Genomic DNA, 57,671 nt, shown 5'->3' on the forward strand with positions numbered 1-57,671 from the left:
GTCGCACCAGATCTCGAGCCGGTCAGCGCCCACGCGCGCGTCCACCGTGCGTCCCACGTACGCGTACGGGACGGAATACCAGTTGTTGTTGTAGGCGATATGACAGTTGGCCTGCACCTTGCGCGCGTACGACCATTCGGCCACTTCGAAGCGGACCGCCGGCAACGGCGTGAGCAACGGCCGTTCCATTTCGTCGAACACCGCTTGACGGGAGCCCTCGCGTTTCTGGAACGGGGCCGAGTTATACGCCGCAAGCCATTCGCGGATCGCTGTCTTCAGTTCCGGCAGCGAGTGGAACGTCCGGTTTCTCATCGCGCCGGCTAGGGCCATGGTCGCGTGCCATACCGTGTTCTCCACGCTGGCTTTGTCCCGAGGACGCCTCACCCTGCCCGGCAGCACCGCCGTTGAATAATGATCAGCCAGCGCGCGGTAGCGCTCGTTGAGTACGATCTCGCCCTCACGCGGATGGGCGACGACGCCGGTCTTGAGGTTGTCACACACCAATCGGGGCGTGGAACCACCCAACCACTCGTACATCGCCACGTGACAGGCCAGCCACGTCGTTTCCTTCATATCCAGCGCGGGTTCCACGAACGCGTACCGGCTGAACGGCAGACACGCCACGAACAAGTACACCGTCGCGCTCTCGCCGCTCACCGGATCCACGATCCCGAGCGTGGGACCAGCCCAATCCACCTCGATCGTGCTACCCGCCTTGCGCTCCACCCGCGACGTGATCCCATGAGCCACGACATACGACTGGTACAGCTTGCAGAACCGGTCATAACCCATCGCCGGAACACCATCCGACAGGCAGGAATCCCGGTACTCGGCGTGCAGCAGACGCAACGTCACGCCCACCCTGGCCAGTTCGCGGTGAACCGCCGGCCAATCCGGCTGCCGATACGCGCTTTCATGCTCGTTCCTGCCGGGAAACAGCAGCGCGTACACCTCGTCATCACTCTTCGCCGAGACGTCATCGAAGACGATCCCGGCATCAGCGGCAGTCTTGATCACCATGGCGACGCTGTCACGCGAAACACCCAGCGACCGGGCGATCATTCTGCCCGACAATGACTGCGCATGCAGGCGCAACACCTGCTTCGCCTTGATTTTCCGTACCATGATAGGTAACTCCTTTCACCACACGTCCCTCGCATGGTGAAAGGAGCCTAACCATCCCCGGCCTTCAACGACAATACCCACGGCCTTGAAAAACAATAACCACATAAACCCCGCAATGGCCCTGAACCGCAATAACACCGGCCCTCAAAAACTCAAATACTCATTGGCAACGGCGAGGGTGCCGGCGTTGCCATTCACGGCGCTCACATAGGCGAATACGCGCGTATTACCTGAATACTCGAATCCTGTGCCGCCGGCCGCACCGATAGTCAATGTGCCGCCTTCCTGAATATTGAATACGGCATTCTGTTTGTTAGCGACCGATGCATCATACTTTGCGTTCAAGGCAGTTCCAGTGACAGTAGACAGCAACGTGGAAGCCTTGCTTACGGTCACATACTGATCTGCCGGAACATCAATGGCCTGAGTGATCGTCGTGACGCCGCCGGCTTGAACACACGCGGACAGGGCATTCCATGCGGTGACGTTGGCGCAGTCGAATCCATCAGCGACGGCAACAGCCGTCTGCACTGCGGGCATCTGATCGGCAGCAACCGTCGGCGCAGCAACGTCGCTGATCTCCGGATCCGCAGTGGCGGTCACGGACGTGGACAGGGCCAAGCCGCAAGCCAATAAGCAAGCCGTAGCCCTGCCGCACCAGCGCGTGAATCGTGTCATACTCCAGTTCGCCGTTTCCCAGCATTCTTTTGCTGTTGTGTTCACCAATCTCATCTCAGTTACCAGAACATACACCTTTCCCCCGAAAATAGGGGGCATCATGCCTGATTTTGGCGCAGCAGAGTATCACACAACCCGATATATTCCCCTATATCACCCTATAAATCGCGTCATTGCAAGAATAGTGCCACACGGATTCGAACATAATCCCAAGCCACGCATTCGCTGGGTCATGCAATCCAATCTTCATTCGTTGTGAATGAAGGTGCTGCACAATCTTCACTCAAAACGAATGAAGGCCCGGCTTCAGGAACAAAAACCACCATCGTCGTGTCATCCGCGCCACCCATACCATCCGGCACCATTGCCGTCGTTCCTGCGTGGCGATGCTTTCTAAGCAAATCGTGAGCGTGACAGCACATCACGACAAAACATCACACGGACAATCGCATCAACCAATCGCTCCAGCACATCACGCCGTCACGAGCCGTCCCGTACCGACGCCGACCTTACCGCCTTGCATGAGATGCCGTTTCATGGCTCGCTGCAGCGACGTGCGTTCCGGCAATTCCGCAACCGGCTTATCAGACCGTTGATACACCCATTCGCGCCAATCCGGCGCATCCATATCGGTGCCGACGAGCACGAACCGACGCTGGAACTTGAGAATGTTGGAATCTGCCGGCAGCAGCATCGGCAGAGTCGGAGACAACAGCCACGATTCGCACTCGTACGGAGCGTTTTCCCATTCCGGAAAATGCCGGCCGATAAACTTGCGGGCCAAGTCAAACGATTCGTCGCAATACTCAGGGGTCAGGAGCGCATCCGACGGAATATGAATGCAGACCGAGCGCAGTGCGCCCGTCGGGGAATCCTGCCGGTCGGCGATTTCGAATTCGAGCTGCCCCAATCGGTAAAGCCTTCCGCTCAATTGGCGGATGGTCCAAAAATCCCGGTCGAAGCCGTACTCCCCGTAACTGACTCGATGCTCACCGACAAACCGGGAAAAACACGCCATGGTCGCGTCGAACACGTCGTCTGTAATACCGCGCTGCCGATACACCGGCAACGTGTATGCGCCTGCCGCATACAGCATTGCGCGCAGCATTTTCCATCCATGCGGATCACTGCCGATCATTTGCCGAAGCGTCGTCCACGCCGACCGTCTGATTTTCGGATCGGTCATGTTCTGCACATGCGGTTCCAAGGCCGACAGATCGTCGTCGATCTGCAGCACATCGTCGAATACCGGCTGCGGCAAGGCTATGCGACGCGCAACGCCGGCAACGATATCCCGCTCGTTCCCCGTCATAACACCTGCTCCATAACGTCTGCTCCTTTACGCCGATAATACGTCGATAAGAGGTCGCCACGACGATGGGGGACCGCAAGATGCCGCTTCCGGCCCTGCTCCCCCATCGCCGTGGCTACTCGAACAAGCCTATTCGGCCCTGCGCAGTTCGTCGGCGAGACGCCAGACGACGTCGGCGATGCGACTGAGCTCGCCCTGCCGGCTGACCTCACGCCAGACAGCACTGTAGTCCTCGAACCATTCCTCCAGCCGACGGGCGGTCAGGCGGGCGTCGGCGCGTGCGTTCGCATCGTCGTCCGCAACAGCAGTACCGTTTGCAGCTCCGTTTGCGGCGCCGTCTGCAGCACCAACCGCAACGCCGTTAAGCCACGCGAGTATCACGCCGGCGTCGTTCAGCAGCTGCTGTCCGCGAATCGCGATCATGATCGGCTGCAGCACGCTGGCATGGTCCGATCCAGCAGCGCCCGCCACCGCAATGCCGATCTCGGCGAGCGCCCGATCCAGATTGGCGTTGCGACTGGCCACCTGATCGAGGCTCGGTTTCAGCCACGCGAGCAGATTGCGGCGCGCTTCGCCGAGCGTCGTGCTGTTGTGGATGAGCGGCGCGTAGACGTTCTCGCCGGTCCAGATCGCGTGCAGCACGTCCTGGTTCAGCGTGCCGCGGCGGTCCTCATCCAGTTCGAGATAGCGGACGAGATTGTCCCACCCGAAGCCAACCTGTTCGGAGGTGTCACGCAGCGCGGCGAGCAGCTTGCCGGTCCGGTCACCGTATTCGAGCACGCTGATCCGACGGTTCATGTCGGCGATATGCTCCACGGCTTCCGGATTCCAAGCCGCCTGCGCGCCGTAGATCATGCCGGGGATCGCCATGCGCGGATCGTTGACGTGACCGTAGTCGCCCCAGTCCGTGACGAGGAATCCGGCCGCATGATAGGCCAGACCGTACCTGGCGAGCCGGGTGATGTTGTTCCACGCCCAGTCCAAGCGGGGCAGCAGCGCGTTCCAGCACCACACGGCCGGGCACACGTATTGGGTGGCGCCGGATTCGGCCACGAGCCGCACCTTGTCGTCGGTGATGTTCGGCGAATACAGCCAGTTGAGCAGCAACACGTTTTTGGGCAGCATGGTCAGGATTTCCGGCATTTCCACGGCGATGTCGCCCCAGAACATGGGTTCGCGACCCTTGTCGGACAGGTGCCGGCAGAGTTTGGTCACGTAGTCCGCGTACATGCGGGCCACGCCGACGCGTTCCGCTTCGGGCTTGGAGCGCCCCTTGCCCAGGTCGAACGTTTCGTCGCCGCAGATGTTGAACTTGCGTGTGCGGAACAGTTCCAGATACGAGTCGATCAGTTTGAACGACAGTTCCAGCGACTCAGGTTCGGTGATGTTGAGCGTATGGTGTTCCATGCGTTCGACGAAACTGTACGGACGGTCGGCCTGTTCGGGGAATTCGCCCAGCCGGCGCAGTTCGTGCGTGCGCAATGCCATGTAGTGATGGCCGAACGTGGATACGGACGGGACAAGTTCGATGCCGAGCTTTGCGCAGTAGTCGTCGAACTCGATGATGTCCGACGGCGTGAGCGGGCTGACGCCGCGCCACGTTTCGCTCAGATCGTCGAATTTGAACGTGTGCTCGATGTACAGCTGGAGCTGGTTGTACTTGTACAAGCAGAGCTTGTCGGCCCAGCGTTTGAGCCAGTCGAGCGTGGGCACGCGGCCGCGCGTCGCGTCGAGATAATAGCCGCGCACCTGATACGCGGGACTGTCGGATACCGTGATCGGCGGTATTGCCGGCGCGGTCTGCCGGATCAACTGCCGGAGCGTCTGCACGCCGTCGCGCACGCCCGCCGCGCCACCGCCCGTGACGGTAATGCCGTCCGACGTCACGTTGAGTCGATACTCGTCCGACGCGAGATTCGCGTCCGTGCCGATGCGGATGAACGCGTGCCAATGGTCGCCGCGCGCGACGTCCCACGACAGTCCGGTGCTGTGCCGGATGTCGTCGACGATCTGCCGCGCGAAAACGCAGGCCGGATCGTCGGGCAGATTTTCCACGACTCGCCCGCCCACGGGCAGCAGCACCGGAGCCCCCGTGCCGACACGCACCTCCTTGGGCTGCGGAATGAGTTCGAAATCAATGGTTTGCGTACCGTTGCTGTACTGCATGATCCTCCTTGATGAAACGACGTCTGCCGGGAATCCGCGGCGAATCCTCGACGATCAGCCTTGGTGGCGCCGGCGGTGATGCCCTTAACCATGTTATGCTGCACGAGCATGAAAAAGACCACGACAGGCAGACACCGCGGATTCAACGGGCATATCACGGTCAGTTTAAGCCGCAACCAGCCTGCCATCATCCATCCTGCATCCGTCAACATGCGCATGCGGGCATATCGTGACTATTACGAAGCATGCTTTTCGGGCATATCGTGACCATCTGTGGCCTTACGGGCAGATCGTGACCATTGTCGGAGGAAAATCGGCGGCACGTGGGCAGGATATGCCCGCAATCGAGTAAGGCAACACGATATACCCGCAAAACAGTCCTCTTAATAACCACGATATGCCCGCAATGATCACAATCATCGCAACGATCGCAATGATCGATACATCCGCAACCGCACAGCAAAAGACCGACTATCCAGACTCCCAAACCCAGACACTCCGTCGACCATCAACCGTCGCCAACCCTAGCGCTGAGTCCAGCGTCCGTTCACGTAGCTGCAGCGGGCTGCCATAACGTCCTTGCGGAACTCGCCCGCACCTTCCAGAATCATGTAGGCACCGGTTTCGGACGGGAACAATGAACGGTTGCGCTCCTCATCCTCCCGGAATATGGGCAGTCGGCGAATACGCTCGACCAGTCGACGGTACTGCTCGGAGAATCCTCCCGCCTGCCTCTTCTGCCGGAACTCCGGCGTGTTGATCATGGGAATCGGCTGTCTGCCCATGTCTTCCGCGCCGTCGAAATCCGGGTTCGTGCTCGCGTGGTCCGGTTGCCGGGAGAACAGCCCATGCCATACGATCAGCGTCAGAATCATCGACAGCACCAGGCAAATCACGCTGATCGAACACTCGAACGGCTTGGGCAGTATGGCGTGCAAATTGGTGGTGCCGTCGCTGTTGCTGTCGGCGACCGACGCAAGGTACGACACGGTCGCCAGAATCAAGTTTCCGTATACGAGCAGGTTGGGGTACGAGCTGAGCTCCTGCGACACCGCGTGCTGCACATCGTTCAATCGTCGGGCCACCCATAGCGTGAAGAACAGGGCGAGGCCGGCGAGCATGTTGCCGACGTTGTACAGATCGTTCCAATGATTGCCGAATATGCCGAACGCGTGCAGCGTGTTCCATAACGCGAACAACGTCAGTGCGGACGACCACGCGATGTTCGACAGGACGGAGGAAAGGCTGCTGACCAGTTTCAGTTTCAGATGCGCGAACGGAAGATAGCGCATCCAGCTGCCGCTCAAGTGCACGCGCCCGGAGTTGACGCTGAGTCGCAGCGGTTTCAGCGATTCGCCGCGCGCATCCCATTCGAGCCCGGCGATCACGCTGTTCGCCAGACGGCCGATTTCGACATGGTTCGACTCGGCGCCCATCATCTGGAATGCGAAGTCCAGATGGATGGAGTTCGGATGCGTGAGCCGATCCCATTTCGTTTCGCGATACCCGGTGTCGAACGACAGTTTGGCCACGTTGCGTTTCGCGACCTGCTCCTCGTCCATGAGCATGATGCACGGATACGCGCTGGAGAACGACGACAGCAGCAGGATGAACGATTCGGCGGGGAGTCTCCAGTCGTTGCGGCCGTCGCGATTGTTGGCATTGCCGCGATTACCGCTGCCATTGCGGCTGTTGCCGCTGTTGAGATCGTCTCGTCCGCCGTCGGACGCCGCCGTCTCGCCGGATGCCGATTGCGCGACTGCCGAATCGGCGGCGTTTGCCTTCGCCTCGATTGCGGCGACGATCTGTTCCATGACGTCAAGGAACGCCTCGAAAACCGAATCCGAGAAGAATTTCGTGCGTAGGCGTTTGGCCGCGTTGCCATCCTCTTCCCAGATCATGGTTTCGCGTCCGGACACGTTGCCGTCTTGCCGAATAATGTGCAGGAGACGAAGCAGATTGTCGTTCCGCTTCTCATGCATCTGCGGATCATCGCCGCGTTTCGCCATCACGGCCTCGTACAGGATCCGGAGCGTCCAATCGTAGGACGGCTGATAGTTGGTGACCGTCGTCAGAATATCGCATTCGTTCAGCTTGTCCGGCGGAATGTCGCGGCCACTGAATGACTTGGCTGCGATGATCCGGTTCACGAGCCGGGTTCGGGCGTGCCACCAGATTCGGCGCGCGAGCCGTTCCGCCGGCTGCACCGTATCCACCGTCGTCTTGACGGTTTTCGCCAGAGAGATCCGCGTCTCGTGACGCTTTCCGTCCGGCATCGATTTGCCGCCGTGCGTTTTCGCGTATTCCTTGTCGGCCGCTTTTTCGGCTGCCGTCATGCGTATGGCGATGTCCGTTTCCGCGTCGTGCGCGCCGGCGATCACCCCCAGCTCGCTGAGTTTCTCGGCCATGTCGTTGAACAGATAGTCGAGCGCCGCGTACGCGAATTCACGATTGTCGAACAGGCCGGCCAATGGCACGGATTGTCCGCCACCGTCGACGACGTCCGCGTGGATCAGGTCGCCTTTGCCGAGAAACGTGACAGGAACCGCGATTCTGGGCTGTTCATTGTCGTTTGAATAGGCGACGAACTTGTCTTTGGGCAGGGAGAAGTCGAGACTGATGGCACGTCTTGTAGTGCCTTGGTCAGTGAACGAGACGTTTTCCACGCGGCGTTTGATCCATTTGTGCTGTCCGAGGAGCAGCATGGCGCACTTCCATGCGAATTCCATGTAGTCGTCGCCGACCTGCCATCCGCGCGGGTATTTCATGCCCTTCCAACCGTATCTGTTCGCCTCGTCGCCCATATCTCGCTTCTTTCCGTCCCGAATGGCAGGATGACCGCCGCCTAATCTCGACAGAATTAGAACAGCGTGTTCTCGCTGATGATTTTACCGTTGCGTGTCCGAGGCATCATGGCGTCGTCGAGGAACACCACGGCACCGTATCGGGAGAACACCCGACCGAATTTTCGCGGATTGTCGCCATAGTAGATCATGCAGCAGCTCATGGGAGCGCCTTTAGTGTCCTCGTTGCCGTTGATGACGAAGTGGAGACGCGTGTCGTACAGAAAACAGATCGCCGACGCCACAGGATATACGAAATCCTTCCAATGGGCGGTATTCGTCGCCACCGGCACCAAGGCCATGACTTCGGAGCCTCGCCCCACGGCATCGGCGATGCGCACGAACCAATCGGCAATGGTGGTGCCGTGTTCGACATCGCGCCCGTACGGCGGATTGACATAGATGCGGTCATAATCCCACGAATCGCGCAAACCATCGTTTTCCGGCAATATGTACTCGACGCGTGCGTTGACCGTGGAATACTCGTTGGAGCAGGGATCCAAATCAATCTGCCCGTCAAAAACCTCAGTCACAGCATCGACATACTTTTGCGGCGTGCACCAATGCTTGGTTTGGGATACTGGATGGCGTCCAGCCGTCACGTGAATTTCTCCTCGTTCCAGTTCGTAATGGTAATTTGCAGGTGTTGCTTAACGGCTATTCGCGTTCGGCGATTCGTTTGAGCATACCGAACAGTTGGTCCAACGTGCCTCCGGCTGGAGTGATGATATTGAACCAAGACGCTATGCGATCGCGGTTCTGGGCGAAATAACGGGTGAGCGCCCGATCCGCATTTGCCGGGAGTATGGTTTTGGTGAACTTGGCGTTCTTCTCAATCGTGCTCTGCCGGAAAGCGTCACGCACGTCGTTCATGGAAGCGTCGCCGCCCAACAGCACTTCCTGAATAAAAGCGGCCAAACCGTCGTCGGTCAGGAACAGCAGCCAGTCGTACGCGTCTGAAAGAACTTGGGTTTCCTTGTTTTTGCGGTCGCTGGAGAACCAGTTTCCGTGGTCGCTGATGACGCCGACCGTCAGCACGATGCCGTCTAACTCCGACGGGTCCAAATCGTCGATGATGGTTTGCAGCATCTCGTCGTACGGTTTGATCAGGTAACTGCCGTCGCGCTTTTCCAGGATGCCCATCTGCTTGCCGTCGGAACGGCGGAATTTCTGCAGTTTGGAAGCGGCAAGGGCCACGTATGCGCCCTGCTTCGCCTTTTCGATGGTCTGCGGGCCTTTTTTCATGCCTTCTTCGACGCCCACGCGCTTGCATTCGAACATGGCGAACGGCTTGCTTTGCAATTGACAGATGTCTGCTGTGCCATGCTCGGTATCCGGATAGGCGTTGATGATCACGTCTTCGCCGTGTTCGTTGGTGCCTTCGTACAGAGTCGCCGCGTTCTTGATGAAACCGTCCCGGCGGAACGGTCGATTGTCCTTCTCCTTGAACTGCTCGTCGATGATATGTTCGGAGAGCAGTTCAAGCTCGCTGTTCACGGTTTTGGCGGTCATCTGCCCATTCGCGGGACGCGGAACCCATCCGATCTTGGCGGATGCGTGAAGGGTGAATTCGACGTTATGGCCCACGGATTCGTTCGCATACTCTTTCAGCGAGCGCTCGATGGCGATGTTGGTCACCAGCCCGTAATCCTTGAGCAGGTAGAAGGTGATGACCTCAAGCATGGCGCCCAGCGCACGCCCGGCGGCTTTTTTGGCGTCGGGTCGATTCGCGAACATTGACCCCGCCAAGGCCTTCTGCATCTCATTGATCGAACAATATGCCATGATGGTCCCTTCCCTTGTGAATAGTGCTCAGTATACCGACTATTCATACTTTGACATATATGACGAGGTTGCCGTTGTATCGGAATCGCACTGTGGCGCGATCCTGATACCAGCGAACAACTTTCCATGCACCCCAAAAAGCGAAGAGTCAGCCGTCGCGGGAACAATCCTCAGCCGGGGATTCGCTTTATTCGCTGATGTTGACGGTGTTGCGGTCGCGCCGCAGGTCGCGGATGATGACGGCGGCGACGGTGAGGGCGATGGCGGCGAGTGCGATGGTGCTGACGGCGGCGCCCGTGTCGGCGGGCTTGCCGGTGGTGCCGGTGCCAGTGTTGGTGTTGGTGTTGGTGTTGGTGCCGCCCGGTGTGGTGCCGGTGCCGCCGGGGGTGTTGCCGGGCGTTTCGCCGGGCTCATTCCCCGGATTGTCACCTGGATTGTCGCCGGGGTTCTCCGGCTCCCCGGGTTTGCCGGGTTCCCCGGGCTCGCCCGGTTCGCCGGGTGTTCCTCCCCCGTTGTCGGAGAATTTCGGTTCGACGGTCACGTTGAGCTGCCCGGTGCCGTCGTCCGCGTTGCCAGGCACAGCCACGAGGAACGGGTCGCACGAATACCGCTGGTTTGCGGTGGCGATGCCGGTGCGCGCGACGAGGTACAGTCCGATCGGCAGGTTGCGGAAGGTCAGCGAGCCGTTCGCGTCGGTCACGCCGGCGTGTTCGTACAGTTGGTGCGCGGTCGCGTAGTCTGTGAGCGTTTTGGCTGCCGCGTTGTATGCGGACGGGTCCATGTGGCCCCAGTTGTAGCTGAATTCCGAGAACGTGTTCAGCATGTGGAATGCTTTGACGCGCCCGTTGCCGTCGAGGTCGGCGGAGGCGACGCGCACGATCGAATACGTGTCGCCGGCGAGCGGCAGGGCGCTGCTCGTGTCCCGGTTCCATACGGCGCTTACGGTCAGGCTGCCGGTCACGGTTTCGGCCGCGACCGCTCGGGGCGCGTTTGCGGCCGTGGCGATGATGCCGAGCATGACCAGTCCGACGGCGAGCAGGATGGCGAGTATCCGTTCGAGCGGCTTGTATGCGGACGATCGCACCGGGGAGGGTTCGTGGTGTTTGGGTTGGGCCGGCGTCGGCGTTGACGGCCGGAGTGCCGGCTGCCACATGGCATGGTGGTTGCCGCGCGTGGTGTTACGCATGTCTGCCATGTTTGGCCGGTCCTTTCCTTGTTGGTGTTGCCGATGATGTCGTTGACGATGATGCTGATGCCGATGATTGCGACGATGACGCCGCGTCGTTGCCCGTTGACGTTGGCGCTGACGACGGCGCAATCGTATCGTTCGCGGCCACGATCGCACCGGAATCGTTGGCCTCGGCCTTCGCGGATGCGGTTGATGCGGCCGATTTGCCCGCTGCGACCGCCGCTGACGTCGCGCCACCGTTCAAGCCGAGGACGCTGTTGACAACCTGTTCGGCCGTGTCGACGCGGCGCCGCTTCTCGTCGCGCCGCCGCCAGATGCGCCAGCCGATGAGGAAGAGGATGAGCGCGATCGACGGGAGCGCGTATTGGAGCGGGATGTCCACGTGGAACGTGGGCTTGGCATCCTGCTCGTCTTCCGGCGTGTACGGGATGCGATGCGCGCGCACGAGCAGTCGGTGCGTGTTGACGGCGTACGGCGTGCAGGTGATGAGCGTGACCTGGTCCTTGCCTTTTTCAATCACGAGCTCCTTCGTGTCGGTGGGCAGGACGGTGGTGATCTTGTCGACCTGGTACGCGTACGTGTCTTTCAAAATTTTGATGTAGAACTTGTCGCCTGTTTTCATCAGGTTCAAGTCCGTGAAGAGTTTGGCCGTGGGCAGGCCGCGATGCCCGGAGAGGGCCGCATGCGTGGTGTCGCCGCCGACCGGCAGCGACGTTTGTTCGAGGTGTCCGATGCCGGATTGGAGGACTTCTTCGCTGGTGCCGTGGTAGATCGGCATGGTTTCCTTGAGCCGCGGTACGGTCAGGTAGCCCATCATGCCGTCGCCGCTCAGGTTGAGGAGACTGTTGTATTCCTTGTCGTTGGACGGCGTGTTGACAGCTCCGGAGAGCGCGTCGGTCGCGCCCGCGTTCTGTTCGGCGAGACGCTTGTTGTACGCGTGCGCCGCGTCGATCATCTGCTGATACTGTTCGTCGGTCAGCGAGTTGACTTGCGAATCATAGTTGCCGACGACGCGGGAGGCGTTTTTCATGATGAGAAAGTTGCTGATCGTCGGATAGAACAGCACCAGCAGTCCCACCGCGATCACCACCAACGGCACAATCCGCCGCACTCTCCCCTTCATAACGCCCTTCCATCATCCTTCACAACTCCAACAGCACCTATAAAGCTGGCGGTAGCCTCGGCCCCCTCGGCTGAGGGGGCTGTCAGCCGCAGGCTGACTGGGGGAGCGTCAGAAGCCACAAAGCCTCCAACTACCCCTCAGTCAACCCAAGGCTGCCAGCTCCCCCAGCAAGAGAAGCCGAGAGAATGGCACTTACTTACCCGAATCCTTACGCCCCGACTTCACATACCAAACCGTACCGAACGCCACAACCAGCACGCCGACAACGGTGAACAGCATGGTGCCCCAGCCACCGGTGGACGGGAGGGTCAGATTCTTCGAGTTGGAGTTCCACACAGGCAGAACCGGCGGTTCACCCTTGCGGGTGGACTCAGTGGCATTCTGCTTGTTCTCAGAGTACTTGATATCCCAAGAGGAAAGCTTGCCCGTAGTCTGATCGTAGGTAGCTTCGATAGTCACCTTGATCATATTATCCAGCTTGTGGTAGCCTTCCGGAGCAGCAGTCTCTTCCACATAATAGGTTCCCTGCTTGAGACCAGAAACCTTGATACGACCGTACTTCGGGGTAACGAGTTCCTCAGTCAAACCGCTAGTAGCATTCTGATCTTTAGCATACACAGCAGTGGCCGGAGTATTACCAGTACCCGCGGTGAACTTAAACTTCAGCACGGTAGTCTTGTTCGCATCTGCGTACACCTTGAACTTGGCGCCACCAAGGCGCTCGGAGGACTCGTTGTAGGAGTTCTCGTTCTTGCTGGTGAACTTGTCGATCGTGAATCCGAAGGTGTGCACCTTGACTTCGCTCGGCGTGGAGGTGCCGGTCTGGTTGCTGTTCGGATCGTTGCTGTACGTGATCTGTGCGGAGTTATTGTTGCCTTCACTGCCAGCCACAGCATTTTCGTTCAACTGAGCGGTGTACTCAACGGTGATGGCCTTGCCGCCTACATTAAGAGGCGTACCGTCTTCGTTCTTCCAGTTCTGGATATCCTTCATCTCAACGGTGATTGAGGTCGTACCGTCAGTATTCGAGTCCACCTTCACCGTGTAGTAGCCATTAGCCTTCTCCAAAGTAATGTCAGCATTATTCACGCCAGCATTCTTAATCTTGACAGTCGGATCAAAGTTGTCCGTGGTCGCATCAGCTGTCCCTTGACGCAGAGTCAGGCCCTTGGACAGGGTATCGGTGAAGGTGAACACGTAGCCCTTCTTGTAATCCTTGTAGTCTTTAGCCACAGTGGAGGACAGCTTGTAGGTAACGGTATCGCCAACATTCTTGTCAGTAGCGTTCTTGTCCGTCGTCGTGTTATCGTCAGTTTCGGTGATCTTCTTGTCAATGACAGGGAACTCGTGCTTGAGCTGAATGGATACGTTGTTGGTGGTATCGGTAAGGTTCACCAGCAGGGCGTGATACTCGCCGTCCACAGTGTACTGGCCCTTCTGAGTGTCAGCGGGAGCAACCAAATAGTAGCCAAGAGAAAGACCGGTGAAAGTGTAGGTCGTCTTTCCGGTAGCTTTGTTCGCCGTATCAGCTTCATCATTCGAATCCTTCGTCGGGGTGATGGACTCGTTGGAAGCCCACTTTTGCGCCTTGTTAGCGAAAGCGGCAAGATCCGTTTCGCTCAGCCCTTGAATATAGTCCACAGCCTTCTGAGACAGAGCAGCCTTTTCCGTGGTGTCCGTCTCGGTGAACTCGGTGCCGGCCGCCTTCTCATTATCGCTGGTAAAGAATGTCTTCCAAGCCTCAGTCAGCTTGTAAGAAACTTTCTCCTTGTCGTTGGTGTTATCCGTAGATTCCACTTCGGCAGTGAACATCTGGTACAGCTTCAATTCACCAGCGAATGTACGAGACGTGTTTACGGTAATTTCACCATTCGAGGTGCTGTTAGTAGTGTCATCCGCAGTTGCGGTGAGGGCGCCGAGCCCGGCGAAGCCGAGCGTGGTCGCAACGGCGATGAGCACCGCTGCGAGTTTCTTGATCAGTGACTTCATCACTGTATCCTTTCTCCTTAATTGCCTTTGGCATTCCGGTCGAACCGGTTTGCCTCAGTTTGGACATTTCTGTTGCCTGCCGCCAAAGCGACGGAAAATCTGTTGCCGTGCCGTATCGGGGCGTTCGTCGTGCTCGTCGTAATCCTTGCCGGACACGTCCATCGCACGCGATTACGGACCGCACGCGGCGGCGTCACATGATCTACATGACATGACGTCCTCGCTTTCTCGAACGCGAACCGTCGCGCACGTACCATGCCGTGCCGAGGCCGAGCAGTGTCACGGCGAACACGGCAAGCCACAGGGCTCCGTGACCGCCGGTGTCGGGCATCTTCCACGGCGCGTTCGTCACCGTCGCCACGTACTCCTTGCTGTCGTACGCAACGGTCACGTGGTATCCCGCGTCGGTCGGCGTCTTGTCGTAGTCGCGCACCGGGTCCTTGCCCTGATACGTGACGGCGATCTCCTGCACGGTGTATGTGTACGGGTGAATCGTGCCGCCATCGTCCTGAACCGCGATGGGCAGGTTCTTGACGACCTTGCGCCACGTGTTGCCGTTCGCGGCGGAAGCGTCGTCCGCGCTCAGCGTCACGTTCCACGGGTTGCCCTGCTTGGTGTAGGAATCCGGGTTCTCGGTCGGATTGCTGCCGGTAGCGCAGTCATCCGTCGGGCAGTAGATGTTGGCCGGCGTCACGACATTGCCGCTCGCGTCCGTATAGGTCGCGGTGATGCGCAGCGTGACCGACTTGGGACGTTCCACAGCACGGCCGCCATTGTCGTCCCACACCTTGCGCAGCGTCAGATCGATCGACTGGCATCCGTCCAAACCGCACGGATCCTGACCATCGTCCGGCTCCGGCGTCAACCCGCTCGTATTGTCCGTGACCGCCACGTTCAGCATGAGCACCGCCTCCGCCGCCGACACATACACGTTCATGAACTTGGACTTCTTCGCGCCGTTCTCGTCAGGATCGTTCACGCCGCCCACATTGTTGGACACCAGCGCATCCTTGTAGTCGGCGAACTGCTTGATGTACGGCTCCTCAACCAGCTGACCTTTCTCCTTCTTGTACTGAAGGTGAGCCACGTCGTACCGGTTGAGATGCAGTTTCAGCACGCCGCTGGTACCTTCGGAACCGGTGGAACCGGTGCCGTCGTCCATGTGCGAGCCGAACGTGAACTGCTTCTTGTCCTTGGTAAGCGCGTACGACCAGCTCCACGGCACGTCACGGTAGATGTGGTACGTGTTCTGCGTCGTTTGGCCGAGAATATCCGTGCCGCTGCCTTCGATGCTGTACTGATCGTTGAACCCGTACGAGGACTCGTAATTCGTCTTGCCTGTGAACGGACCGACCAATCCCGCAGTGCCGCGGATCGTGTCAGCATAGGTCATGTCATCGTTCTCGAGCAATCCATAGTCGTTCCAAGCCACGAAGCCGCCGGCATAGCCGGTTGCGAGGTTATCCGTACCATCGGATTCCTGGGTGGCTCCTCCGCCAAACACGTCATAACCATCGGCGATGCCTTGTACAGAGGAGCCGGCGATCTTCGTACGGTTAGCCTTGATGAGCTGCACGTTGACGTTCTTCACCGCTTCAGGGGCAATGCCGTTCGCTTCAGAGCAGGCGACCTCAATCTTGGAATCACCAATTTGGATGATCGCAGTGTCATCCATCTTGTTGTTCGGGTCGTTTTTATTCAGTCCAATACTGATCTTCAGCCCGAGAAGATTGACGTAAATCAAGTTACCGTTCGCGAGGATGTCCAGATCGATGAACTTGATCAGCCACGAAAGATTATTCTTCTTGAACTCGGCAAGCTTGTTCGTAAGATTCTGGGCATTACTAACGTACAGAATCTTGAGTAACGGGTTGATGAGGAATCGGAGCAGCGCATCCACCAGTTTGGAATTGATGCCCGCATTGATCAGATCAGCGTAGCTGGTGCGACCTGCGAAACCGCCAGCCATCTCGCTGCTGGTCACCTTTTTCAACCCGACGACCTTGCAATTGGACATGCGCGCAAGATCGGCATAGCCGGCGAAGCCACCAGCGATCTCGGCGCCATGACGGTTCTTGTCGTCATCCAACGATTCGGTCTTGCCGTAATTTTGGCCTTCGTGCGTTGACGTCACCGTGAAACCGGCGCTGATACCGGTCACTGTCGCGTCTTCGACGTGCGATCCCCAGATGTCGAGGATGCCTGCGGTCAGGCCCACCAAATCGGAGTTCAGCCCTTTAACCTTGCTGACATCCACCGTGCCCGACTTGCCAAGGTGGCCGATGAAGCCGCCTGTGTAGTTCAGGCCGGTGACGCTGTTGAGGTTCGTGACGCTCGACTTCTTGACGGAACCATTGATGAGGCCACCGCCAAAGCCGCCGGCGGAACCGGTGAAGCGGGTCGAGTCGAGGAGGCCGGACGTGTTGGAATCGTGCGCCTTGACCTGGATGCCGTCGGCCACGCCGGTCACTCGACCGTCGTAGATGAACGTGCGGAACGCTTCGAGCACGCCAACGTTGCCGACCTTGAGCAGCTTGAGCACCAGATTCGTGTCTCCGGTGGTGCCGGACGTGCCGCCGCCCACGGAGGCGACGGACGACACGTCGGCAAGGCCGAAGAAGCCACCGGCGTACTGGCCACCTTCGACGGCTCGCAGATCGGACACTGTGTTCTCGGACGGATCGTTGGACGTGTCCGCCGCGGTGCCGGAACCCTTGGCGGAGTTACGGTCGCCGAGGATCGCGGCCTGCAGCGAACCCGCAAAGCCGCCTGCCGTAACCGCATATTTGGTGGTCGGCACAGCCGAGACACCGGTTCCAGTGGTCAGGGTGTACTTGCCCTCGACTGTGTATCCCCATGCCTTATCATCCGCGCTCACGTGTGCGCCGCGAATGGTCACGACCGTGGCCTGCAGCAGGTTCACCAGGTGCGCGGGGTTCGCGTTGTTGATCAGGGAGTTCAGCACGGTCTGCAGGAAGCCTTCGGAGGCGTTGGTGTCCACGTCCGCGGTCGAACCGGAGACGGCAAGTCCCACGTAACCGCCGACGTTGTTGGTGCCGGACACCTTGCGCAGGTTGGACACGTTGGCACCAGCGGCAGTCGGATATTTGCCTTGAGAGTCTTTCTTGAGTTCGTCGCCGTTCTGGTCGCGATCACCCCAGATCTGGCCACCGACCATCATGCCGACGTAGCCGCCGGCATTGCCGTTACCGTACAGAATCTCGGTACCGGTCGCCTTGACCCGCATGCCCTTGCGATAGCCGACCACGCTGGACGACTTGATGACCGGCACGAAAATCTGCGGCATACCAAGCAGTGAACCGAGGTCCAGATCGACCAGACCAAGCAGTTCGACGCTACCAAACTTGGCGACCGAACCGGCTTCCATCGAACCGACGTAGCCGCCGGCCGCACGCATCGCGGTGACGTTCTTGACGTCCTGCGACTGGCCGTCGGTGATCGTACCGGTGCGCATGAGGCCGACATGTCCGCCGGCCACGCCGGAGTCGCGCAGGTTCGCACCCAACTCGTAGCACTTCGCCAGCGCGTTCTTCTGGTCGTTACCGGTCAGTTTGTTGGCGGCCTTGATGCAGTCCTGACGAGCATTCGTATCGCCCGCAAACTGACCGCGGCCGGCGACCACGTTGAAGCCGAAGACGTAACCGTTCAGGAACTTATCGAGAGCGGCCTGATCCGCAAAGGTCTTCGCCTTCCCAGCCTTGGCAACGTCGGTGAATTCCTTGCCGTACGCGCCGTACTTGCCGATGTTGTCGACCCACGTCTGCCACTGGTCGATGCTCACGTTGCGCAGTGGACCTGTCACGCGCGTGTGTTCCTCGGTCGGATAGACCAGCTGAAGCGCGCTGACGATGCCGGTGATCTTGAGCAGGCTGCCCAGCACCGAGATGCTGCCGGCGTCGGCGGTGTCGGCGGCTTCCATGAATCCGGTGAAACCGCCGGCGAGTTCGTGGCCGTAGACGCTGCGGATGCGCTCGGCATACGCCTCATGCTGACTCACCTCGGCTCCGGCGATGCTCGACCATGCCTTGCTGTTGTTGCCCCAGATATGACCGCCACGGTTATGCCCCACATAGCCGCCCGCCATACCACGGCGGGTGGTGGTGTCGGATGCGGCCTGAGCGCGCACGGCACCTCCACAGATCGCGGCATAAGTGGAGCTGTTACGGATGGTAGGCACAAAGTCCTGAATCGCGGACACCGCATTCGTCACATCGACGATGTGGCTCAGTACGCTGCCCTTGCCGAGCACGTTGGCCGCGGCACCGGGCTGCATTGAACCCACATAGCCGCCAGCGGCCACCTGGCCGAAGATGTAGACGAATTCGTGCGCGTTCGAATCCTGGATATGACCGCCCTCAATGTCGCCCACGAAACCGCCGGCCATGCCGAGCGGGTCGCTGTCGTTGCCGTTCTTGTGATCGGCCGTGCTGGAGCGCACCGAATAGCCGCCGATGCCGCCGGTCACGTCGGAATGTTCGATGGTGGAGACGACCACGTTGAACACGCTGAGCAGCTGGCTCACGTCCACCGCGCCGCCGAGCAGGTCAAGGCCCTCGCCCACGGCGGCGGTGGAACCGATGTCCATCTTGCCGATATAACCGCCTGCATACCGTGCGGAATCCACGGCGTAAGTGCTGCCTTCACCGAGATAGGTCTTATTGATGGCGTCAGCATCGGTAGTTTCCAGATTCTTGGGCGCCTTGACCGTCGTGCGACGCAGCTGGGTCACGGACGACGTGCTCACCTGCACGCCGGAACCATAGCCGATGAAGCCACCGGCGGAACCGGCGTTGAGATCGGTGGTGCCGTCGCCGGCGAGTCGCTTGGCGGAAACGGTGAAACCGTAATCACCGTTCTTGTCCACAGCATCAGGCTTGGCGGAAGCGGCCTTGAACGTATCAAGGTCGGACTTGACTCCTGCGTACAGCACAAACGGCACGTAGCCGGAAACGAGGCTCAGCAGGCTGGCGATATCGACCGTGCCGAGTTTGCCGAGCAGACTGATGCCGCCCTTGCCGGCCGTGGCGAGTGCTCCGGACACGACCTTGCCGCCGAAACCGCCGGCGTAGGCACCACCGGTCACATGGTCGATGTTGATGACCGCCCACGGGCTGGCCTTGACCTTGGTCTGCAGCTCGGCAAGCGTGTCGTCTTCCTTGAGCTCGTCGGAGGTAAACACATTGATCTTGCCGCTTTCGAGACTGCCGGCGAAACCGCCAGCCACGTCACCGGTCACATAGCCGCCATTCACATAGGTGACGTCGACGTACTTGTAATTCGGGATCAGGTACGGCACGGCACCAAGCAGACCGTCAATGGACAGCAGCTTGGCATCCTTCAGCCCCGGCAGCAGACTGGTGTCTTCGGAGTCGTTGATCGCGTCGGCCAATCCACCGGTGGTGGAATAGCCGACGAAACCACCCGCAGTAGCGTCGGCATGCTCGGTATCGGCAGTTACCGACTTGAGGTTGGTCACATGCGCGTCGATGGTCTTGGTGCTGTTGGCCTGGCCATAGAAGCCACCCGCGTTGTAGTCGTTGGTCTCACCGGCCGTGTTCTTGCCGGTGGCGGTGACGGTGAACCCCTCCCCCACGCCGGCAACGCTCGCGTGGCGAACTTCGACCGACGAGAATTTCGCCACCGACAACAGACCGGAAACCTGAATGAGGCCGAGAAGGTTGATGCCTTGCGTTCCCACGGTATCGCTCGGGCCGGTGAAGCCGATATAGCCGCCGGCTTCTCCCTGCGCCTGAACGCTGGCGAGATTCGTCAGAGGCACATTCCATATATTGCCGCCGGTCGCGAAACCGATGACGCCGCCTGCGTAAAGCCTGCCGGACGACACTTTCAGACCGTCCGTATTGTCGCCGGCAATGGTGACGTTCGACAGTTCGAACGCTGCGAACTGATTGTTGTCACCGAGCGTGGAAGGAAGATCCTTGAAGGCTTTCTTCAGTTCCTCGGTGATCGTTCCGATGACATCATTGATATCCAGAACGCTGTTGAGCAGAGCCGCAACGGCAGTCGGCTTCAGTGAGCCTGCGACGCCGCCGGCATATGAGCCACCAGCCGTCACCGATCGTACGCCCTTGATGGATGTCGAACGCGAGGTCGGGAACGCGCGCGGATTGTTGTATTTCCACAACGCGAACTTCTTAAGGTGCTCCTCCGAGGAATCGCCGATCACCGTACCGTCACCTGCACCGACGAGACCGCCCGCATAATCGCCCTGGGCGCTGACATCGATGGTTCCGTCCATCTGCGTGCCAAGGATCGCGGAGGGGCTGACGCCGGCAAGGCTCAGCAGATCACCGGAATTATTGGTGTTGAGTGCTTTGCCTTCCAGCAAATTGGCGACGAGGTTCACCACACTCTTGACCACGGTCTTGCTGGAATCATCAGCACTGCCCAGATCAAGGGCCCAGCCGACGGACGCTTTGCCGGTGAAACCACCTGCGTACGATTCGTCTTTATCGGTATCCTTGTTCTTGGCAGCTTTCACGGAGACAGTACCGGATACACCGTCATTCACCGCATACGAATTGGCCATCGCACCGGAGAATCCACCGGCGTACGAGACCGCCTGCACGTGAACGCCGCCTGTGGCAGTAAGCGTCGAACCCTGAATAAGGCTCTGCGGTTTGAGCAGGGACAGCAGATCCACGTCCAACGACTTGAGCAGGCCGCCGATCGAACCGTCACGGGTGACGCCGGCAAAACCGCCCGCGTACATGTTCGCACGAACAGCGAACGCTTCCTCGCTGGAAACGGACGAGTTCTCGATGATCGTACCGGATTGCATGCCGACGAAGCCGCCAGCAAAATCGGAATCAGCATTGCCCAGAGTGACGCCGGCCTTGAAATTCGTGACCTTGGACTCGGAGATAACAGGATTGTCGTATCCGGTGGGGATGAGACTATCCAGTCCAAGTACGCCGGACAACAACCAATTCACCAAATCGCCAGCGCCCAGATATGGGATAAGGTTGAGAATTCTGGTCAATAGCTGAGTCAGATCACCCAAAGTACCGGAAAGGACCACATCATATTGGGTGGAGCCTTCCGCATAGCCAACGAATCCACCCGTCATATTCTTGACATTGGAAACCGAGACATTCTCAACCTCGCACGCGACGACATGCGAGTCTCCATAGATACGACCTGCAAATGCTCCGGTAGCAAAATTGGACGGATTCTCCGCATGCAATGTCAGCAGCTTCTGAAGATTCAGCTCAATATGAAGAAGCTTCAGCAGATTGTCGAGAATCCAGCCGAGTCCCTCGGTAATGGCACCCAAAAGAGTGGTATTGTCCTTCGCTTTCGAAGATTCGTTTGAGACAGTGACGTCACTGAGCTTGAGATTGGCGACGGTTACGTGCCCAGACCCCAACAGCTTGCCTGCCGCAAATGTCGTAGAAGGCGAGATTGACGCAAAGAAGCCGATGCCCTGCTGATGCTGGGTATCCAGTTCGCCGGTCTGGCGAACGACGACATTGCTGATGACGGGCTTCGTAACGTTTCCGTCTTTCACGCCAAGACCATCATCGGCGATCTGATCGAAGAGGTTGCCCTGAACATCGCCATCCGCCGCAACCGCACCGACCATCGTGCCGGAAAACATGAGCGGGGTCCAGTTCGTGTTGTTGGTGTCCGCTGCGTTCTTGGACAGATCAATGTCACGGAAGACGATGTAGTTCGCCGTGGAAGAGTAGGTCACGCCCGTTGTGGTGGCATGGCCTTTTGCAGCGACTTCATTGCCAGAATCATCCAAGGTAACGTATCGTTCGCGTTTCTTGACGATCAGGATGTCACCGAGCTCATCACTCTTCTCACTGGCACCATCATCCAATGTCGAAGTGTCATTAAGGTCAGCGTCGCCAGCATAGATTTGCGTCTTAGAACCAGCAACATCTACCCAACCGTAGATGGGGACGCCCAAAGTACCGGTGCCGGTCTGTTTGTACTCCTGTGTGATTTGCCAAACCGGGCGCGTTACTTTTTTATCCGAGCCAATGGCACGCAGCTGCTGTTCGTTACCGATGAGGATATAAGTTTTGCCGTTGATTTTCTTGATGACTTGGCCTTCGAAGTCGCGGCCGCCGAGGGTGGAGACGGTAGCCTGAGTGCTGGCATCGGAAGCAGCGGAAGACTCATCGCTGGTCGTATCATCGTTTGCAGTAGCGTCATCGGACTTGTTGTCGGAGTCGGCCGTATCCGTTTTGCCGGTCGTATCGGACTTGCCGTTATTTGTCACAGCGTCGGCAGTGTCGTCAGCATCGATAGCGTCGGTCTTCTTGCCGTCGGCCGAAGATGCGAACGAATCAGTCTTGGCTTCGGAATCGGCGGTCGCGTCGGACTGGGCGCTCCCCTCCCCCGCCGTGCCGGCGGTGCCGTTCAGGGCGGACGAATCGTTGGAGAATGCGGAATCGGACTGGAATGCGGAATTCTGCTTGAACGTCACACCGGTTTTGCCGTTGGCGTTGCTGGAAGTGGATGTTGCAGAGTCCGTACCCGACGTGTTCGAATCGACTGCCGCATTGTCCTTGCTCTTGGCGACTTCGTTCTTGGCGATTTCGTTGGCCGCGGAGACGATGGTGTTGTCGGTGACAACTTTGCCGTTGGAAATAACCGTGACATTCGACCCAACTGTCGAATTTACTGTCGAAACTGTCGAATTAACGATCGAGCTGATATCGATATTCTGCGCTTGCGCAGGAATGGCGCAGGTCAGGGACAAGGCAGCAACGACAAGGGAGGCGACGGTCTTGCGGCGATCGAAAGTATGGAAACGCTGCGGCTTTGCGCCGTTTTTGCTCCTATCCTTTCGCCTGTTCAAGCCAAATCGCATCTCTCACCTCTCGTTGTAGCGAACGGTTCTCCTCACTGCGAAATCTGTCGACAACTTAACCCCCCCCCCATGACAAATATGGACAGATCATGCCCGAATGTTGGGTAACAGCATCGATATAAATCGTCAAATTCGACACGCATAGAACGGTTGACATTACGTCAAAAAATGGCAAAAACACAGCGAAATCAAGCTGAAATGAGAAACTAGGCACCTTTGCCAGTTAACGCTCACACAAAAATTGAGCATACCCCCGAGCGATCCGACAATACGACACGCCGAAGCTACGACACCGTAACCTTCGAGACCAGCATCACCTGCAGCTCTTGGATCTGACGCTTCAGATCGGCGTTCTCCTGCTCCAGACGATCGATGTAATTCGTCTGCTGGACCAGCATCCGATTGCACACGTCCAACGACAGCAGATTCGCCGCCGAACCCGGCACCGACACCGGCGCATCGGACACAGAACCCGCTGGTGCCTGCACCAGCCCCTCGTCAACGCCGTCCGCCACGGCCTTCTCCCGCTCATGCCGCCAACGCGACGTGCAGCGCTCGATTCGCTTGTATCCGACAATCGACGGATCCAATCCAGCCGCACGGAAAATCGCGACCGGCCCTTCGCCGGCATCCACGCGCCGCAGAAAATCCTCACGGAACCACTGATGGAACACGATGCGGTTGCCACTCACGCTCACCACGGCGGGCAGCGATTCCAAATACGCCCGCTGTTCGTCGGTAAACCGGAGACGGCGACCCGACGCATCCCGCTCAACATCCTGCGCGTCCGACAACTTGCCTCCTTAGCTCTCGCAACGCTCTTGACTCCATCGTTACAGCCCGCCAGCCCGCCGACTGCCCGGCCAGCCTCACTGCAATGGTTGTCATCCTACCAACACACGCGACCATCCCAACCAAAACCGACACATCACCGCGCATCCTCATCTCTGCACGGCAAAAATACGACGAGGGGGCATTATCCGTCCGCGAGTCACGCGCAATCATGCACCCAAGCGCAATCATGCACCCAATGTGGCAACAGGCACGACGAGAATGCCGTCGCGACGCCGATATGCCTTTTTGCCACGACCCACAAGGAACATCATGAACTCAGGCTCACGGACTTGCGCCGCTGGATTACCGCAAATTTTATCCCGGAACGATAACAGCTTGCCCGCATTCTCATCAGTGACCTTCAGATCGCTGAGCTTGATCTCGATTGCACCCCATCTACCGTCGGCAAGTTCGATCACCACGTCAACCTCCAAGCCCTTTTCGTCGCGATAATACGCAATGCGATTGCCTGTTCCGGACATCGCGGACAAATACACGTTGAGGTCGCGCAGGCATAGTACCTCAAATAAATCTCCAAGGGTCTGAGTATCCCTCATCATCGTGCGAGGCGAGGCGCCCAATATCGCGGCCGGCAACGATGGGTCCACGAAATACCGCTTCGGCTTGGTACGCACCCGCCGCTTCGATCTCAACGGCGGATCCCAACCGCTAAGGTCAGTCAACAGATACAGGTCCATAAGCATGTCCAGATAATTCTTCACCGTCTGCTCATCCGGCCGACGATCGTCATCGCCATAAGACATATCCGTCGCCAGCGTGGAATATGTGGGAGCCTGCGACACGTTCATGGAGAGAGCCTTCATCAGAGCTCGGGCCGTCTGCGGATTCTTCCCCAGCTTAGGTACGCTGACGTCCAACACGCTGGCAATATATTCGCCGGGAGCCTCCATTGCGAACTCGTCTTCCACGCCCAAACTTGCAGGCCATCCTCCCCGGCAGCACCATCGCGCAATTTCAGCGATGTCCGTCTGCCGTTCAGCAGGCGAGAACGTTCCATCGAATAACGACGACAGGCTGACGTCGCCCGTAGAATCCCCCGACTCCGACAAACTCATCGGCCACATGCGCAATCTCGCCATGCGCCCGGTTCCGCTATGATGAATCGCCGTCCGATCCTTCGGCATCGACGATCCAGTCAGAATGAGCTGTCCTTTGTGGTTCGCATTCTCATCCACATGCCGCCTTGCCGCATCCCACACGGAAGGCACATCCTGCCATTCATCAATCAAATGTGGCTCTGCACCGGTCAATACCAGCGAGGGATCCGTCATCGCCGCGTCAAAGGTGGCCGCGTCATCCAGCCGATCCGCACTGCGCGCATGACGAAGGGCGGTCCAGGTCTTGCCACACCACTTGGGACCAACGATCTCCACGGCGCCAAACGCACGCAGCAACTTTCCCAACCGATCATCAATGACACGATTCTGATATCCACTGGGAGTAAGCTCTGACCATTCTCTGTGCATCCCAGCATCCAGCGTACTGTTTTGAGAGATCGCATTGCGCTCAAAACCGTTCATTTCCAATCCTTTCCAAGCTTCACAGCAGTTAAGCCCCTGTTGAAATCCGCTATAGTATCGATTTTACGCCATTTTCAATATAGATTTTACGCTAATATGGATACTGATTTTACGCCTATCCGAATATCGATTTTACGCCCAGCTGACCACGATGCGTCACCACGAGCCAACCACACTGATGTGCCGACATCGCCACCATGCGAACAGGTTTCGCATATGGCGGACGCGAAATCCGCGGGTGAGGGTATACGTTGGGGACGTAAGTTTCAGGGAAGGTGAAAATCCTTACTGGCGGTAAACGCCCGGCCGACCTCATAACGGCCCCACGCGCAAGCCCGCGACCCGCGAAAGCGGCTGATCCGGTGAGAATCCGGGGCCAACGGTTACAGTCCGGATGGAAGAAACGGAGCTCAGCATGAGTGTCTCTTCGCATACCACCAATTCCGCCAGCACCGTCAGCGCAACCTCGTCGCGCCCCGACACCGCGCATTCGACCGGCGTCGCCGACTCCGGCCGCTGGTCCACGCGCCGCATCGCCATGTACGCACTGTTCGTCGCGCTCGCCATGGCCACCAGCTTCATCGAATTCCCCATCATTCCAGGCATCCAGTGGCTCAAGTACGATCCGTCCGGCATCGTCGCGCTGATCGCCGGCTTCGCGTTCGGCCCGGCCGCCGCCGCGATCGCGAGCGTGCTCGGCTTCGTGCCGCACCTGTTCATGGACCCGTGGGGCACGCTCATGGCCGTGCTCGTCGCGCTCTCCCTCTCCCTGCCGGCCGCGTTCATCTACCGCGCGAACCGCACGCGCAAGAACGCGCTGATCGGCCTGATCGCCGGCGCCGTGTGCGCGCTCATCATCGCGATCGTCGGCAACCTGATCGTCACGCCGATCTACGCGCACATGACCGTTGCACAGGTCGCCGCGCTCATCGTGCCGGCCCTGCTGCCGTTTAACCTGCTCAAGTTCGCGATCCACGGCGTGGTCACGTTCGCCATCTACAAGCCGATCACCACGCTGCTCGACAAGTAGTCTCCTCTCCGCAGTAGCGGCAACGGCCATACGACCAATACCGGCCCTCCCCTGTCGGAGGGCCGTTTTTCGCGCAAGGAACACCATGAACACCACTGCAACCGCGGCCGCGCTCACCGGCATCCGCTTCAGCTACGACGGGGGCGCAAGCTGGGCGCTGGACGGGGTCGATCTGACCATCCACGCCGGTGAATACGTATGCCTGACCGGCGCGAACGGGTCCGGCAAGTCCACGCTCGCGCGCCTGATCGCCGGGCTCACCGCGCCGGACGCGGGCGACATCACGCTGCTCGGGCATCGCGTGTTCGCATCGCCCGATGCCGACGGAACCGCGGCCGGCGCGAATCCGGCCGAATACCGGGCGGCGCGCCGCGGCATCGGCGCCGTGTTCCAGAACCCCGAAGACCAGATCGTCACCACGATCACCGAGGACGACGTCGCGTTCGGCTCAGAAAACCTGGGACTGGCGCGCGACACCATCGGCGAGCGCATCGCCGATTCGCTGGACGCGGTGGACATGGCCGCGCATCGGCAGGATGATCCGACGCGCATGAGCGGCGGACAGCAGCAGCGCGTCGCGATCGCCGGCATGCTGGCGATGAACCCGGCCATGCTGGTGCTCGACGAGCCGACCGCCATGCTTGATCCGGCCGCGCGCGCCGACGTGCTGCGCATTCTCGACGAACTGCACGCGCGCGGCACCACGATCGTGCACGTCACGCATCATGCGGATGAGGCGGCGCGCGCCGATCGCGTGGTCCGGCTCGAGCATGGGCGAATCGTCGGCGACCGTCGGAACGAGGCGGATCATTCAGCCGATGCGGGCACTCCCGCATCCAAGCCGCTCCCCGCATCGGTCCGGTCGTCGGCCGCCCCGCACCGGCAATCCCACTCCCCTGCCGGATCTTCCGCAACGTCTTCCGCCCCAGCGATCGCGGTCAGCCACGTCTCGTACCAGTATCCGGGTGCTGACCGGCCGGCGATCAGCGACTTGTCGCTTACCGTCAATGCGGGCGAAACCGTTGCGATCATGGGCGAAAACGGCGCGGGCAAGTCGACGCTGGCCCGGCTCCTGTGCGCGCTCGACAAGCCGACCGCCGGGTCGATCAGCGTCGCGGGCGTGCCGGTCGCGGTCGATCGTGCGATCGGCGACGCCGCCGACACGCTGGCGACCGCTGCGGGCACGGTATCCAGCGAACATCGTCATCATGCGTCCCGCGTGCACGCGCTGAACCGTCGTCAGCGCGAACGGTTGCGCAGTGTGGTCGGGTTCGTCATGCAGCATCCCGAACGTCAGCTGTTCGCGGACACGGTGGCCGACGACGTGGCGTACGGGCCGCGCAACCAGCGGCTTGCCGAACCGGAAGTGGCGAAACGGGTGACGGACGCATTGCACCTGCTGCACATCGACCATCTGGCCGACCGTTCGCCGTTCAGCCTGTCGGGCGGACAGCAGCGGCTCGTGGCGATCGCCGGCGTGATCGCATGCCGGCCGCGCGTGCTCGTCATGGACGAGCCGACGGCCAGTCTGGACGCCGATGCAACCGCGCGTATTCACGAGCTGATTCGCGCGCTCAACGCGCAGGGCGTGACCGTGCTCATCATCACGCATTCGTTCGCGGAAGCGCGTGCGGTCGCCGATCGCACGGTAACGCTGGGCGGCGGTTCGATCTCCACGGACACGGCGAACGCAGCCGCGGCCGGCGCGATCGACGATCATCGCCCTGCGTTTTCCGCAGGAACCAAATCCGGCGCGAATGTATCTGCCCCAACCTCTTCGGCCAGTTCCGCCGGCAACGCGCAGTCCGGCGGTATCACGGCATCCGCGAACGCAGCAACGGTCTCCTCCGGTCTCACCAACACCGCCGCGCCGGATCACGATGCTGCCGGCAGCCTCGGCGGCGAGGCAGCGCGCGGCAAACGTTCGCTGATCGCGCGACTGGACCCGCGCGTAAAAATGGTCGCGTTTCTGGCGATGATGTTCACCGCGTTCGCGATCAACACACCGCTCCAGCTCGCGCTGGGCGCGGTCGTGGTCGCTGGAATCGTCGCCGCGTCCGGCGTCGGACCGTTGCGACTGCTGCGTTCCGTGCACATGTTTCTGGCGATGTTCGTCGTCATGGGCCTGCTCAACGTGTTCTTCGTGCGTTCGGGCGACGTGCTCGCGCAGCTCGGCCCGATTCCGATCACCGACGACGGCGTGACGATCGCCATACTGTACGCACTGCGATTCGCGCTCGTAATCATCCTCGGCGCGATTCTGCTGGAAACAACCACGCCAACCGAACTGACCGACGGATTCGGCTCGCTGCTCTCCCCGCTCAACCGCTTCGGCCTGCACACGCAGGAACTCGCGCTCGTAATGAGCCTCGCACTGCGGTTCCTACCCACGCTCGGCGCCGAGGCGAAAGCCGTTGCGGACGCACAGGCGGCGCGCGGCGGCACGATCGAAACCGGACCGCTGCCCGCAAGATTGCGCGCAATGACCGCCCTGTGCGTACCCATGTTCGCCGGCGCGATCCGTCACGCGGACAATCTCAGCCTCGCGCTCGACGCGCGCTGCTACGAGGAAGGCATCCGACGCACACATTGGCGCGAACTGCGGGTGCGCGGGCGCGACTGGGCGTTCTGCGCGGCGACGCTCCTTTATATTGCGGCGCTGGTCGCGCTCGGAATGTTGGCGTAGCCAGGTCGCACCAACCGCGACCGAACCCGCGCCACAGCACGAAGAGTCAACGAGTCAACGCAACACTTCCAGCTTTGTATGCGCTATCTCCGCTAAGTGTGGCGGTTTCCCAAATGTTCCACCATCTATCTGCGTTGCGTGTAGCGGACAATCAGCGGCACCACGAGCATCAGCGCCGGAAACCCGCCATTATTGTCCGTGGATTCGGCAAAGAGACGCTACACGTAACGCAGATAGATGTCCGCGTGTGCGAAAAAGTGCTACACGTAACGTAACGCAGATAGACGGCGTCAACCGTTCAACAGGACTCGGATCAGGCCTCAAGCGCGTCGTGGGCGGGCCACTCGGGCTTCCACGTGTACTGCATGTCGTACGCGCTGGCCCAGAACATGTACTCGTTCTCCACGCCTGTGACGAAAATGTCGACCAGCTCGGCCTTGCGCTCCTCGCTCAGATCCGCGGCAAATCGCTCGATGTGCTCGATCAGCCACGCGGAACCCTCCCAGAACGAGTCGGTCTTGTACATGTCGACCCAGCTCTTGTACGGGTTGCCCTCCAGCGTGTCGGCGAACTCGCGGGCAAGACGCTGGCCGTAATCGGCGTACACCCACGCGCACGGCAGCACGGCGACGAGAACGTCCACCAGCGGATTGCCGTAGGCGATCGAGAGAATGTTCGACGTGTACGCGCGGGCGAACGCGGACTGGCGCACGTGATCCATCTGCTCCTCGGTCACGCCGTAGGACGCCATGTAGGCGCGGTGCACGTTGGTTTCCACGTTGAGGATGGCGCTCTGCACGTTCACCATGAACGCGGTGATCTCGGGGTCGCGGGTCTTGGTGAGGGCGAGCGCGTGGACCTTGCCGTAGTCGTTGAGGTAACGGTAGTCCTGCAGCAGGTAGAACGCGAACTTCTCCTGGGCGAGCGTGCCCTGGCCGAGCTCGCGCAGGAACGGCTGGCGGTAGCCCTCCTCCCACACCACGTCGGCGGCCTTGCGCAGGCGCTGCGCGAACGGCGGCAGATGGTCGAGGGTGATCGGGCCGAACGCGGCGGCGTCGAAACCGGACTGTGCGGACGTTGCCGGCGTGGTTGTGGTTGCGAACTGGATGGCGTCTTCGGCCATGACATGTCTCCCTTCGCTGGTGTTAGCCAACAGGTTCTAAGGGTCAGGCCATCACGGCCTTTCTCAACCCGTCGCCGGGTTCCCCTGCATTACGCGCCTCATTATGCCAACCCCGTCCGACCGGCAGTGCGACGTGCCCGCTTCGTTCCACTCCACCAGCACAGCAAAACCAACAGACCCTCTACAATCCACCCCGCGAAATCCCCTCCCAGCGCAGCAATTCGTCAAAGAACCAGCTGATTTGCTGCACAACGACAAAGATCAAACCAGGCATCACCGAGATGTCAACCTCACACCAAGTACGAGCCGCTCACGCCACAAGCGTATCGGCATTGCGCGTCGCGGCACGAACGCGCGAGAATGGGAGCCATGACCGAAATCATGCATAACGAAACCGTAGACACCCTCCTCAACCGCCGTTCCATCCGCAAGTTCAAGCCGGAACCGATCGACGACAGCATCATCGCCACGCTGGAAACCGTCGCGCAGCACGCCGCGTCCAGCCAGTTCCTCAACGACTGGTCCGCCATCCGCATCAGCGACCCGGCCGTCAAACGCAAGCTGGCCGAATTCGGCCATCAGCCGTACATCGCCGACGCTCCCCTGCTGTACGTGTTCGTGCTCGACGAGCATCGCAACGCGTCCATCGCCGCCGCCAAGGGCGTCGACACGCACGCCGACGCGTTCACGCTCACCGGCAGCTATCGCTTCTCGCAGGCGCAGAACGACGCGGCGTTCGCGCTGCACGCGATGGAAACCGCCGCGTATTCGCTGGGGCTCGGCTGCGTGATCCTCGGCTCGATCCTGAACGACGTGGACGGACTGATCGACGTGCTGCACCTGCCCGAATACACGTATCCGTTGCTGGGACTGGCGATCGGCAAGCCGGATCAGGAGCCGGCGTTGAAGCCACGCATGCCGCGTTCCATGCAGTTCTTCGAGAACGCGTATCCGGCCGATGATGCTGCCGTGCTGGAACCGCTCGCCGCGTTCGACGAGGAAGTGCATCAGTACTACGATCTGCGCAACACCGAGCGTCCGGTGGACGCGTTCAGCGACCAGATCGCCAAGAACGCGGTCGCCGACATGACCGGCCGCACGGTCGGCGAGCCGGCCGCACGTCAGGGGTTCAGGCTCGACCGCTAACGCAGTCACCGATTTCAGACCCGAATTTGGCACGAAGTTCAACTCCGAGCGCCACTGAGGGCTTTCCGTCATCAATATCCTCGAGTTGTAGGTCCCGATCCCGCAAGCCGGCCGGCAGAGAGAAAAGACACTTTTCCAAAAATCGCCATTTTCCAACGTTGCCGGACGACTGGTCTTCCCAGAGCTCCCGACTGACAGCGTCGTCGCCTCGGCATAGGGACCTACAACTCGAAGATATGTCGCGAGTGCAGTCGCGAATGCGACTCGACCCCAGTCACAACGCCAGCCAGAGCCGCCGCAAAACCATTCCAAAACGCGCCGTCAATCCCTCATCACCAGCCACAACCGCCTATACTTGGGCGAATGGACAACACATATACCATTCGCAATATCGTCAATGAAGATGGTTCCGCACTGGTGAGCGACTACGGCGCGCACGTGCTCTCCTGGACCCCCAAGGGCCACGAACCGGTGGTCTGGCAGCCCAAGGCCGTGTATCTCAGCGAGGGCACGGCGATCCGCGGTGGCGTTCCGGTGATCTTCCCGTGGTTCGGCCTTGGATACGCGAACGGCGAGCCGGCCGGTAAGAACCCGCGCCACGGCTTCGCCCGCACCGCGTTCTGGCATGTCGACCGCGACACGCTCACCGACCGTCACGTGCTGTACACGCTCGATTCCGACGACGTAGCCCCCGAGCTGCTCGCCGAAACCCCGTCCGGTTCGGACTCCAAATTCCACGCCGAATACGACGTGGCCGTCTCCGACACGCTCACCATGACGCTCACCGTGGAGAATACGGGCGACGCGCCGCTCACGTTCGAAGCGGCCATGCACACGTACCTGCATGTGGGCGACGTGCGCTGCACGCAGATCTCCGGACTCGTCGACACGCCGTATCTGGATTCGGCCGACGATTTCAAGCCGAAGGAGCAGACGACCAGCCCGCTCACGTTCGACGGCACGATGGTCGACCGCATCTATCAGTCGGAGGGCACGCTGCTCGTGCACGACGAGGCGTTGCACCGCACGATCATGGTCGAAAAGTCCGGTTCGCCGCAGACCGTGGTGTGGAATCCGGGCGAGGAGGCCGGCAACAGGATCGGCGATCTCATGGAAGGCGAATGGCATGATTTCGTGTGCGTCGAGGCCGTGGTGAACCGCGACAGCGCGGTCACCATCGAGCCGGGCGAGGCGTACGCCATCAGCCAGACGATTCGCGTCAAGTAGCGGCGCAGATCATATGGCAACGGCCGGTCGCGGAGACGAATTCCCCGCGGCCGGCCGTTATCATGCGTGGCAATTGCACGCTGCGGCGTTGCGGCGCATGCAGCCGCAACAGCACGCCGCCGATTACCGTCTTCGTATTGTGGTGTGTATGGTATGCGTGCCTGTTGTATCGGAATCGCGCTGTCGCGCGATGCTGTGCTGTTGGCGGCAGCTACCGCTGCCGCACCAATAAGTGTTCGACGCCCCCCGTGCTGGCGGTAGCTCTCGGCCCCCTCGGCTGAGGGGGCTGTCACACGCAGCGTGACTGGGGGAGCGTCGCGGCGCTACGCGCCGCCAACAAGCACAGTATCGCGCGCAGCGCGATTCCAATATCAAGGCCGCGACAGCCGTTACCTTCCCTCAACCCGCTCCCTTGCGATCCGGTCAATCCGAGTACACACCGTATCAAACCGGTAATCCACCTGATTATTCGCAAACCGCAACACCAAGAGACCCACCGTCTCCAATTCCTGGGTACGTTCGGCATCCTTCACCTGTTGTTCTGGAGTGTAGTGGCCACTGCCGTCGAGTTCGACTACGAGTTTGGCTTTCGCACAGTAGAAATCAACAATATACCGGCCGACCGGTGTCTGCCTTTGCCAGCGCAAAGTATGAGTGCGGAGGAATCGGTACCAGAGTTTTCTCTCCCATGGGGTCATGTTCTTGCGCAGTTGTCGGGCGAGAGGCGTGTTGGCTTGCTGGTATTCCCTCATGGGTTTTTAGGATACTGGGTGCATGCTGGTATTGGAATCGCGCTATCGCGCGATACGGTGCTTGTTGGCGGCGCGTAGCGCCGCGACGCTCCCCCACCCGGCTTCGCCGGGAGCCCCCTCAGCCGAGGGGGCCGAGAGCTACCGCCAGCATTGGGGAGCGTCGCAACCGTTCGGGGTGCGGCAGCGATTGCTGCCGCCGACAACACGGCATCGCGTGACAGCGCGATTCCGATACAACAGGCGTACATGTCATACACACCACAACGCGAAGAGCTGATAAAGCTGCATACTGTTGATTTCGTGTAAGAAGAGTGCCACGGGCGGGGATTCCGGCTACCGCCAGAGGGGGATGGCGCCTCGGCGGACGATTTCGGCCACGGTGGCCTCGTCGGTGAGATTTTCGCCGAGCGCGTTCGGCTTGCCCTTGCCATGCCAGTCGGAGCCGCCGGTCACCAGCAGGTTGCAGCGGCGCGCCAGTCCCAGCAAACGTTCGCGCTGTTCGGGCGGATTACCGCGATGCCACACTTCCAGACCGTCCAAGCCCTCGTCGACCAGCCGCAGGATCTGCTCGTCGGACAACAGCCGCGGATTACGGCTCAGATCGCCCGGATGCGCGATCACAGTCACGCCGCCGGCCTCCCCCACCGCCTTGACGACCTCGTGCGTGCTGGGCGACGGCGTCGGAATATAGTACTTGCTGGACGTGCTCACCACGTCGGCGAACGCATCGGACCGCGTCTCATACACGCCGGCGGCTACCAGCGCGTCGGCGATATGCGGACGGCCGATCGTCGTCTTGCCGCCCTCCTTGACCTGTTCGAGCACACTATCCCACGTGATCGGATAATCCTGCGACAGCAGATCAACCATGCGACGCACACGCTTGAGCCGCGAAGCGCGCGTATTCGCGAACAGCTCGCAAATGTGCCGGTTGCGCGGATCATACTGGAATGCAAGCATATGCACGGAAATGCGCTCGTCCTCCGCAGTGATTTCGGTGCCGCGCAGCAACGGCAATCCGGCCGCATGCGCCGCCTCCTGCGCGCTCGGCCAGCCGGACGTAGTGTCATGGTCCGAAATGCCCACTCCCGCCAAGCCGAGAGCCTTGGCCTGCGCGACGAGCGTGGCCGGCGTCTCCGTACCGTCGGAGAACACGGTATGGCAGTGCAGATCCCAGCCGGAGCGCGGCGGAGCGGATGGAATATCAACGCGAGTCATATCAACCATCGTAATCGGCGCGCGGGCTGAGACATACCGTCGGCTGCGGAATGCCACGGAATCACGCCGCCAACCTTGTCATACAATGAACGTGCGTACGCGCGCCGCGCCGGATCGGGAGCGAAAAAACGCGGACCGCATCGCACAGCATACGCGCGAGCTGGAGCATCCGCGCGCCGGCCGAAGGGAGCAACCATGAGCACGAACAGCCACGACAGCGCAAGCAGCAGCAACGAACCGGGCACGGCGGTCGACACGAGCACCGCAGCACACACCGCAGCCACGCCAACCACGGCAGACGCGACAGACGCCGTAGAATCCCCGCGCGGCTGGCGTCACGCGGCAACGTGGACGTACCTAATCATGCTGATCGCGTCCGCGGTCGCGCTCGTCGTCTCGTTCGTGCTCAGCGCAGAAACGCTGAAACTCGCGCGCACACCGAACGCGATCCTCGACTGCGACATCAACAGCGTGCTCTCCTGCTCAACCGTCGCACAATCGTGGCAGTCGGAAATCGTCAAATTCGGCGGACTGAGCTATCCGAACGCGTTCTTCGGCATCGCCGCCGAAAGCGTATTCGTCACGGTCGCCGTGATCGGACTCGCACGCGTGCGGGTGCCGCGCTGGTTCGCCGCATGCACGTGGCTGGGCGGGCTCGCCGCGATCCTCTACTCGTACTGGCTGACGACGCAGTCGCTGTTCGTGATCAACGCGCTGTGCCCGTGGTGCCTCGCGCTCATGTTCTCCACGACCATCCAGTTCATGGCCCTGAGCCACGCGACCGTCACCGTGCAGGGCCTGCCCGGCCGGTCGCGGGCCTTGCGCACGTACTACCGCCTTAACTACGATCTGATGGCCGACGTCGTGTGGATCGTTGCGATCATCGCGATCATCCTCATCAAGGACGGCGCCGCCATCTTCGCGTGAGGCGTCAGATCGTACAGGTTCTTCGGCTCTTCGTATTTTGGTGTGTATGCGAAGAGCCTGATAATGTTTCGGAAATCAGACTCGCCTTGATCTGCCTATTTATGAGAACCGGGCTTCCAGCTCTCGTGTGCGATCATGGCCGGAGAAATACCGTGAGTGAGTGCGTTTCACCGTTTCCAGCGAATCCGAGCCGATAACAGCTACTTCCCAATCGGTACCGATCTTGCCCATATCTCGCAGGAATCCCCTGTCTCTCGATGCATCTAAATAACCGTTCGGACCGTCGAAAACCTTGACCACACGATCACCATTACGACGGTTGTAACGAATGAGAACACCTACCATGCACACCTCCTGCTACTCACCCATAGTACCGACATCCGCGTCATCACGTTGCTCAAGCAACCGTTCCAATGAAGTTTTGCACATGCTCAGCCCTGACACATACCGATCACGCACAGGAGACGTTACGTCGCTTGAAGAGACATCTTCCAATGCTTCAAGCGACGCCAACCCCTCCGAAATACTCTTCAGCGTCTCTGAAATGCCGTAATCGTAACGGTCAGGCTCTCCTCCATAGCGGATACCACGACCGAACATATCCCCAGCCAATTCAAAACAGTTCGCCCATAAATCTTGAAGCATGGTGCGCACCTGTATCTCACCGCATACGCCGCACATTCGGACGATCACATGCACAGCTCGATAACCGCTATGCGGATGTTCCCGTATGTCAAGGACTGACGCCGATGAAAAGCATCCAGCCAACCGTGATGCTACTTCACTTTGGACGCTCAAAGTCATATCCGCCGCCACACGGACCCCCATGACATCGTGGATGCTGGGTATCTGCATACCCGGAGTGCGAATCATCTTGTCTCGAAGCGTGTCAATGGTTTTAACACGAAACGACACATCCAACGAAGGTATCCCCAGATCCGATACGTCTACCGACTCAACCACTTCAATCACTTGCCCTAACACCTGCATGTACCACTGGGATACATCCGCATAGCTCAGGCCATCAATTGAATCGGCTCCGGCGACGATCGCTTTCCGCAGCTTGGATATCTTCGACTGACTCCACGGTTTCGGAGGAAACACGATGCCCTGATCTGAGCGCAAAACGACTCCTTACGCGTGCGAAGGTACGAACATCAACAATAATCCTATCGTCATTCTCCGCTCCATTCCAGATACTCCTTACACAGATCACGAGCTTGCACAGATTCTCATCAACCACGTTTCCGATCACCGCGCACACTCCTCGAGCTATAAGCGCTCGTAGTCGAACTCGATGGCAGTGGCCACTACACCTTGGAACAACAGGCGAAGGATGCCGAACACACCCGAGAGTTGGAGTTGGAGGAGCTCCTGGTGGTACGGTTCGCGAATAATCAGGTGGATTACCAGTTTGATGCGGTGTGTGCGAGGATTGACCGAATCGCGAGGGAGCGGGTTGAGAGAAGGCGGTGACTGTCACGGCTTGAATCATGGAATCGCGCTGCGCGCGATGCTGTGCTTGTTGGCGGCGCGTGGCGCCGCGGACGCTCCCCCAGTCACGCTGCGCGTGACAGCCCCCTCAGACAGGCCGAGCCGTAAAGCAAACGCCGGAGGCGTTTGTAGGCGAGGAGCGAGCAACAGCGAGCCAACAACACAGTCAGCCGAAGGCTGTCCGTTACTGCAGGACGCCGAGAGCTACCGCCAGCACCGTGAAGCGTTGAACACTTATTGGTACGGCAGCGGTTGCTGCCGCCAACAAGCACAGTATCGCGCGACAGCGCGATTCCGATGCAACAGGCATACGTGCCATACACACCAAAATGCGAAGAGCTGATTCTTCATAGGTGAATGGTGGCACGTATGTGCACTGATCTTCCGTCCGGAGCATTGGCATAGCGCGGGATACTTGCAATCTGAGAGGCAGTTTTCCCGTATTGCATCACTCTATTCGCATTCTGTGAGGCAGCCGCATGTGGATACACGTCTGATTCAGTTCGGAAACAGACCGCGTTCAGGCCGATTTCAACGACAGATGAGACATGTCGCCAATCGAGGCTGCCTCACAGAACGCAGATAGACCCATGCACAAGGCAGAATCTGCCTCACAGAACGCAGATAGGGCGTTACCTATGCCATCACAGCAGCTCCACGCGGCCGACGATCGTGGCTGAACCGGTGAGCTTGACGTCCGTATCGCTCACGTCGACGCGCAGCGTACCGCCGCGCACGGTGATGTCCCAGTGGCTGATGCCGGTCTTCGCGCGCAGCGTGACGCCCGTCGCGCACAGGCCGGTGCCGCACGACAGCGTCTCGCCGCAACCGCGCTCGTTGACGCGCATCGTCGCCTCGCCGCAGTCCGCAGCCTCGTCCATATCATCAATGCGCACGAATTCGACGTTCTGATCGGACTCCAGCTCCGGCTCGACGACCGGCTTGGTGACCAGGTCCAAATCCTCGACTGGCGGCAGCGTGGCGAACGCGTCGCCGATCACTGCCACGACGTGCGGGTTGCCCATGTCGACGAACGTGCCGCGCGCAGAACCGTTCGTGCCGGGGATCGTCACGTTGAACGCGTCCACGTCGCCGATCTTCCACGCGCCCATTTCGACGCGGAACACGTCGCGACCGAACGGCTGCACGTCGCCGAGCGAGGTCAGTATTTTCACGCCGGCGCGCGTGCCGAGACGGAACGGGTCGCCGCCGGCCGGTTCGGCAAGCCCCTCGCGCTGCGCGAACAGGGTGATCGCGCGCGTGCCGTTGCCGCACATTTCGGCGAGCGAACCATCGGCGTTGCGGTAGTCCATGAACCAGTCCGCTCCCCCGGCCTCGCATGCGGCGACCTGCGCGGCGCTCAGATCGGACACGTCGCGCGGGTAGGCAAGACGGATCAGCCCATCGCCGCCAATGCCGAAGTGGCGGTCGCACAAGAAACGCACCTCGTCCGGCGTGGGCTCGTACGAGCTGGTCGGGTCGGTGTAAACGACGAAATCATTGCCCGTGGCGTGGGCCTTGTACACGATTTGCGGAATGCTCATGCCGTTCACTCTACCCTGCGCCGCGCCGGAGTACGCTAGTGAACGATTGAGATTTCAAGGAACGGGAAAACGGAAAAATGGGAAAGGAACGGCGGCCATGACTTCGACGGCACCGATCGGCGTGTTTGATTCCGGGTTGGGTGGCATTTCCGTGGCGCGGCAGATCGCGCGGGACATGCCGAACGAGCATGTGCTGTATTTCGGAGATTCGGCGAACGCGCCGTACGGCACGAAAACGCCGGAGCAGGTGCGCGACCTGAGCTTCGCGATCGTGGAACATTTTGTGAAACAGGGTGTGAAGGCTGTGGTGATCGCGTGCAACACGGCCACGTCGGCCGCGGTGAACGACCTGCGCGAAGCGTACGAGATTCCGATCATCGGCATGGAGCCGGCGCTCAAAATCGCGTGTGACCGCGGCGACGTGCCATCCGACCCGCATCATATTCCGCAGCGCGTGATCGTCGCCGCCACACCGCTCACGCTGCGCGAGCGCAAGTTCGCGAAGCTGATGGACCGTTTCGACTCGAACAACGAGATTTACAAGGAGCCGTGCCCGGATCTGGTGGAGATCGTCGAGTCGGGCCGTCTGGGCGACCATGATCTGGTGATGCGCACACTGCACGGTTATTTCGACCAGTACGATCTGGATCGCATTGATTCGGTGGTGCTCGGCTGCACGCATTTCGTGTTCTACCGCGACTATTTCCGCGAACTGCTGCCGGAGCGCGCGGCGATCATCGACGGCAACGAGGGCACGGTGCGGCATTTGGGCGTCGTGCTCGAATCGCTTGGCAAACTCGCGCCGGAGGACGCCGTCGGCCGCGTCGACCTCGCCAATTCCGACCCAAGCGAACGCATCGCGGCACTCTCGCGAGAGTTGCTGGAGTCCTGAAGAAGCTGGCGGCAGCTCTCGGCTCCTTCGGCTAGGCCGAGCCGTAAAGAAAACGCTGGAGGCGTTTTTAGGCGAGGAGCGAGCGGCAGCGAGCCAACAACGCAGCTCGCGAAGCGAGTCCATAATTGTAGGACGCTGGCACTATCGTGCCGTGACTGAGGGAGCGTCACGGCACGATAGTGCCGTCGACAACGCAGTATCACGCGTAGCGTGATTCCAGCTACGACGCAATGTCCCGACTGGGCACGTAAGCTCGAACGCACAGCATGCAACGAGCACGGCATAACGATTACGGCACAACGATTGTTTGGGGGATGATATGACTGAACGGCACAAAACCGCACTGATCGACGTGGGCGGCGGTTTCCGCGCGATCTTCGGCGCGGGCGTCATGGACCGCTGCCAGGAAGACGGCATCGACTTCGACCACTGCTACGGCGTTTCGGCGGGCAGCGCGAACATGGTGTCGTTCATCGCGCGCCAACACGGCCGCAATCACAAGTTCTACACGGAGTACGCGTTCCGCAAGGAGTACGCGAGCTTCGACTCGTTCGTCAAGAACCATAATTTCGCGAATCTCGACTACGTGTACGGCACGCTGAGCAACCACGACGGCGAGTATCCGGTCGATTACGAAGCGTTCGAGGCGAATCCGACCGGGTTCACCGTGATTGCGTGCGACGCGCGCGACGGTTCGACCAAGTACTTTGACAAGTCGGACGTGCATTACGACGATTTCGACATCATGAAGGCGTCGAGCGCAGTGCCGGTGGCGTGCGAGCCGTACGAGATCGACGGCGTACCGTATTACGACGGCGGCATCGCCGATCCGGTGCCCGTGCAGAAGGCGCTGGACGACGGCTATGATCGCGTGGTGCTGATTCTCACGCGGCAGAAAGACGTGCCGCGCGAGCAGAAGAAGGACATCGCGCCGGCGCGCATTCTGCGCCGCACGTGGCCGGAGGCGGCCGAGCGGCTGCTCAACCGCTACCAGACGTACAACGACGAGGTGGCGCTGGCCAAAGAGTACGAGCAGGACGGTCGCGTGCTGATTCTCGCGCCGGACAGCCTGTACGGACTTTCGACGCTGTCCAAGTCGTTCGAGGGCCTCGAGCGCATGTACCGTGCCGGCTACGCCGCCGCCGAAGCCATCCCCGGGTTTTTGGCCGGCTGAGACTAGTATTTTGTCGGGCTTAAACTGCTGCATTCCTTTTTCTCAGCTCCCCTTGTCAGGGGAGCTGTCACGCAGTGACTGAGGGGTAGTCAGAACCCATCACATTAAGTCCGACAGAGTACTAGACACGGGACTAGACACGGCCGCAGTTTGGAGAGAATCGGCTCTTATCGAATCCGGTTTTGGGCGAATGTTCCGAGCACCGATTCCCAGTCGTCGACCGTGGAAAGATCGTGGGCATAACCGGACATAATCTCCAGCACTGTGGGCATAGACCGACCATTACGAAGCTATTTTGGCTTGGTAATGGTCGGTCTATGCCCACAGTCACGTAAATAGACCGTTCATGCCCACGAATCACGGTCGGTAATGTACCATCTATGCCCACAGTCGGGGAATCACAGTCGGTAATGTACCGTCCATGCCCACAGTCGGGGAATCATCCCTTCGCGATGTCCATTGCACGCCCGCTTCATGTACCATCCATACCCACAGTCAGGGAATCACAGTCGGTAATGTACCGTCCATGCCCACACCTGTTTTCACCCTCCGCAAGCATGATCAAAGAATCCTCCGCGAAAAGGACTACCGATCCGGCTGCACGCGGAACGCCGAGCCTCGCCCGCCGCGTTCGGCCGGAATCTCGCGCACGTCGACGTGTTCGACGCGCGCCCACTGCGGGCCGACCTTGAGCCATGACAGGAGCCGCGCCACATCCGCGCGACTCCCCTGCGCCTCGACTTCGACCGACCCGTCGAACCGGTTGCGCACCCAGCCGCCCAAGCCGATCCGCCGTGCCTGATCGACCGTGCAGTATCGGAATCCGACGCCCTGCACGAGGCCGCTCACCGTGACGTGCACGCGGATCACGTCCGCCGTATCATCGTTGCCGTTCATCAAAACGCTCCGTTCGTCTGCGTCTTGACGCTACCTGCGCCGGTTCGTGAGCGCCTCGCCGTGCGCGTATCGGCGCACGTTGCCAAGCGCGATCGCGACGATGCGGTCTTCGGTGACAGCCAGATGGTTGCCGCCGGCGACGTGCGGCGTAATCAGACAATGCGGTTCGTCCCACAGCGGACTGTCGGCGGGCAGCGGTTCGGGTTCGGTCACGTCGAGTCCGGCACCGTGCAGTTGGTCCTCGGCAAGGGCGCGGGCGAGCGCGCGCGGTTCGATGGCGTTGCCGCGGCCGGCGTTGAGCAGGATGGCCGTGGATTTGAGCATGGTGAGCCGGCGTCCGTCGATCAGGTGTGTGGTGTCGGGCGCGGCGGGCACGGCGAGCGCGATCACGTCCGCGTCGGGCAGGAGCTGGTCGAGTTCGGAGAAATCGTGCATTTCGTCGATGCCGTCGGCGGGTCGGCTGGCGTCGCGTCGCACGCCGATGGTGTGCGCGCCGACCGCTTTGCATAGGGTCGCAAAGTGCGAGCCGATGTCGCCAGTGCCGATGATGAGCACGTTCGCACCGTTCGGCGTGAGCGCGCGGCCGAGGTCATGCCAGCGATGCTCGGTCTGCTGGCGCGCGTACATGGGCAGGTTGCGCATGAGCGCCCACATCATCGCGAAGAGGTGTTCGGACACGGTTTGTCCGTACGCGCCGGTCGCGTTCGTAACTTGCACGAGCTCTCCCAGCACGCCGGGCGCGACGTACCGGTCGACGCCGGCGCTCCATGTCTGCAGCCATTCGAGGTGCGGCAGCTGCGCGCAGTCGGCGGGCGGGATGTTGCCGATGACGGCGGTCGCAGCGTCGCGCAGTTCGGCCGGCACGCTCGCCTGCCAGCTCATGGTGCCGCGCTGCAAAGGATTGCCGACGAAGTGCTGTTCGACGCCGGTGCCGGCCGTTGCCGACGAAAAAGCCTGCCGCTCACGGTCGGTCAGCGGCAGGCAGTTGATGATGACTTTCTCGCTCATACGGCCCATTGTAGGGCGCGTCGGGCGATGGTCGAGCGATATGTCAGTGCGATGGACGCCACTCGGACGTCACTTGGCGAGGCCGGCGGGCGCATCGCCGTCGCCCTTGGTTTCGTTGGCGGTGAGCATCGCTTCAGTGATCTGCCGGTAGAGCGTCTCGTAGCCGCCGGGCGTGGCGCTGGGCAGCACGACGGTTTTCGCGTTCTTCGATTCGGACAGGGAGCGCATGACGTCGAGGTACTGGTTGAACAGGACGACGTTGTTGACGTCGTTGATGTTCATGCCGACGGCCTGCAGGCTCTTGATCTGGTCGACGATGCCGTTGGCGATTTCGCGGCGGTAGTTGGCCTGGCCTTCGCCTTGCAGGCGGGTTTTCTCGGCTTCTGCGGCGGCCTGCGTTTCGATTTGGATGCGCTGGGCTTCGGCGCGCTGGCGGGTCGCTTCCTTTTCGCGTTGGGCGGCGTTGATGGAGTCCATCGCGTTCTTGACCTGCGGCGACGGGTCGATGGCGGTGATCAGCGTCTTGACGACGGTGAAGCCGAAGCGCGCCATCTCGTTGCCGACGGTTTTCTGCACGTCGAACGCGACGTCGTCCTTGCGGGCGAACGCGTCGTCGAGGGAGAGCGCCGGGATGGCGGAGCGCAGCGCGTCTTCCATGTAGGAGCGCAGCTGGCCGGCCGGGTCGCGCAGCTCGTAGTATGCGGTGGCGACGTTTTCGGCGTTGACGCGGAACTGCGTGGATGCGACGACGGTCACGAACACGTTGTCGAGCGTCTTGGTTTCGAGCTGCACGTTGAGCTGCGAGACGCGCATGTTGGTTTTGGTGGCGATGTGGTCGACGAGCGGGATGCGCAGGTGGATGCCGGCGAACTGCACTTTGTGGAATTTGCCGAATCGTTCGATGATGTACGCCTGCTGCTGTGGTACGACGAAGATCGCCGCGCTCAGGATGATAATGACGACGACGAGCACGACGCCGGCGATGATGAGACCGGGCATGTCCTCTTCCCCTTCCAGTTACGTCGGAACCGCCTTCGGCTCCGGCTCGTGACTCCCATCGTATCAGCCGCCGCCCGTTTGCGGCAGATGCCCCACTCCCCTGTCCTCATTCGTTTACAAGAAGTTCGCTCAGGCGCGTTCATATTGTGAGCTCTGCGGTTCTGCGTTTCAGCGATTTTGCGGTTCGCCCGCGATTGTTACGCTGGCTGACCCCGACCTCGGTCCTACCCCCGCCGATCAGGCCGCGTTGTTCGGCAGCGGTACGAACATCATGCGCGAGTCTTTAATATGCCGGAATCCGTAGTGTTCGTAGAAGGCGGCGGCCTTGTCCGTGGCCGGTTCGACGACGAGCGCCCGTGCACCGATGATGGCTGCCGCGTTCATGGCGCGAAGCACCGCGTCGCGTAGCAGCTGGCTGCCGACATGGTTGGTTTGGTAGCGTATGTCGACACCGAGTATGCCGAGCAGGATGACAGGGATCGGATTGGGACTGTTGCGGCGTAGCCAGCCGGGAGATTCCGCGTGCGTCATGCTGTACGCGCTGAGCGTGTAGAAGCCGACGAGCGCAGTGCCGTCGAACGTGGCGTATGCGACGGCGGTGCCTTGCCGTTGCGATATGCGCCAGTGCGAGAATAGCCAGTTGTTGACGACGTCCAGCCCGCAGTCGAAGCCGGATACGTCGTCGTTGATGGTGAGTCGTCTTGGTTGGCTGAATGATGTCATGTCCAGATCGGCTCGCTTTCCAGCAGGTTCACAAGTTTGGCGGGCATAGGCTCGTCGAGTGCGGCAACGAAGTCGTTCCACGCATCCTCGTTGAGTCTAATGATGTGCGCTTCGCGGATGTCTCGGTCCGCCGCGTCGAGCAGGTTGGACAGCGCCCATTGCGACGACGTGAGCCCCTTTGATTCGGCGGCCTGATCGATGCGTGAACGTTGTTCCTGTGTGAGCCGCATTTCAAACCGGCTGTCTTTGTTCAATGTTGCTGTACTCATACCCTCGATTGTACGGTAATTGTCCGTACGTCACAACACCGACTCCCCCGATTCTCCTAACATTGGAATCGCACCACATAAAGGTATTGCATTAACCTAGTTTCAGTATGTAATCGATATTGTTTGTATAGATTTATGAGGTGATAGCGATGGCAACAGCAATGGTGAATGTTCGGCTAGATGAACAGACGAAACGGGACATGAGCGCACTGTGCGACGAGCTTGGTTTGAGCATGAGTGCCGCGTTCAATATCTTTGCAAAAACGATGGTGCGAGGGCATCGCATTCCTTTTGAGGTGACAGCAGACCCCTTCTATTCGGCCGCCAACATGCGCCATCTTGAACGCTCCGCCGCCCAAATGGACGCCGGCATGGCTCACGCCCATGATCTGATAGAGGAATAGCTGTCCTTCACTCTATGGTGTGTATCGCGATGGCACGCCGTTATATCGGAACCTCACTGCGTGCAATGCTGTGGTACCAGCGGCAGCTATCGTTGCCGCTCAAATATGTTTCGACGCATATGATGCTGGCGGCAGCCTCGGCTCCCTCGGCTGAGGGAGCTGGCTCGCCGTAAGGCGAGACTGAGGGAGCGTCGCGGCGCGAGCGCGCCGCCAACAAACAGCATCGCGCGATAGCGCGATTCCGTTATTCCTGCAGTCGCCGCCTCAAATCGGCGATTTCCCGTTCAAGCGCGTCGATGTAGTGCGTTTGCTGCACGATGATGCGGTCGCGCACGTCGTCGGTGCCGACAAGGCCGTTGCCTGATATGTATGATGTCGCAGATGCCGTCGCAGCCGGAGATGCAGCCGATACGTCCGGTGCGGCGTACGATTCAGCCGACGATACGGTCAATCTGTCCGGCGCAGTGGATGATGCGAATGATGCTGAAACCGACGATGCGAACGGTCGCGTTGCCGCAGACGTTGTGCCCGATAACGCAGATACCGCGTCGGCGGATATAGTTGCGTCGCCAGTCGAGTCGTTGAGGATCACGTCGCGTTCGGCTTTCCACCGTGCTAGGCAGCGTTCGATGCGCTTGCGACCGATGATTTCCGGCTTCAGCCCGGCTTCGCGGAACAGGTCGACCGGTTTCTCTCCGTCGAGATACCGTCGCAGACAGTCCCGTTTGAACGCGCGCGTATACGTGATGCGCGCCGTCGTGGCGTTCGCCACCACCGGCAGCGATCCCAAATACCGCACTTCCTCCGCGGTAAACACCGTTCGTCCCATACGTCACATTCCCATTCGCCTCAACATCCACATCGCCTCCGGCGGCCTAGCAGCACCCCTCTGACGGGACGTTGCCGTGAAACAAACAACAGAGCTGTTTGTAGACAACGTGCGAGCCGACAGGCGAGCCAACAAACCGCGGGCGCAGCCCGTCCGTAATTGCAGGACGGGCTCCCGGCAAAGCCGGGTGGGGGGAGAGAAAGAGGGCAAGCCCTTACTTTCAAAGGACTTACCCTCTCCCCTATTCACAAGACGCCATCGCTCAGCGAACCCGATTCACCGATCTCAAGCGCCTTGCACCATCACCAACATCACGCCATCATCAGCGCCATCTTGGTCTTGCGAGACCGCACAAACGTCAGCACCGCACCACCGGCAAGAACAGCACCGATCACGCCGAACAGAACAATGCCAGCGCCACCGGTCAGCGGCAGCTGCGTCACGCTGGTCACATTTTTAACGACAAGTTTGCTATCCGGATTATCTTTGCCGTCAATCTGGCCGCCTTCGGTGTAACTAACCAACTTCCAGAATTGATCTGTGCTCGTCACGTTAAACTGAGCTGCATTGGTTAGAGAATCAAATCCGGTGATTTCAATAGTGAATGATGGCAATACATTCTGCAGGAAACCATCGGGAGCCTGTACTTCGGTAATCGTATAAGTACCCTTAGGAAGTTTGTAGAAAGTGACATGGCCCGTAGTCGCATCACTAGTGAACACGCCGGCCGCCTCTTTCTGAGTGTAATCAGTTGGCTTTAATTCACTTGTCCAATCCCACGTCTCAACATTATATTTACCGTAATAGGTTTTCCCATCCACGGTTTTACTGATCACAAACTTCGCTCCGCCAAGAGCCTTTCCATCACCATCATTCTTAGTGAATTGGAATATGCCAAGTGGAACAGTTTCGTTCTTGATGTTCACAATGCCATCGCTATGCGCAACACAGGAAGAATTAGTTCCCTGAGTAGAAACAACTGGAGTTCCAATAATAATCGGAGCGGAGGCAGCGTAAATCTTGCCTGCAAATTTGGTGACATCACCACTTGCATCTATAAGCAAATACACGCCGGCACCATTTTTGGGGTTCAAAGTAAGGGTACCCGCTTGACCATTCACCGTCACATCGCCCGACAAGGATTCCTTAACATTATTACCTGCGTTATCGAAATTCTGCTTGGCAAGTGCGGTCGCAAAATCACGCAGCGTCTTCTGACCTTCTGTCCCAGAATCATTATCACTGAGTAAATGCGTGGACACCCATTCCATGACATCGCCATCACTCAGTGGATATCCAGAGTTAGTACCAAGAGCTGCTGAAATTGCCCCGCTCACAGTTAGATCAGAAACGGTCTTCAAATTCAGAGAATACTTAGCTCCGCCAGCAACATTGTCAACGGTAAGCTGCTGTACTGCATAATCAGCCAATTTGATCGCCGTGAAGCTACGACTAGTGTACGTTGTCGAAGAACTGATATGTTCATTCGTTATCAGCTGACGATAGTCATCCGCTTTGATCGTTATCGTCTTTGACGAAGCCTCCGCAGTGGGGTCAGCAGTCAGCAAGCAATCATCTGCAGCGATCGCGGTGGATGCACCAAAGGCTAATCCGCCGAGCATTGTTGCTGCAGCCGCGAGTCCGGCAAATACTTTCTTAAGTTTCATGAGAAACCTCTTTCTGTTTTCCTTCTTCTATTGAGGTATTGATTGGGCGGGGTACGGGCGTTGAATACGCCCATCTCCGTGGAAATTTTTGGTTTTGAGGTGTCGGGTGTGACGCTCCCTCAGTCACGATCTGCGACTATGACGGATCGTCTTACGATCCCTGTCATTTTGACCGGAGGCCGTAGGCCGGAGCGGAGAAATCTTATAGGAGCCAATGCAGTTCAGAAAGATTTCTCGACTCCGCTGCGCTCCGCTCGAAATGACAGGTAACCGCTAAGGAACCGCACCCGGATCGTGACAGTGACGCGCGATCATGCGATCACCGCCTTACGACGGCGATACTCATTCGACAACGCCAGCACCAACGCCGCCGCAGCCACAAACGCATCACCAAACCACAACCAATCACGATCATCCCAACCACCGGTAAACGGCAACGCCGCCACCATACGCACATTGGGAATGCAGTTTGTTCCACCAGCTTCAGCCGAGCATGTTGCGCCCATGTTCAATGAAGACGTGGATTCCGTTGCTCCGATAGTGAAGACGTATTGCTGAGTCGATTTCATATAACCTTCCGGCGCTGCCGTCTCAGTCAGTACATACCGGAATACGATGCCACGATCCGCCTGTTCCGAAGTCGGACGCTGCAAACCGGATACCTTGAGCTGGCCGAGATTATTGTTCAGATCGTTGTACGAATATGAAACGGCATTACCGCTCTTATCAGTCTGCGTCTGAAGACCAGTGGCATGACCACTACACGGGTCAGTCGACCCGCTTAACGATTGGCAGTCCACCACAGCGGCAGTCACCGAATCCGCCTCAGCCGTGGCGTCGGTCTCAACATCGCCCTGTACAATCACAGCTTCCGGTCCGGTGATCGTCCACGAACTCTTTCCGGAAACAATCACCGCACCGCTGTCCTTGGCAACCTTCTTCCACGCGATCTGCGGCAGTTTGTTGGCGATATCGGTGACTTCGGCCTGTGCATCGACCTTCGTCAACTTCACCGTCTCCTGCGCATTGGCAGGAATCGTGAACTCATACCGATCACCGTCTTCAGGATTCCAATATCCATTCGGGATGACGGTTTCCTGCAACAGATACTTGCCCGGTTGCAGACCACTGATGTTGAACTTGCCGGCGTCATTGGAATGATCAGCAAGATATTCGCCACCATTCTCAGCGTGGGCGCAATCGATATCCTTGTCCTTGACCTTGACGCAATCCTGCACGGTCCAGCGGGACTTAGTGTCAAGCGTTGCGCCATCGGACTGGTATTTAGTCACCGTCCATTCGGAATACGGTAGTTTCTCAGCCGTATCGGCATCGACCTTACCCCACGAAACGCCCGGGAGCGCCTTGTCGGGGATGTTGATATCCGTTTCGGTAAAATCGCCGGACGGATTGCCGTCAGCATCGAGTTTCTGCCACTTCGCCTGACCGCTGGTGATCACGAATCGATACTCGTTCGTATTCAGTTCGTAGCCGGTCGGGGCGACGCGCTCGGTTACCGTGTACGTACCGGGAGCGAGATTGTTGAGATCGAAGCCGCCGCCGTCGGGATTGTTGTCGAAGCCGACATAGGTGCCGCCCTTACCTGTATTGTCGATAATGATTGCGGATAACGTCACTGATGTAAATGAAACGGTTACCGTTGGTTCTCCAGTGACCGGGTCAGTACCTGACTTGGATTGATACCCCTCAAAAGTCGGTTTCCAGCATCTGCCTGATGTATATCCAGCATCATATGCAGCAATCGTTTTATCATCAGCGTATGTCGCCTTGCACAGCGTCGGATAGTAGTCGACGTTGTATGGACCGCTCACACCGGACTTCTTCACGGCGGCGATCATGGCTTTCTCCTCAGTGGCGGCCGTGGATACGACATCAGCGGCATTTACCGTCGTTTTTGCCGTCGTCAGATCCCACTGCGAGCCGGACAGTTCTTTCCCGCTCCCGTCGACCTTGCCCCACGATGTCGTATACGGAGTGGAGAAGCTCACATCGCCGTTGGTGGCAAACGCGCCGCCGGACAAACGAGCTGCATTGCCGGTGAAGAGCACGCTCGCGGTGTTCAGCGCTCCCTGCTTGGCCGACTCCCATTGTGCATCCGTCATGCCGGCCGCCTTGACGGCCGTGAGCGCCACTCCAGTGGTAATTTCCGAATCATTCGAAGCCTTCAACTTACGTGTGAGGTTGATGACATGCGTATGATCGGCGCCCATGCTCATTTTGGTACCAGTCCGTCCGTCGACAAACCGGTCGCCGGTCATGGTGACGGCAAGGTTCGTGCCGCCGCCATCGTTGTGATGCCAGATGCTACTGTTCGTCGTAGCCGTCGGATCCTGGAAGTAATCCTGAAAACCACTGGCCGACTTGATCGGCGTTCCGTCTTCATACCAGTCCACAACCGACTTGGTGCGATCGGTGAACCATGTGTCCATGAGCTGAAAATTCGTGCTTTCGATCTCGCCCTTCCACATGGGATTCATGATGGCAAAATCGGCACCGGCCTCGGTGCCGTCTCCTTGCACAGTGCCATGCCTCCGGTCATTGTCATCGGCACCGTTATCCCAAGAGATCATCGCCCTGCCGTTATACGGCTGTCGATTATCAGTATTAGCGATGGTCTCATTGCCTTGGTTCGGGTCAATGAACTTATCAACCTTGTTGCCGAACAGAGCGATATTGCCACCCTTGGATGCGGCACCGGTACCGGACGGGCACAGCCATAGGCCGCCACCAAAATGCCCTGCGACATTTCCAGTCGCGACGGCCTTGGCGATATAAGTAACTGATTTTGATTCGGTGTATACCGCACCGCCAAGATAGCCGGAGGTATTGTTTACGAACTCTCCGCCCATGATGTATGCCTTGGACGTGTAGTTCTTGCTGCCATCCGCGTTGGTGGAAACGCTTCCTTCCTGCAGGAAGATCGCACCGCCCGCGCCACCGCGCAATGTGGTTTTCACGGAACCATCCGTATTGGTTTCGCGCTGCCTGACACCGGCATAGTTACTCTCGAACCGCGGCTTGTTGCCTTTGCTATCATTTTGGATCCACAGCTCGCCTTTCATATAGATGGCACCACCGCCGAGCATGTATCCCCACGCATTGGAATAGTTGCCGTTGAAGATTACGTTGCCTTGGATGCGCACCAGACCGGCGGATGCGTTGATGGCGCCGCCGCCATTGCCAGTGCCACCGTGGCAACCGTCAACGTCGCCTGTCGTGGTGTTGCACTTGCTCAGTACGTCTTCGCTATAGGTCTGGCCGTTCTGTGAGAACAGGATTTTGCCATCTTCGGCATCTTCGTCGGGAACAATGATGGTGGAACCGCCATCCTGCGAGATGGCGCCGCCGCCGGCACCAAGTGCTTTGTTGCCGGTGAATGTGCCAGCACTGATATTCAACGTGCCGTTGTTGTGAATTACGCCGCCCTTGCTGCCGGAGGTGTTATTGGAGAACGTACCACCGTCAATGGTAGTTGTACCTGCGCCATCGTTTTGCATGATGACGCCGCCAGCAAATGTCGTCTTGTTATTGTCAAACGTGCCACCGTTGATAGTGATGGAACTCTTCTCATTCCCGCCAGCGACCGCATTGGAGATGACCGAACCGCGCACGCCCGTGTTATTGGAGAACGTGCCATCGTTGACAGTGATGGAACCACCCTTTTGCTGAAATGCGCCGGTGAAAAAACTGTTCTGTGTGTCGGTGTTGACGCGGTCGAAAATGCCGCTGTTCACGGTGATCGTGCCACCACGGTTGATGGCAACACCAGCTGTCGCCCATTTCGCGTTCTTGTCTTGAACGCTCCCTTCTACAACGTCAACCAGATCGCCGACCGTAATGTAACTGAACGTACCGCCGTTGATGGTGAGGGCGGCGTTGTTGTTGACGGTGGCGAAGCGGCGAGTAATGGGGGCGGATTCCGTGCCGGAGTAGGTGAACGCCTGATCGTCGGCATTGGTGCCGATGGTGAGAGTACCGGCGTTGATAACGAACAGGGAACCGGCATTGTCACCATTCTCGAATTGGAACGTGGACGGGTATTTCTTGCTGTCGGAATCCAGGGGGATACGAGAAATGAGGGTGACATCCTTAGTGACTGTAATGAATCCACCTTTGGCAACAGCAATCGGCTGGGCAATGTTTACCGTTCCGCCGGCTTCAACGCAGGTTTTGAGGGTGGTCCAGTCGGCGACGGCGGCGCAGTCGCCAGTGGCTGCGGGGGCGGCGGCGTTCTGACCGCCGTTGGATGCGTCGTTGTTGGTGGCTTCGTTGCCGGAGGCAGTGGAAGTATCAGAGGATACAGCATCGTCCGACTTGGTGTCGGAGGAGGTGGAATCAGGGGATTCAGTGGATGTCGAAGGGTTGGAATTGGCTGAATCGCTGGAGTCGGAGGTTACTTGGTCAGAGCTGAGGGGGGGGGTCACGGTGCTGGTGGAGTCGTCGGCGACCGCTACGCCGGCGTAGAGGGGGCCTAGGAGGACGGCGGTGATGAGTGCCGTGGCCTTGATCCAACGCGCGTGCCGGTCGTGCTGATTACGACGAAAACCCATACTTCGTGTCTTTCCTGATCACTTTTGATCGAAGTTGTACCTGCTCTTCTAAACCATTAAGGTACACCCGTACCCCCGACAGGATGTTACTCGTGTCAGTTTTTGGCTCGAACAATGTCGCGAAGAACCACGCCAGGGCAAGGTGCAGGCCATCATCTCACGACACTTCATCCGCAAGCAAAGCCCCAATGATTCACGATTCATACATCCAGTGATCAAATTTTTGTACATTCAATGTATAAATTTTTATACACTCAATGCTGAAATTTTTGTACATCCGTAGTATATAATTTTGAACATGACGAATTATATCCCCCGACCATTGGCCGCTCCCATCCTGCAGGCAAAACGCAAGACCGTGATTCTCGAAGGCGCCAGGGCGGTCGGAAAGACCATGATGGCAAACAAGCAACTGGTTCCATCTGGCTTCTCTTATGTAACCTTGGCCGACGAAAACACCCGTCAACTAGCTCTTGCTGATTTGCGTGGATGGCTCAATGAGTTACACATCCCGGTAATCATTGATGAAGCGCAGCGCATTCCCGAGCTACCTCTTGAGATCAAGGAGATTGTTGACACCTTGTCAACTGGAAGCATCAGCTTCCTACTCACCGGCAGTGCGATTATCAATCGCGGAGGATTGGACGGACAAGATCCACTCGCCCGCCGCGTACAGCGATTCACAATGTGTCCATTGACTCAACGCGAGCGAATAGGAGTGGAGCGCAGTATCGTCGACGACTTGTGGAGCAGCGAACCCAACATCGACTATGACAATGGCATCGAACGCAGCACGCTATATGACCTCATGGCAGCCGGCGGATTCCCGGAATACTCGTCGCAATACAGCGAATACGAAGAATGGGAGAGGGAACGTTTGATAACCGATGACATCGCGACTGTACTGGGCGACACCATTCTGCCGGGTGAAAAACTCGACGTAGTCATCGCACGCACCATCTTGGAACGCATCCTGTGCTCTCCAGGAGGCATACTCAATGCCAGCTCCGTCGGAGATCAACTTGCTTTGGACCGCCGAACCGTGGAACGCTACGTAGGAGTGTTCATCCGCCGCTTCCTTATCCATACGCTCCCCAATATCAAGACCGCCCCCAACCGGCAGACATTCACGCGAGCAAAACTGCATCCAGTCGACACGTCGCTGAGTGTACAAACGTTGCTTTCAAAGGGTAAAGATCCGCTCATCGACCCTGTCACCTACGGGGGAATACTTGAGTCATTCGTTGTCAACCAAATTGTTCCCGCCGTTCAGTGGTCACATACGCACCCAGACTGCTTCTACTGGCGCGAACCTGGTCACAGTCCCAAAGAGGTTGATCTGGTCATGGAACGACGCAATCGTCTCGTCGGCATTGAAGTCAAAGCTTCCTCCAAAATCAACCGCGATGATTTTAAGGGGCTGGCTCAGCTTTCCAATGATCCTCGTTTTCATCGTGGATACCTTATTTACACTGGTTCCACCATCATGAAATGGCCCGGCAATCTTTGGGCCTTACCAGTCACTGCATTGTGGGAACCGAATGCGTTCTGTGAGTAGTACGGCCGCGTTGAAGCAGCATCACACTTTGTGAGATGCTGCTTGCGAACCCTCATATTTGGAGATGGAGATCACTCGGCGGAGTCGAGGCGGCCCCATTCGCTGATGTGGCGGAGGATGAGGAGATGGCGTTCCTCGGGGGTGTGGGCGTTGTCGAAGCCGTTGCAGTATTGGAGGTGGTTGATGATGCGGGCGAGTTCCAAGCCATAGTGGCGGAGGCAGTAATAGTGCAGGTGGACGGCCTCGCACTTCGGGTCGCCGCACGGGTTGCCGATATAGCAGGTGCCGAGACGGCTGCAAATACCTTCCTCCCATTCGCAGGAGTGTTCTTCGCCTCCGCCGCCGAAGAACTCGTTGTCGAAGTTGCCACCATCGATCTGACGGTCTGGAGTGGTGTCCGGCTTTACTTGCGTTGTTAGCTTTGTTGCTGTTTCCATAGTTGGTCTCCTTATGAACCACGATGCTTTTCGTTAATGCGATGGGTATGACTACCCCTCAGTCAGCTTCGCTGACAGCTCCCCTGACAAGGGGAGCGAGAGAAAAAAAGAACAGCTCGCACGCTGCCTACAAACAGCTCTGCTGTCTGCTTAACGGCAGCATCCCGCAATTATGGACGGGCTGCGCCCGCGCTTTGCTGGCTCGACTGTCGTCTCGCACGCTGCCTACAAACAGCTCTGCTGTTTGCTTAACGGCAGCGTCCTGAAAGGGGAGCCGAGAAAGACGGATGGGAGCCGAGGGAGGGATGAGTTAGTCGTCCCATTCGCCGCGGGTATTCCAGGGGTTGCGGGGGCTGTTCATCACGAGGAACAGTTCCAGTTGCGATTCCAACGCGCGCACCTGCACCTTCACCTCCGACAGGTCGCCCGGATCATTGCCGTAGTACAGCGCCCACCGGCGATGGTCCACACGCCACTTGCGGCCGCAATACACGTCAAGACAATTCGAACGTCCCTCGCCGAACGCGCGCCACACGATCACCGAATCCAACGGCACGGGCAGCACCCAACCAGTCGTCCGATCCCAAATGCCAAGCACGTCATTCGAAATCTCCCCGGCCGGATCATCCTCCCCGGCAATCAGGCCCGCCTTCGCCAACTCGTCGTAGCTGAACCCGGCGTGAATGCTGAAATAGTTGCCGTTCACATGCTGCGACACGGAACCGTCGTCGGCCATCTCGAACGAGGCGCGCAGATACGCGTGCTCCTGATCGGCCCATGCGAACTCGGCAGCCCTGCGCGGGCACCACATGCCCAAGTGCGAGACGCGATACTGCACCTGATTGCCCACGCTGTCACGCTCGAACACGATCGCGCCCTTGAGCTTGCCGTCCTCGCCGGGCATGGGCTCCGGCACGTCGCGGAAGCGCACGACCTTGAGTCGCATGGTCCGGTAATCCCAGCCGTCAATGCGCTGCTGCAACGCGCGCGCCGCACTGGCGGCGGTCTTGCAGCCACGCGGACCGGTCACCGCGAACGAATCCGTGTACGACCATGAGCTCTGCGACAGATACTCGTCAATCTCGTCGTCAAGACCGTCCATCATCCGCCGAATCGACTGGTCCGACGTCTGCACGCGCGTGCCCTTCGAGCTCGCCGCGGCGGCACGGGAACCAGCCGAAACGTCCGAACGTGAACCCGCCGACCGTGCCGGCCGTGCCAAACGCGCGGAAACCGGCGTCAGCACGTCCAAACCGCCCTCGGGATCCGTGCCGTCTTCGATCGGGCACAGCCGCCACCGCAGCTCCTTCGCGCTGCAAGCCGCCCAATACGCGTCCTTCGGTACCTTCTCCCCCGGCAGGGCGATCGCCCCACCCTTGCCGAACACGTAGTCGCGCACGGCAACGATGTCGATGTTGTCATCCTCGTCAAAGAATGGCGACTCGCCCTCCCCGTAATCACGGCCGTTCTCGTCCGTCAAATACAGTTCCTCGTTCAGGAACGGCAGACGGACCAGACGGTATCCCTCCCGCACATGGTTGCGGGCAAGCTCGTAGGCATAATCCTCCGGCCAGTCATCGTCGGTCTCCGCGGTGATGTCGTCGGTCAGGAAACAGGAAAACCTGTCCCATACCGAATCTCTCCAATACTCCGGACCCGACATGCCCTCCGCCAGACATACGGCGTCATAGTCGCTCGTCCACGCCTCATCCGCGTCGCCGTTCGCGCAGAACCGATGATCGCTGATCCGCTGAATCGCGTAATCGTAGCCGCCCTTGTCGTTGATCCACATACCGCATGTTCCCTTCCGGCCCTTGTATCCTCCCGCGCATCCGCGGCACGGGAGGGGCCTTGCCGCCGGCACCCGCGGCCGGTGGCACTCCTTATAACCGGACAAAATCGGGCACAATCGGGAACACAGCCCGACAACGCAAAACGGGCTTCCCGGCACACAGCCGAGAAGCCCGCAATCACACGGAGCAAAAACCGAATCAGTACGCGCCCGCGATGGCCTGATCGAGGTCCGCGATCAGATCGTTCACGTCCTCCAAGCCGACGGACAAGCGCAGCAGGTTGTCGTTCACGCCCGCGGCCACGCGCCACGCGGTCGGCACCTCGCGGTGCGTGATGTTCGCCGGGTCGACGATGAGCGAGCGTGCGTCGCCGATGTTCGGCACGTAGGAGAAGATCTTCGTGCCGTCGAGGATGCGGCGCACATTGTTCACGTCGCCGTCCACGCTGAACGAGAGGATCTGGCCCACGCCGTCCGGGAAGTACTTGGCCGCGAGCTCGAACTGCGGCGTGTTGCCGAGACCGGAATAGTTGACCTTGACGACATGCGGAGTGCGCGTCAGATGCGACGCGATGGCCGTGGCCGACGCGACCTGGCGGCTCACGCGCTCGGGCAGCGTCTCGAGGCCGAGCAGCTGCAGGTACGCGTTGAACGGGCTCTGCACCGCGCCGAACGTGCGCAGGTATTTGACGCGGATGCGCTTGATGAACGCCTCGTTGCCGAACTTGCCGGCGAAGCTGCGCAGCGTGCCGTCGCCGTCCGCAATCACCTGCTCTTCGCGCGTGAACTGCGGGAAACGGCCGTTCGTCCAGTCGAAACGGCCCGCGTCGACGATCACGCCGCCAATCGCGTTGCCATGGCCGGTGATGCCCTTGGTCGTCGAATGCACGACGATGTCCGCTCCGAATTCGATCGGACGCAGCAGGTACGGCGTGGGAACCGTGTTGTCGACGATGAGCGCGATGCCGTGGCGGTGCGCGAGTTCGGCGAGCGGTTCGATGTCGGTGATTTCGGTGGACGGGTTCGCGACGGTTTCCGCGTAGATCGCGCGCGTGTCCGGGCCGATCAGTGACTCGACTTCAGCCAGATCGTTGATATTGTGCGCGAAGTCGGCGTGGATGTTGAACTGCGGCAGGAAGTCGCCGAGTGCGTCGACGGATGCGCCGTACAGGTTGGTCGGCGCGATGATGCGGCCGCCGCCCTCGCCCGCGCACATGAGCGCGTACGAAACGGCCGCCATGCCACTGGACAGCGCGACCGCGCCGACGCCGCCCTCAAGCGCGGCGAGACGGCGTTCGAGCGCGTCGACGGTCGGGTTGGCAACGCGGGAGTATTCAAATCCGGGAATGTCTCCAGCGGCGAGCGCGCGACCGCGGGCGGCGTCCTCCAGATCGAACGCGGCGGAGGCGTAGATCGGCACGCTTACGGCGTCCGCGTTCTTCTGGCGGTTGTAACCGGCATGGATGGCCTGCGTGGCGAAGCCCTGACACTGGCTCGGCTGGCTGCCCTGGCTCGCGGCTTGGGACGACATGGATTGCTCCCCTCTGCCGAAACGCCTGCTGACGTTCCGGCGAACAAACGACAAACTGTGCTTCAGTCTAGAGAATCGTACGCCCCGACACGGGTTGATCGATACAACCGTTTCTTATGGCGAGGTATCGGCACAGATAATGGGCCCAACGGCGACGGGCCGTCGACGCGACCGGTTTCCCCAATCCTGCCGCATCGACGGCTCGTTCGGCATCACAATCAACTATCAACTATCAACTATCAACTATCAAACATCGTCAAACATCAATCATCAAGCAAGCGAGACGCAGCAACAATCCGTACCGGCCACGGCCATCCGC

General features: G+C 59.5%; 40 protein-coding genes, 1 pseudogene and 2 riboswitches. Of the genes and pseudogenes, 11 read left to right on the forward strand and 30 right to left on the reverse strand.

Going from position 1 to position 57,671, the window contains the following annotated elements; translation table 11 throughout:
• The 11 genes from istA to BBIA_RS00415 form a co-directional block, all read right to left on the reverse strand.
• Positions 1-1,098, reverse strand: a 1,098-nt coding sequence (gene istA, locus BBIA_RS00365; protein ID WP_238548390.1) for an IS21 family transposase, incomplete at its 3' end; no start/stop codon positions are given.
• A 171-nt stretch (positions 1,099-1,269) separates the two neighbouring features.
• Positions 1,270-1,857, reverse strand: coding sequence for a hypothetical protein (locus tag BBIA_RS00370; protein WP_152600656.1), 588 nt, complete (start codon positions 1,855-1,857; stop codon positions 1,270-1,272).
• Positions 1,858-2,275: 418 nt separating this feature from the next.
• Positions 2,276-3,115, reverse strand: a complete 840-nt coding sequence (locus tag BBIA_RS00375) for an acyltransferase domain-containing protein (protein ID WP_033496193.1) — start codon at positions 3,113-3,115, stop codon at positions 2,276-2,278.
• A gap of 129 nt (positions 3,116-3,244) precedes the next feature.
• The gene (locus BBIA_RS00380) at positions 3,245-5,281 is read right to left on the reverse strand and encodes a beta-N-acetylhexosaminidase (protein ID WP_238548380.1); all 2,037 of its coding nucleotides are present in this window, start codon (positions 5,279-5,281) and stop codon (positions 3,245-3,247) included.
• Positions 5,282-5,805: 524 nt separating this feature from the next.
• Positions 5,806-8,085 carry a hypothetical protein gene (locus tag BBIA_RS00385; RefSeq protein WP_033496191.1) on the reverse strand — a complete coding sequence of 760 codons (2,280 nt, stop codon included), beginning with the start codon at positions 8,083-8,085 and terminating at the stop codon, positions 5,806-5,808.
• 56 nt (positions 8,086-8,141) lie between these two features.
• Positions 8,142-8,726, reverse strand: coding sequence for a DNA N-6-adenine-methyltransferase (locus BBIA_RS00390; protein ID WP_033496189.1), 585 nt, complete (start codon positions 8,724-8,726; stop codon positions 8,142-8,144).
• Between the two features lie 55 nt (positions 8,727-8,781).
• Positions 8,782-9,909, reverse strand: a complete 1,128-nt coding sequence (locus BBIA_RS00395; RefSeq protein WP_033496187.1) for a hypothetical protein — start codon at positions 9,907-9,909, stop codon at positions 8,782-8,784.
• 187 nt (positions 9,910-10,096) lie between these two features.
• Positions 10,097-11,104 (reverse strand): isopeptide-forming domain-containing protein, encoded by a 1,008-nt coding sequence (locus BBIA_RS00400; RefSeq protein ID WP_051923590.1) that lies wholly within the window; start codon positions 11,102-11,104, stop codon positions 10,097-10,099.
• Complete coding sequence (locus BBIA_RS00405) at positions 11,088-12,221, reverse strand: class C sortase (protein WP_081891744.1); 1,134 nt, start codon at positions 12,219-12,221, stop codon at positions 11,088-11,090. The genes BBIA_RS00400 and BBIA_RS00405 overlap by 17 nt, the downstream gene beginning before the upstream one ends.
• 192 nt (positions 12,222-12,413) lie before the next feature.
• Positions 12,414-14,210 carry a SpaH/EbpB family LPXTG-anchored major pilin gene (locus tag BBIA_RS00410; protein ID WP_051923591.1) on the reverse strand — a complete coding sequence of 599 codons (1,797 nt, stop codon included), beginning with the start codon at positions 14,208-14,210 and terminating at the stop codon, positions 12,414-12,416.
• 202 nt (positions 14,211-14,412) lie between these two features.
• On the reverse strand, positions 14,413-22,305 hold the full coding sequence (locus BBIA_RS00415; protein WP_238548391.1) for a cell surface protein: 7,893 nt from the start codon (positions 22,303-22,305) through the stop codon (positions 14,413-14,415).
• A gap of 376 nt (positions 22,306-22,681) precedes the next feature.
• Here BBIA_RS00415 and BBIA_RS14025 point away from each other — a divergent pair, with 376 nt between their 5' ends.
• Complete coding sequence (locus BBIA_RS14025; protein WP_152600654.1) at positions 22,682-23,098, forward strand: hypothetical protein; 417 nt, start codon at positions 22,682-22,684, stop codon at positions 23,096-23,098.
• A gap of 265 nt (positions 23,099-23,363) precedes the next feature.
• Here BBIA_RS14025 and BBIA_RS13625 read toward each other — a convergent pair whose 3' ends face one another.
• A complete protein-coding gene (locus BBIA_RS13625) occupies positions 23,364-23,873 on the reverse strand; it encodes an HTH domain-containing protein (RefSeq protein WP_081891746.1) in 510 nt (169 codons plus the stop codon).
• 225 nt (positions 23,874-24,098) lie between these two features.
• Positions 24,099-25,400, reverse strand: a complete 1,302-nt coding sequence (locus BBIA_RS00425) for a DUF4143 domain-containing protein (RefSeq protein WP_033496199.1) — start codon at positions 25,398-25,400, stop codon at positions 24,099-24,101.
• A 312-nt stretch (positions 25,401-25,712) separates the two neighbouring features.
• A riboswitch (FMN riboswitch) is annotated at positions 25,713-25,864 on the forward strand.
• 5 nt (positions 25,865-25,869) lie between these two features.
• Here BBIA_RS00425 and BBIA_RS00430 point away from each other — a divergent pair.
• On the forward strand, positions 25,870-26,484 hold the full coding sequence (locus BBIA_RS00430; protein WP_051923605.1) for an ECF transporter S component: 615 nt from the start codon (positions 25,870-25,872) through the stop codon (positions 26,482-26,484).
• Positions 26,485-26,569: 85 nt separating this feature from the next.
• On the forward strand, positions 26,570-29,170 hold the full coding sequence (locus BBIA_RS00435; protein ID WP_033496183.1) for an energy-coupling factor transporter ATPase: 2,601 nt from the start codon (positions 26,570-26,572) through the stop codon (positions 29,168-29,170).
• Positions 29,171-29,483: 313 nt separating this feature from the next.
• Here BBIA_RS00435 and tenA read toward each other — a convergent pair whose 3' ends face one another.
• Positions 29,484-30,293 (reverse strand): thiaminase II, encoded by an 810-nt coding sequence (tenA, locus tag BBIA_RS00440; RefSeq protein WP_081891748.1) that lies wholly within the window; start codon positions 30,291-30,293, stop codon positions 29,484-29,486.
• A riboswitch (TPP riboswitch) is annotated at positions 30,284-30,389 on the reverse strand. It overlaps the preceding gene by 10 nt.
• Positions 30,390-30,662: 273 nt before the next feature.
• Here tenA and BBIA_RS00445 point away from each other — a divergent pair.
• Positions 30,663-31,439 carry a nitroreductase family protein gene (locus BBIA_RS00445; RefSeq protein ID WP_033496182.1) on the forward strand — a complete coding sequence of 259 codons (777 nt, stop codon included), beginning with the start codon at positions 30,663-30,665 and terminating at the stop codon, positions 31,437-31,439.
• 363 nt (positions 31,440-31,802) lie between these two features.
• Positions 31,803-32,666 (forward strand): D-hexose-6-phosphate mutarotase, encoded by an 864-nt coding sequence (locus tag BBIA_RS00450; protein ID WP_033496180.1) that lies wholly within the window; start codon positions 31,803-31,805, stop codon positions 32,664-32,666.
• A 389-nt stretch (positions 32,667-33,055) separates the two neighbouring features.
• Here BBIA_RS00450 and BBIA_RS15135 read toward each other — a convergent pair whose 3' ends face one another.
• Complete coding sequence (locus BBIA_RS15135) at positions 33,056-33,418, reverse strand: endonuclease domain-containing protein (RefSeq protein WP_033496178.1); 363 nt, start codon at positions 33,416-33,418, stop codon at positions 33,056-33,058.
• A gap of 333 nt (positions 33,419-33,751) precedes the next feature.
• Positions 33,752-34,645 carry a PHP domain-containing protein gene (locus BBIA_RS00460; protein WP_420796669.1) on the reverse strand — a complete coding sequence of 298 codons (894 nt, stop codon included), beginning with the start codon at positions 34,643-34,645 and terminating at the stop codon, positions 33,752-33,754.
• 186 nt (positions 34,646-34,831) lie between these two features.
• Between BBIA_RS00460 and BBIA_RS00465 the strand changes: the two genes are divergently transcribed.
• Complete coding sequence (locus tag BBIA_RS00465; RefSeq protein ID WP_081891750.1) at positions 34,832-35,563, forward strand: vitamin K epoxide reductase family protein; 732 nt, start codon at positions 34,832-34,834, stop codon at positions 35,561-35,563.
• Positions 35,564-35,662: 99 nt separating this feature from the next.
• Here the strand turns inward: BBIA_RS00465 and BBIA_RS14030 are convergent, their stop codons facing one another.
• Complete coding sequence (locus BBIA_RS14030) at positions 35,663-35,908, reverse strand: hypothetical protein (RefSeq protein ID WP_152600477.1); 246 nt, start codon at positions 35,906-35,908, stop codon at positions 35,663-35,665.
• A 12-nt stretch (positions 35,909-35,920) separates the two neighbouring features.
• Positions 35,921-36,688 (reverse strand): RelA/SpoT domain-containing protein, encoded by a 768-nt coding sequence (locus tag BBIA_RS00470; RefSeq protein WP_051923593.1) that lies wholly within the window; start codon positions 36,686-36,688, stop codon positions 35,921-35,923.
• Between the two features lie 168 nt (positions 36,689-36,856).
• Between BBIA_RS00470 and BBIA_RS15140 the strand changes: the two are divergent.
• Positions 36,857-37,039: pseudogene (locus BBIA_RS15140) on the forward strand (DUF559 domain-containing protein); the annotation flags it as partial.
• A 662-nt stretch (positions 37,040-37,701) separates the two neighbouring features.
• On the opposite strand, the gene dapF reads toward BBIA_RS15140, so the two are convergent.
• Positions 37,702-38,601 (reverse strand): diaminopimelate epimerase, encoded by a 900-nt coding sequence (gene dapF, locus BBIA_RS00475; protein WP_033492485.1) that lies wholly within the window; start codon positions 38,599-38,601, stop codon positions 37,702-37,704.
• A gap of 97 nt (positions 38,602-38,698) precedes the next feature.
• Between dapF and murI the strand changes: the two genes are divergently transcribed.
• Together murI and BBIA_RS00485 are read left to right on the forward strand one after the other, a co-directional pair.
• A complete protein-coding gene (gene murI, locus BBIA_RS00480) occupies positions 38,699-39,493 on the forward strand; it encodes a glutamate racemase (RefSeq protein WP_033492483.1) in 795 nt (264 codons plus the stop codon).
• 319 nt (positions 39,494-39,812) lie between these two features.
• Positions 39,813-40,667, forward strand: coding sequence for a patatin-like phospholipase family protein (locus BBIA_RS00485; protein ID WP_033492481.1), 855 nt, complete (start codon positions 39,813-39,815; stop codon positions 40,665-40,667).
• A 585-nt stretch (positions 40,668-41,252) separates the two neighbouring features.
• On the opposite strand, the gene BBIA_RS00490 is transcribed toward BBIA_RS00485, so the two are convergent.
• From BBIA_RS00490 to BBIA_RS00510, 5 genes are all read right to left on the reverse strand, one after another.
• Complete coding sequence (locus BBIA_RS00490) at positions 41,253-41,564, reverse strand: acylphosphatase (RefSeq protein ID WP_033492479.1); 312 nt, start codon at positions 41,562-41,564, stop codon at positions 41,253-41,255.
• Positions 41,565-41,594: 30 nt separating this feature from the next.
• Positions 41,595-42,572, reverse strand: a complete 978-nt coding sequence (locus BBIA_RS00495; protein WP_420796670.1) for a D-2-hydroxyacid dehydrogenase — start codon at positions 42,570-42,572, stop codon at positions 41,595-41,597.
• Between the two features lie 69 nt (positions 42,573-42,641).
• Positions 42,642-43,571: an SPFH domain-containing protein gene (locus BBIA_RS00500; protein ID WP_033492475.1), complete on the reverse strand. Its 930-nt coding sequence runs from the start codon at positions 43,569-43,571 to the stop codon at positions 42,642-42,644.
• Positions 43,572-43,808: 237 nt separating this feature from the next.
• Entirely contained in the window at positions 43,809-44,294 is a 486-nt protein-coding gene (locus tag BBIA_RS00505) for a GNAT family N-acetyltransferase (protein ID WP_238548383.1), read from the reverse strand.
• On the reverse strand, positions 44,291-44,563 hold the full coding sequence (locus BBIA_RS00510; protein WP_033492579.1) for a type II toxin-antitoxin system TacA family antitoxin: 273 nt from the start codon (positions 44,561-44,563) through the stop codon (positions 44,291-44,293). Before BBIA_RS00510 ends, BBIA_RS00505 begins: the two co-directional genes overlap by 4 nt.
• Positions 44,564-44,712: 149 nt before the next feature.
• Between BBIA_RS00510 and BBIA_RS00515 the strand changes: the two genes are divergently transcribed.
• Complete coding sequence (locus BBIA_RS00515; RefSeq protein ID WP_033492474.1) at positions 44,713-44,967, forward strand: type II toxin-antitoxin system RelB/DinJ family antitoxin; 255 nt, start codon at positions 44,713-44,715, stop codon at positions 44,965-44,967.
• A gap of 244 nt (positions 44,968-45,211) precedes the next feature.
• On the opposite strand, the gene BBIA_RS00520 is transcribed toward BBIA_RS00515, so the two are convergent.
• The 3 genes from BBIA_RS00520 to BBIA_RS00530 all read right to left on the reverse strand — a co-directional run bounded on the left by BBIA_RS00520 (position 45,212) and on the right by BBIA_RS00530 (position 52,034).
• Complete coding sequence (locus BBIA_RS00520) at positions 45,212-45,796, reverse strand: hypothetical protein (RefSeq protein ID WP_033492472.1); 585 nt, start codon at positions 45,794-45,796, stop codon at positions 45,212-45,214.
• A 311-nt stretch (positions 45,797-46,107) separates the two neighbouring features.
• Positions 46,108-47,463 (reverse strand): SpaA isopeptide-forming pilin-related protein, encoded by a 1,356-nt coding sequence (locus tag BBIA_RS00525; RefSeq protein ID WP_033492470.1) that lies wholly within the window; start codon positions 47,461-47,463, stop codon positions 46,108-46,110.
• A gap of 311 nt (positions 47,464-47,774) precedes the next feature.
• Positions 47,775-52,034 carry a SpaA isopeptide-forming pilin-related protein gene (locus BBIA_RS00530; RefSeq protein WP_035137886.1) on the reverse strand — a complete coding sequence of 1,420 codons (4,260 nt, stop codon included), beginning with the start codon at positions 52,032-52,034 and terminating at the stop codon, positions 47,775-47,777.
• 298 nt (positions 52,035-52,332) lie between these two features.
• On the opposite strand from BBIA_RS00530, the gene BBIA_RS00535 reads away from it, so the two are divergent.
• Positions 52,333-53,592, forward strand: a complete 1,260-nt coding sequence (locus tag BBIA_RS00535; protein ID WP_033492466.1) for an ATP-binding protein — start codon at positions 52,333-52,335, stop codon at positions 53,590-53,592.
• A 71-nt stretch (positions 53,593-53,663) separates the two neighbouring features.
• On the opposite strand, the gene BBIA_RS00540 is transcribed toward BBIA_RS00535, so the two are convergent.
• From BBIA_RS00540 to BBIA_RS00550, 3 genes are all read right to left on the reverse strand, one after another.
• Positions 53,664-54,029, reverse strand: a complete 366-nt coding sequence (locus BBIA_RS00540; RefSeq protein WP_033492465.1) for a hypothetical protein — start codon at positions 54,027-54,029, stop codon at positions 53,664-53,666.
• A 310-nt stretch (positions 54,030-54,339) separates the two neighbouring features.
• Positions 54,340-55,821, reverse strand: coding sequence for a hypothetical protein (locus BBIA_RS00545; RefSeq protein ID WP_033492464.1), 1,482 nt, complete (start codon positions 55,819-55,821; stop codon positions 54,340-54,342).
• A gap of 199 nt (positions 55,822-56,020) precedes the next feature.
• Positions 56,021-57,352, reverse strand: coding sequence for an O-acetylhomoserine aminocarboxypropyltransferase/cysteine synthase family protein (locus BBIA_RS00550; RefSeq protein ID WP_051923595.1), 1,332 nt, complete (start codon positions 57,350-57,352; stop codon positions 56,021-56,023).
• Positions 57,353-57,671: the final 319 nt, after the last annotated feature.

The sequence above is a fragment of the Bifidobacterium biavatii DSM 23969 genome, assembly GCF_000741165.1.
Taxonomy (GTDB): Bacteria; Actinomycetota; Actinomycetes; order Actinomycetales; family Bifidobacteriaceae; genus Bifidobacterium; species Bifidobacterium biavatii.

Excerpts from the sequence above, each read along its gene's own strand:
- dapF (WP_033492485.1), bottom strand. The coding sequence starts at position 38,601 with ATGAGCATTCCGCAAATCGTGTACAAGGCCCACGCCACGGGCAATGAT.
- BBIA_RS00525 (WP_033492470.1), bottom strand. The coding sequence starts at position 47,463 with ATGAAACTTAAGAAAGTATTTGCCGGACTCGCGGCTGCAGCAACAATG.
- BBIA_RS00385 (WP_033496191.1), bottom strand. The coding sequence starts at position 8,085 with ATGGGCGACGAGGCGAACAGATACGGTTGGAAGGGCATGAAATACCCG.
- BBIA_RS00370 (WP_152600656.1), bottom strand. The coding sequence starts at position 1,857 with ATGAGATTGGTGAACACAACAGCAAAAGAATGCTGGGAAACGGCGAAC.
- BBIA_RS00515 (WP_033492474.1), top strand. The coding sequence starts at position 44,713 with ATGGCAACAGCAATGGTGAATGTTCGGCTAGATGAACAGACGAAACGG.
- BBIA_RS00545 (WP_033492464.1), bottom strand. The coding sequence starts at position 55,821 with ATGTGGATCAACGACAAGGGCGGCTACGATTACGCGATTCAGCGGATC.
- BBIA_RS00510 (WP_033492579.1), bottom strand. The coding sequence starts at position 44,563 with ATGAGTACAGCAACATTGAACAAAGACAGCCGGTTTGAAATGCGGCTC.
- BBIA_RS00535 (WP_033492466.1), top strand. The coding sequence starts at position 52,333 with ATGACGAATTATATCCCCCGACCATTGGCCGCTCCCATCCTGCAGGCA.
- murI (WP_033492483.1), top strand. The coding sequence starts at position 38,699 with ATGACTTCGACGGCACCGATCGGCGTGTTTGATTCCGGGTTGGGTGGC.
- BBIA_RS00445 (WP_033496182.1), top strand. The coding sequence starts at position 30,663 with ATGACCGAAATCATGCATAACGAAACCGTAGACACCCTCCTCAACCGC.
- BBIA_RS00430 (WP_051923605.1), top strand. The coding sequence starts at position 25,870 with ATGAGTGTCTCTTCGCATACCACCAATTCCGCCAGCACCGTCAGCGCA.
- BBIA_RS00460 (WP_420796669.1), bottom strand. The coding sequence starts at position 34,645 with ATGGTTGATATGACTCGCGTTGATATTCCATCCGCTCCGCCGCGCTCC.
- tenA (WP_081891748.1), bottom strand. The coding sequence starts at position 30,293 with ATGGCCGAAGACGCCATCCAGTTCGCAACCACAACCACGCCGGCAACG.
- BBIA_RS00485 (WP_033492481.1), top strand. The coding sequence starts at position 39,813 with ATGACTGAACGGCACAAAACCGCACTGATCGACGTGGGCGGCGGTTTC.
- BBIA_RS00400 (WP_051923590.1), bottom strand. The coding sequence starts at position 11,104 with ATGGCAGACATGCGTAACACCACGCGCGGCAACCACCATGCCATGTGG.
- BBIA_RS00380 (WP_238548380.1), bottom strand. The coding sequence starts at position 5,281 with ATGCAGTACAGCAACGGTACGCAAACCATTGATTTCGAACTCATTCCG.
- BBIA_RS00465 (WP_081891750.1), top strand. The coding sequence starts at position 34,832 with ATGAGCACGAACAGCCACGACAGCGCAAGCAGCAGCAACGAACCGGGC.
- BBIA_RS00495 (WP_420796670.1), bottom strand. The coding sequence starts at position 42,572 with ATGAGCGAGAAAGTCATCATCAACTGCCTGCCGCTGACCGACCGTGAG.
- BBIA_RS00395 (WP_033496187.1), bottom strand. The coding sequence starts at position 9,909 with ATGGCATATTGTTCGATCAATGAGATGCAGAAGGCCTTGGCGGGGTCA.
- BBIA_RS00505 (WP_238548383.1), bottom strand. The coding sequence starts at position 44,294 with ATGACATCATTCAGCCAACCAAGACGACTCACCATCAACGACGACGTA.
- BBIA_RS00450 (WP_033496180.1), top strand. The coding sequence starts at position 31,803 with ATGGACAACACATATACCATTCGCAATATCGTCAATGAAGATGGTTCC.
- BBIA_RS00490 (WP_033492479.1), bottom strand. The coding sequence starts at position 41,564 with ATGAACGGCAACGATGATACGGCGGACGTGATCCGCGTGCACGTCACG.
- BBIA_RS00550 (WP_051923595.1), bottom strand. The coding sequence starts at position 57,352 with ATGTCGTCCCAAGCCGCGAGCCAGGGCAGCCAGCCGAGCCAGTGTCAG.
- BBIA_RS00435 (WP_033496183.1), top strand. The coding sequence starts at position 26,570 with ATGAACACCACTGCAACCGCGGCCGCGCTCACCGGCATCCGCTTCAGC.
- BBIA_RS00540 (WP_033492465.1), bottom strand. The coding sequence starts at position 54,029 with ATGGAAACAGCAACAAAGCTAACAACGCAAGTAAAGCCGGACACCACT.
- BBIA_RS00500 (WP_033492475.1), bottom strand. The coding sequence starts at position 43,571 with ATGCCCGGTCTCATCATCGCCGGCGTCGTGCTCGTCGTCGTCATTATC.
- BBIA_RS00405 (WP_081891744.1), bottom strand. The coding sequence starts at position 12,221 with ATGAAGGGGAGAGTGCGGCGGATTGTGCCGTTGGTGGTGATCGCGGTG.
- BBIA_RS00520 (WP_033492472.1), bottom strand. The coding sequence starts at position 45,796 with ATGGGACGAACGGTGTTTACCGCGGAGGAAGTGCGGTATTTGGGATCG.
- BBIA_RS00530 (WP_035137886.1), bottom strand. The coding sequence starts at position 52,034 with ATGGGTTTTCGTCGTAATCAGCACGACCGGCACGCGCGTTGGATCAAG.
- BBIA_RS00375 (WP_033496193.1), bottom strand. The coding sequence starts at position 3,115 with ATGACGGGGAACGAGCGGGATATCGTTGCCGGCGTTGCGCGTCGCATA.
- BBIA_RS00410 (WP_051923591.1), bottom strand. The coding sequence starts at position 14,210 with ATGAAGTCACTGATCAAGAAACTCGCAGCGGTGCTCATCGCCGTTGCG.
- BBIA_RS15135 (WP_033496178.1), bottom strand. The coding sequence starts at position 33,418 with ATGAGGGAATACCAGCAAGCCAACACGCCTCTCGCCCGACAACTGCGC.
- BBIA_RS14030 (WP_152600477.1), bottom strand. The coding sequence starts at position 35,908 with ATGGTAGGTGTTCTCATTCGTTACAACCGTCGTAATGGTGATCGTGTG.
- BBIA_RS00425 (WP_033496199.1), bottom strand. The coding sequence starts at position 25,400 with ATGCACAGAGAATGGTCAGAGCTTACTCCCAGTGGATATCAGAATCGT.